This is a genomic window from Zemynaea arenosa (assembly GCF_004614185.1).
Taxonomy (GTDB): Bacteria; Pseudomonadota; Gammaproteobacteria; order Burkholderiales; family Burkholderiaceae_D; genus Telluria; species Telluria arenosa.
This window is the reverse complement of the sequence record NZ_SPVF01000268.1, coordinates 1-56,186: the sequence shown is the minus strand read 5'-3', so window position 1 is coordinate 56,186 and position 56,186 is coordinate 1. Positions and strand designations below refer to the sequence as shown.

Sequence of the window (56,186 nt, the reverse complement as noted above, 5' to 3'; positions counted from 1 at the left end):
AACATTTCGCGCAGGGTCTCGACGTTGTACACCACGCCGTCGTAGGTCGACTGGGTGATGGTGAGGATGCGCGGCTTCTTGTTCTTGGCTTCGCGCGCAAACGGATTGGCCTCGATCTTGCGGGCGATCGATTCGGGCGTGAACTCTTCCAGCGGGATCGGGCCGATGATGCCGAGGTGATTCCGGGTCGGCATCAAGAACACGGGGATCGCGCCGCACATGATGATCGAGTGCAGGATCGACTTGTGGCAGTTGCGGTCCACCACCACGATGTCGCCCGGCGCCACGGTCGAATGCCACACCATCTTGTTGGACGTGGAGGTGCCGTTGGTGACGAAGTAGCAGTGGTCCGACCCGTAGATGCGAGCCGCGTTGCGCTCGGACTTGGCCACCGGGCCGGTGTGGTCCAGCAGCTGCCCCAGTTCCTCGACCGCGTTGCAGACGTCCGCGCGCAGCATGTTCTCGCCAAAGAACTGGTGGAACATCTGGCCGATCGGCGACTTCAGGAAGGCCACGCCGCCCGAGTGCCCCGGGCAGTGCCACGAATACGAACCGTCGTTGGCGTAGTTGACCAGCGCGCGGAAGAACGGCGGCGCCAGGCCATCCAGGTAGGACTTGGCTTCGCGGATGATGTGGCGGGCCACGAACTCCGGCGTGTCCTCGAACATGTGGATGAAGCCATGCAGCTCGCGCAGCACGTCGTTCGGGATGTGGCGCGAGGTGCGCGTCTCACCGTACATGTAGATGGGGATGTCCGCGTTCTTGTGGCGGATCTCCTGCACGAACTTGCGCAGCGCGGCCAGCGCGAAGTTGGTCTCTTCCTCGGAGCCTTCGCCGAACTCCTCGTCGTCGATGGACAGCACGAAGGCCGAGGCGCGCGACTGCTGCTGGGCGAACTGCGAGAGGTCGCCGTAGCTGGTCAGGCCCACGACTTCCATGCCTTCGTCCTCCATCGCCTTGGCGAGGGCACGGATGCCCAGGCCGGACGTGTTCTCGGAACGGAAGTCCTCGTCAATGATCACGATGGGGAAGCGGAATTTCATGGAAGTCTCCAAAGCAAAGCGCCATGAGGGTCCTCGCAGGGACGACGCTCACGGCACCAGAAAATCAAGTTGCGGATTGTCGCAGATATGGTTGAGCTGTGGGTGATTATTTTTGCCATGTTCGCCGGGGCCAGCGTAGCGGCAAGTGCGGGCGGTTGGCGCACTCTTGCCCGGCTCGCCGCGGTTCAGGTTTTTCGCGTGTACGTCACGAACGCGTAGTCGCAGGCGTTGGTCTCCGAGTAGTGCAGCTCGCGTGCCGTTTCCACCCATTTGTCCTTGTCGATGGCCGGGAAGAAGGTATCGCACTCGAAGGTCTTGTCGATCTCGGTGACGATCAGCTGGTCCACCATATCCATCGACTCCGCGAAGATCTGGGCGCCGCCGATGATGTAGGCGGGCGATCCGGCGGACAGGCGCAGGGCCGCGGTCAGCGAGTCGGCGGTCTGCACGCCTTCCGCCGCCCACTGCGCGTTGCGGGTGATGACGATGTTGCGCCGGTTGGGCAGCGGACGGCCGATCGAGTCATAGGTCTTGCGGCCCATGAGGATGGCGTGGCCGCTGGTGACGCGCTTGAAGTGCGCCAGGTCCTCCGGCAGCCGCCACGGCAGCTGGTTGTTCAGGCCGATGCCGCCGGCCTTGTCGATGGCCACCACAATCGAAAGTTGTGGCAGCGAAATGGTGTCTGTAGTCAAGGCTTGGTCGCTCTGAAAACGCGTGATCGAAACGCCAAATTATAAGGGACTTGGGTCGGGCTGACGCCTGTGTCGTCCCATTCTTACAGGGGCAGGAGCCGCGTACCGATTCCTCGACGGAAGCGGTCCCGACATAATTGATGCAATAACTCTAAGGTTTGCAATTGCACATGAACACCACCGCTTACGAAGACCTGGCCGAGCAGCAGACTGCGCTGTCCGCTAACGCGGGCTCGCGCGCCTTGTACTTTGCGCTGGCCGCCGACCCGCAGTCCGCCCGTCCCGCCGCCGAAGACTACCTGCGCCGCCAGCTCGCCGCCGCCGCCGAGCTGCCCGCCGACCTGCCGTCCGACCTGCACGCGCTGGAGGGCTGGATGGAGCAGCGCACGGACCATGTGGGCGAGCAGTACAAGGCCTATCTGGCCGCCCGCAAGGCGGGCGCGCCGCGCCGCTATTTTCCGAGCCGGTCCGCCGCGCTGGCCTTCCTGCGCGCCGTCGCGCCCACCAAGCTGGTGGACGGCTCCTGGCTCTACGGCCTGCTGCGCCAGTGGGACAACCCGGACTTCCACGCGCTGATCCGCACCTATCTCGAAGAGCTGGGCGACGGGGTGCCGGACAAGAACCACGTGGTCATCTACCGCAAGCTGCTGGCCACCCATGGCTGCGAGCAGTGGGAGACGCTCTCCGACCACCATTTCGTGCAGGGCGCGCTCCAGCTGGCGCTGGCCCACTGCGCCGACAGCTTCCTGCCCGAAGTGATAGGCTTTAACCTCGGTTACGAGCAGCTGCCGCTGCACCTGCTGATCACGTCCTATGAGCTCAACGAGCTGGGGATCGACCCCTACTACTTCACGCTGCACGTGACCGTCGATAACGCCGCCAACGGGCACGCGAAGAAGGCCGTGCAGGCGCTGCGCCAGCTGATGCCGCAGGTGGGCGACAGCGCGCGCTTCATGCAGCGCGTGCTGGATGGCTACCGCCTGAACGACCTGGGTGCCAGCACCACCTCGGTGATCGCCTCGTTCGACCTGGAGCACGAGCTGGTGGACATCATGAGCGCCAAGGCGGTGGTGGGCAAGAACATGCACTCGGACTACTGCCGCGTGGCGGGGCGTTCGGTCAACGACTGGCTCGCGCAGCCTGCGCAGATACCGGACTTCCTGCGCTCACTGGAGGCCTCCGGCTGGATCAAGCGCGGCGAGCCGGTGGAGAATTCGCGCTTCTGGAAGCTGGTGCAGGGCGAGCGCGCCCAGATGTTTGGCGTCTTCAACGCCTACGAACAGCAGGTGCTGCGCGACTGGATCTGCAGCACGCCGGGCGAAGGCCCCGCGCGCACCCACCGCGCCATGCAGCGCAGCCTGGAATCGCTGGCGCCGCACCGCCAGCGCCAGGACAGCGGCATCCCGCGCGGCCTGATTCGCCATCACGCGACCGAGCCGGCCGCGCGCAACGAGCTGCACGAGCTGGAAGAGCAGGTGGCTTCGCTGGGCAGCAAGGACGAAGTCATGGCCCTGCTGGCGTCGCTGATGTCGCCGACCACGCACCACACGGCCGTCGGCCTGATGGCCACCCGGATGTTTTCGCGCCTGCTGGACGCCTGACCGCACTCAATGGAATCTCAATCAACTGCAGCAACTGACCGGGCCTCGCACGGCCACCTCGTGATCGTGGGTGGCGGTGAGGACCGGGAAGAGGACAAGCAGATCCTCAGCCGTTTCGTGGAACTCTCCGGCGGACCCGGGGCCAATATCGTCGTCATCACGGGCGCGAGCCAAATCCCGCAGGAGATGTGGGAGGTCTATGACCGCGCCTTCACGGACCTGGGCGTGACCGAACACACGCCGATCCACATCTCGTCCCGCGCACAGGCCAATGACCGCGAGCTGGCCGAACGCGTGGCCAACGCGGACGGCATCTTCATGACCGGGGGCGACCAGCGCCGCCTGCTCGCCACGATCGGCGGCACGGAACTGGATGCAGCCATGCACCGCGCGCTCAAGGTGCGCGGTGCTTGTATCGGCGGCACCAGCGCCGGGGCATCGGCCATGTCCGGCCACATGCTGGCGGACGGGCACGTGGAGCTGCAGCCCGAACTGGGCTCTGTCCACCTGGCCGCAGGGCTGGGCTTTTTGCAGCGCGTGGTCATCGACCAGCACTTCTCCGAGCGCCACCGCCTCGCGCGCCTGCTCACCGTCGTGGCGCAGAATCCGTATTTGCAGGGCATCGGCATCGACGAGGACACGGCGCTGGTGGTGGAGCGGGGCGGCGGCATCGAGGTGATCGGCCGCGGCGCCGTGACCATCCTTGATGGGCGCCACATGATCTCCAACGTCGCCGACACGGCGCACCGGGCCTGCCCGCAGCTGATCGACGTGCGCCTGCATCTGCTGCCGACCGGGTCCCGTTTCGAATTGTCCGAAGACGCGGCCGCGCCGGAAGGCGTGCCCAAACCGTTGCTGGATTTTCTCCGTAACCTCATCAAGCGGAACCCCATGTCATGAACGGCACCATCACAATCCAGGAAACGCGTTTCCTGCGTGGCCCCAACCTGTATGCCTCCACGCCCTGCGTGATGGCGCTGCTGGAGATCGATATGGAGCCTGCACGCGCCGTGGAAGCGGCGTGCCTGGTCCAGCGCACTGTGCGCGAGCTGCAGGAGATGGCGGGCGTACCGGCGCCGTATGGCTGCGTAAAGCGGCTGATGGACGATGCGCGGTCGTTCCGCGTGGTGTGCGGCTTTGAGGTCGAAGAGGTGGCCGAGCGCGCGCTGCTTCTCGCCGTGGACTTTGTCGAAGCCCAGATGCGCGGGTCGCTGTTCAGCGTGGCCGACCGGCTGGTCGAGCTGCATGCGGCTGCGGTGCGGCAGGTGTCGGCCAGTGCGAGCATCCTCATGGACGAGGCCAAGCGGCGCGACATCCCCGTGCTGGAACTGGACGACCACGTGATTCAATTCGGCTGGGGTGCGCAACAGACCCGCATCAGCTCCTCGGCCACGCATGGAGCGCTGCCGGAAGGCGATGGGCGCATTCCGGTCATCGCCATCACGGGCACCAACGGCAAGACCACGACCACCCTGCTGGTGGCGCATACCGTGCGCCTGGCCGGGCACACGACCGGCTACACCACCACCGAGGGAGTCTTCATCGACGGCTGTCCGGTGGCGCGGGGTGATTGCACGGGCTATTGGTCCGCGCGCGATATCCTGACGGCGCCGAACGTCGAATTCGCGGTGCTGGAAACGGCGCGCGGCGGCATCCTGAAACGCGGTCTTGCGTATGACAAGTGCGACGTCAGCGTCGTGCTCAACGTGTCGGCCGACCATCTGGGCCTGGAAGGCGTGGAGACGGTCGAAGACCTGGCGCGTGTGAAGGGCGTGGTCGGGTGCTCGGCGGGCAAGGCCGCCGTGCTCAATGCCGAGGACCGGCACTGCGTCGCCATGGCGGCGCAGCTGCAGCCCGGCGTGGAAGTCATTTACTTTTCCATGGATGCGGAAAATCCGGTCCTGCTGCGGCACCTGGAGCAGGGCGGGCGCGCGGTCTACCTGCACGACCAGTCGATGGTGATCGCGGACGGGCAGCGGCACGAAGAATTGCTGCGGGTGGAGCACATGCCGGTGACCATGAATGGGCGGGCGCGCTACAACGTCGCCAACTGCCTGGCCGCGACGGCTGCGCTGATGGCGGCCGGGATCGCGCGCACGGACATTGCGCACGGGCTCACCAGCTTTGTCTCGGATGGCCGCAGCAACCCGTTGCGCGGCAATGTGTTCGACGTGCGCGGCGTGACCGTGATCGTCGATTACGCGCACAACGCCGCGGCCTACGCGGCACTGGCCGGGATGGCGCGTGCCATGACGCGCGGGAAGCTGGTCGGCATCGTCACCGCACCGGGCGACCGGCGCGACTCGGACCTGGAGGAGATCGGCGCGACCTGCGCCGAGCGCTTCGACGACATCGTGGTGTACGAATCGCAGAGCCGCGGGCGCACCATGGGCGGTACGGTGGAGATCATAGTGCGCGGTGCGCATGCGGCCCCGCGGCTGCTGGCCCGCGTGCACGAGGAATGGGTCGACATCGACGCCATCCGCCGCGGCCTGGACCTGTGCGAGCCGGGCGACGTCCTCGTCTTCGCCTGCGGCACTTCGCTGGCGACCCTGGTCGAGGCCCTGCGCGTCCCCGACCCCATCGCCGCGGCCCGCATCGAAGCCGAAATCGGTTGATAAAGTCAAGCATTCACTCATGCGGCATAATGGCCGCATGACTGAACTCACCGTGCTCATTGTCATCGACATGCAGAAGGGGATGCAGGACGCGAACCGCCTGGCGAACCGCCTGCCACCCCGGAACAATCCTCACGCTGAAGACCATATTGCGCGCCTGCTCACGGCATGGCGCGCGGCGGGCCAGCCGGTGGTTGTTGTGCGCCATATCAGCCGTTCGCCCACGTCGGTCTTCGCGCCGGGGCAGAGCGGGGCGGAGTTCCAGGAGCGCTTCGTGCCGCTGGCCCACGAACACGTGGTCGAGAAAAACGTACCGGATGCGTTCATCAACACGGGCCTCGAACGCTGGCTGCACGTGCGGGGCATCCGCAAGCTGGTGCTCGCAGGCGTGAGCACCAACAATTCCGTGGAGTCGACGGCGCGCAGCGCGGGGAACCTCGGCTTTGCCGCCGCCGTGGTGGCCGATGCCACTTTTGCTTATGCCATGACCGATTTCGGCGGCACGCCGCGCAGCGCGGAAGACGTGCACCTGATGGCACTCGCGAACCTGCATGGCGAGTACGCCACCGTGCTCACCACGGACGACGTCCTGCGCCAGCTGGACCGCGGTCTCAGTGCGTCTGCCGCGGCACGCTGACCGGGCGTGACGGCGCCGGGCGGCGGTCTTCCTTGGGCGTAGGCTGCTGCTCGATGGCGATGGTCTGGGACGGAGCGGAGATCGACACGCCCAGGGCATCGAATTCCTTCATCACGCCCAGCATCACCGCCTGCTGCACATCCATGAAGCGCGCGTAGCTCGGGTTCAGCACGTAGTACACCATCTCGAACTCGATGAAGTTCTGGTCCAGGTACTTGAGGTGGGCGCGGTCGAAACGCACGCCTTCCTGGGCTTCGACGATCTTGCGCAGCGTTGGCGGCACCTTCGCGGCCGCGTCCTGCGGCGTGGCCGGGTTGACCTTGAGCGTGACGGGCACACGGCGCTCCTGCATGCGCTTGTAGTTGCGTACCGTGTTCTTGAGCAGCTGCGAATTGCCCATCACGATCTGCTCGCCGCTGTCGGCGCGGATGCGAGTGGTCTTCAACCCCACGTGTTCGACCGTGCCGGAATTGCCGTCCACGAGAATCGCATCGCCCACTTCGAAGGGTTTGTCGACGGCGATCGACAGCGATGCAAACAGGTCGCCGAGAATATTCTGCACCGCCAGCGCCACCGCCACGCCGCCGATCCCCAGGCTGGCCACGAAGGTGGTGACGTTGATGCCCAGGTTGGACAGCAGCGCCAGAATGAACATCACCCACAGCGCCGTCTTCAAAGCCCACACGGTCAGCGTATGCGCCACCGTCAGTGGTGAATCAGCGGAGGTGGATTTTTCATGCTTGCGGAAATAGCGCTGCGACGCCACTGCCACCGCGCGGTCCAGGTACAGCGCCAGCTGCAGCCCGAGCGCGATGAACCACAGGTGCCGCACCCGTTCGTCCCAGGGCACGGGCAGCTCCAGCACCGAGAGCCCCAGCAGCAGCGAGATCGCCACGACCATGACATTGCTGGTGCGCGCCAGCGTGGCCTTGAGCAGCTGGGCCATCGGCCGGTCATGGTGCTTCTCTTCCAGTTTGCACAGGTGGCGCCGGAACAGGGCCAGGGCCGTATGGATCACGACAAAGCTGACCACAGCAACCGTCAGCGCGAAGATGGCATTGCCCAGCGAGATATCCAGGCTGTTTACAAAGGCTCGATAATCCAAAACGGCTCCTTTCCCGCCTCGCTGGGCGGTTTACGTGGTCTCCACGGTCAGGCGTTCGGCCACCTCGGGCGACTGCGGGCGCACGGCCTCGATCAGCTCCGACAGCGACGAACCGCAGCCAAACACCAGTACATCGCCCGGCGCGCACATGGACAGGCCGTGGCGGATCGCCTCATGGACGTCAAGCCGGCAGTGCAGCTGCTCGTGGTTGATGAGGCTCTGGCGCGCCCCCTGCATGATGAGATCTGCCACCACACCATCGGCACGTCCGCGGTTCTCGGTTTCGTAGACGATCATCTGGTCGAAGCACGCCGCGCAGGCCTTGCCAATGGTGACGATGTCCTGGTCGCGCCGGTCGCCCGGCACGGCCACGATGCCCACCAGCTGCCCCGCCGTCATGGCGCGCGCCGTCTCCGCCAGCGCCGCGTAGGCGGCCAGGTTGTGCGCGTAGTCGACGATCACGGTGACGCCGTTCACGTCGAACACGTTGGAGCGCAGCGGGTTGCTCTTGCCGTCCGAGACGAAGGAGCGCAGCCCGGCCACGATCTGGGCGGCGTCGAAGCCGGTGGCGAACATGGCGCAGGTCGCCGCCAGCGCGTTGGCGGTGTTGTAGCGCGCCAGCCCGTTGAGCGAGACCGGCATCGTGCGTACGTCCAGCAGCGCGTGATGGCGCCCGCCGTCCGCAAAGACCAGGAAGCTGTCCTGCAGGTAGGCGGCGCGGCCGCCGCGCTCCAGGTGGCGCAGCAGGACCGGGTTGTCCGGATCGAGCGAGAAGAACAGCACCTCCACGCCTTCGCGCACTTCCTTCTCGACCATCGCCACGCAGCGGTCATCCTCGGCATTCAGCACCACGGCTTTGGACGCCGCATGAGCGACAACGCCCTTCACGCGCGCCAGGTCCTCGATGCTGTCGATGCCGTCCATGCCCAGATGGTCGTCCGTCACATTCAGCACGATGCTCACGTCGCAGCGGTCGAACGCCAGCCCGCGCTTGATGATGCCGCCGCGCGCCGTCTCCAGCACCGCGATGTCCACTTCGGGAGAAGTCAGCAGCGAGCGCGCCGACTTGTAGCCGGTGCAGTCGCCTTCCATGGTCATCTTGCCGTTGATGTAGACGCCCGAGGTGGTGGCCACGCCCGTGTTCAGCCCCGTGCCGCGCGCGATGTGCGCCGCCAGCAGGGTGGTGGTGGTCTTGCCGTTGGTCCCGGTGACGGCAATGACCGGAATGCGCCCGTTGTCCTGACCGAACAGGGACTCGACGATGGCGCCGCCCGCATCGCGCGGCTTGCCGCGGCTCGGGTACTGGTGCATGCGGATGCCAGGCGCGGCATTGACTTCGATGATGCCGCCGCCCTGCGCGACCAGTGGCTGTGCGATGTCCTGGCAGATGATGTCGATGCCCGCCACGTCCAGCCCAATGGTCCGGGCGGCGCGGATACAGATCTCGCGCGTTTCCTCTGGCAGCAGGTCGGTCACGTCTTCCGCGGTGCCACCGGTAGAGAGGTTGGCGTTGCCGCGCAGGTCCACGCCCACGCCAGCGGCGGGTACATCGTCAAAGCCCGCGTAACCCTGCTTCTTCACCACGTCTTCCGCGATCTGGTCGAGCGGGATCTTGGTGAGGATGTTGGTGTGGCCCGCGCCGCGCGCCGGATTCTGGTTCTCGATCTCGACCAGCTCGCGGATGCTGCGGGTGCCATCGCCCACCACATTGGGCGGGCGGCGCCACGAGGCTGCGGCGATCCTGTTGCCGGTGACGAGCACGCGGTAATCGCGCCCGCTCAGGTAGCGCTCCACGATCACGTGCTTGCTGAAGCGGCGCGCGTTCTCGTAGGCGGTGGTGACTTCCTCCGGCGTGCTGCACACGGTGGTTACGCCCTTGCCCTGATTCGCATCCAGCGGCTTGACGGTGACGGCAACGCGCAAGCGGCGTGCGATGCGCAGCGCTTCCTCCACCGAGTCCACGCACTCGCCCTGCGGCACCGGCACGCCGGCCTGCTCCAGCAGCGCCTTGGTCAGCTGCTTGTCGCTGGCGATGTTCACGGCGATGAAGTTAGTGGCCCCGGTGGTGGTGGCCTGGATGCGCTTCTGCTTGCGCCCCCAGCCCAGCTGGAACAGGTTGGCGTCTTCTGTGATGCGGTAGTAGGGGATGCCGCGCTTGCGGGCTGCGTCCAGCACCGCGCCGGTGCTGGTACCGATGGAGGTGCGCTCCGCCAGCTTTTTCAGCTGCGCCATGGGTGTCGCCAGGTCGAATGGCTGGCCGGCCGCCAGGGCCTCCACCAGCTGCCTGGCCAGGTCGAAGGCGGCGGCGACCACCTTCTCGGACTTGTAGGCCACCACCACGCGGTAGTGGCGCGGCACGCCGCGCACCGCGCGCGCACGGCCAAAACCGACTTCATTCCCCACCAGGACCTGCAGTTCCAGCGTCACATGTTCCAGGATGTGGGCGATGTAGGTGCCGTCGCGCAGGCGCTGCACGAAGCCGCCCTCGTGGCCGTAGGAGCAGCGGTGCTCCCACAGCGACGGGATCAGCGCAAGCAGCTGGTCGGTGAAGCCGGGGATGTCCTTGGACGAGACGTCGTCCAGCTCCTGCAGGTCCACGATCGAGAACAGGACAGGCTTGTTCGCATACAGGTTCGGTCCGCGCAGGTAGCGCTGTTCGGTGATCTTCATGATACGGGGTTCCGTTTGGTCACATTTTTCAAAAAATCGATCAGGGGAGCGGGGAGGGCGGTGTTGTCCTCGTCGTTCTCCTGCAAGGCGTAGCGGGTGCCGGAGGGCAGGAGGTGCAGGCGCACGTCGATCAGCTCGGGGGTGTCGCGGTCGGCGACGTCGCACACGTTGGAAATCATGGTGCGGCCATCGACGATGGTGACCGCACCCTGGCCCAGCACTTCGATGCCGACACCGCGCTCGATGACGAGCGCCGTGTCCTCGTCGATGCCGACGCCCTGCAAATACGGGTTCTGTGCCACCACCGCCAGCAGGCGGGCCAGCCGGTGGCGCTCGGAGAAGTGCTGGTCGATCACCACGCGTGGGATGAAGCCGAAGCCCGCGCCCAGGTTGACCGCATTCTTCTCCGGCTGCAGCACGTTCGAGCCTTCCGCCAGCATGTGGCCGGACATGGCCGAGGCACCCGCGCTGGTGCCGCCGACGCAGGCGCCGCGTTCCTTGAACGCGGTGTGCATCGCGGTGTCCACCTCTGTGCCGCCGAGGATGGCCAGCAGGCGTTTCTGGTCGCCGCCGGTCATGAAAATCCCGCTGGCTTCTTCCACCTTGCGGGCCAGCTCGGGGTTATTGGCATCCTCGCGCGACTCGAGGTGCACGTGTTCGCGCCTGATCACGCCCAAGTCCGCAAAGGCCTTGTCATACACCTCCCACATCTCGGTGGCGATCTTACTGGCGGCGGTGATCACGACGATGGTCTTGTCGATGCCGCCCGCCAGTTCCACGAAGCGGGACAGGATGGTCTTGTCATGCTTGCGGTCCTCATGGCCGCCGATAACGACGAGATGGCCGCGGTTCATGCTGCCTCCCGGATGGCCTGGGGCATGGTCCGGTTGGATGCCGACCCGGCTTCGGTTTTGCTGACGGCGATGATGCCGAAGTCGATATTCTCGGGGAACTCGGCGACCGCCTTCGGCAGCGCTTCTTTCAATGGCATCCCGCTTTCGATCCACTGGTAGGTGCGGAAGGCGGTGATGCGGCGGATGATTTCCTCGCCGATGCCGGTGCAGGCCACCGCGCCCGCCGGGCCGGCGTAGAATCCGCTGCCCATGGTGCAGGTGTCGCCCACGCGGCCCAGCAGGGTGGGCGAGGAGCCGCCGGTGGACCCGGCCACGGCAAAGCGGCCTTGCGCATCGCGCACCACGGCGCCCACCGTGTCGCAGCCGTTCTCGCGCGCGAACTGTACGGGGACGATGAAGTTCCAGTACTTTTCGTAGTCCTTCCAGTCCTGGTTGTGCTCATGCACGCCCTTGCGGACCTTCCCGATCATCTCGCCGTGGGTCTCGCGCGCCTGCCTGGTCGGCGCGTAGTAGAACTTGTGGCCCATGATGCGGGCGAACTGGGTCGCCCCCTCGCAGGCCAGCGCCACATGCGGCGTCTTCGAGACGTCGCGCGCCACCAGCACCGGGTTCTTGACGAACTTGATGCTCGAGACGGCGCCCAGCACGCCGCACGAGTCCATCACGCTCGCATCCAGGTTGATGGTCTCGCCATCGAGGGCGAGCACGGCCCCGGTGCCGGCATTGAACCGGCCATCGTTTTCCAGCGACACAACGGCCGCCACGGCGGCATCGACCGCCTGATTTCCGCGGGTGAGTTCCAAAACAGCCGCGTCCGCAGCCGCTTTGCAACCATCCTCGTAGTGCTGCGGCTCGCCAGCGCCGCCATGAACTACCACCGCGTACCCTTTTTCTGTTGCCATAAGGCTCTCTCCATGCGCGGTTTTGACTTTTCCGAGGATTATGCGAACAACAACGGAGAACACATATCGGTTCTGCTGCCGTGCTGGTGTAAGAGGGGGCTTACAGGAGATGTCAGTCAATGGATGACATAGCAACTTCCGGTGAGCGGAAGACGTGGGGTGGGTCGGTTAGAATAGTGTCCTTTTTCGCCATCCCGGGGCACACCACATGAAGCAGTATCTGGACCTTGTAAAGACCGTTATCGAGAGCGGCAGCTGGCAGGACAACCGCACCGGCGTCCGGACCTTGCGCATCCCGGGCGCGATGATGCGGATGGACCTGCAGAAGGACGGCTTCCCGGCGGTGACGACCAAGAAGCTGGCGTTCAAGTCCGTCATTGGCGAGCTTGTTGGTTTCCTGCGCGGGAGCCGGAATGCGGCCGAATTCCGGGCGCTGGGTTGCAAGGTGTGGGACCAGAACGCCAATGAGAACGCCCAGTGGCTGGCCAATCCGTACCGGATGGGCGAGGACGACCTCGGGCCTGTGTACGGGGTGCAATGGCGGGCATGGCCGGGGTACAAGCTGCTGGAGGCCACGCAATCGGCGCAGATCGAGGATGCGCTGCGGCAGGGCTGGCGCCAGGTGGCGGCGCTGCAGGACGAGGGGGTCGGCAAGGTGCTGATGTACAAGGCCATCGACCAGCTGCGCGAGTGCCTGGATGCCGTCGTGCACAACCCGAACAGCCGCCGCATCCTGTTCCATGGCTGGAATTGCGCGGATCTGGACTCGATGGCGCTGCCGCCGTGCCATCTGCTGTACCACTTCCTCCCGGATGTGGCGTCGAAGGAGATTTCTTTGTGCCTGTACGTGCGCTCGAATGACCTGGGCCTGGGCACGCCGTTCAACCTGGCCGAATGCGCGGCGCTGCTGCACCTGGTGGCGCGCCTCACAGGGTACACGCCGCGCTGGTTCACCTACTTTATCGGCGACGCGCACATCTACGAAACCCACATGGACATGCTGCGCGAGCAGCTGACGCGCGAGCCGCTGCCCGCCCCGCGGCTGGTGATCAGCGAGCGCGTGCCCGCATTCGCAGCGACCGGCAAGTACGAGCCCGAGTGGCTGGAACAAATCGAGCCCTCCGACTTCGCGCTGGAAGGCTACCAGCACCATCCCCCGCTGACCGCCCCGATGGCGGTATAACCCGACCGTAGGGCCGCTGCTAAGCGCATTCCGACCCCTCTTATCCGGGGACGTACCCCTTTCCCAGAGCAGGGTACGTCCCCGATTTTCCGTAAATCGCCCGATTATCGCTCGCGTCGCAATACGTTGATTTAGCACGAGATTTCATTATCTCGGCCACGGAACATTTGTAACAAAGCAGAGCTTTCCTACATGTTTAAGGCGGGGTACGTCCCTGGTGTGGGAGCGGGGTACGTCCCTGGTGGGGTGGGGTAATTCAGGCGGGGCGAGCCCGGTTATGTGTTCAGGGCGGTGGTAAACAGGTCGAGGGCGCGGCGCACCGCTGCATCGTCGGCGGACAGCAGGTTGTCGCCGACGTAGATTTCGACGTAGCTGGTGTCGGGCAGGGCGGCGTGCTGGGCCCGGCCGAAGAGCCAGATGCCGTGCTCGCGCGCGAGCTGGTCGCGGATGTCGAGGACGCGCTCGCGCGATACGGGCAAGTGGAGGTGCAGCATGTTGGCTTGCGGCGCCGAAGGATTGACCTTCAGCTGCGGATAGTCGCGCAGCAGGTCGTAGAGCCAAACGGTGCGCGCGAAGTACGCGGGCATGGCTTGCAGGCGTTCGTCGAACTGCATCGCGGCGGCCACCACGTACGGCGTCCGGTGAATCACGTTGCCGCCTTCGCGCCGGAACCACTCGGCCGCCCGCGCCACGAACTCGCGCGATCCGGCCAGCACGGCGCCACCCAGGCCACCAATCCCCTTGTACATCGACACGTACACGGAGTCGAAGCCCGCCGCGATCTCTGGCAGCGGTTTGCCATACGCCGCCGCGCATTCCCACAGCCGCGCGCCATCCATGTGCAGATGCACGTTGCGCAGGCGGCAGTGCTCCTTGATGGCCTTGAGCTCATCCCACGCCGGATTCTGTCCGCCGATCTCGCGCATCGGCATCTCCATACTGACGGCGCCCAGGCGATCCGGTACCGCGGCCAGGTCGGCGACGGTCCATGGCCGGTGGCGGTCCCCGACCTGCAACGCCTGGAAGTGGCCCAGCAACTGGTAGTTGGAGCGTTCGTGCACGATGATGTGCGAGGTGGGGTGCAGCGCCACCAGCGGCGAACCTTTATCGTCGCAGCCGAGGCGCAGCGCGGTGACTTGCGTCATGGTGCCGGTGACGCAGAAGACCGCCGCTTCAAACCCCAGCAGCCGCGCGATCTTGTCCTCGAAGGCCTGGATCGTGGCGCCGCTGCCGTACACGTCGTGTTCGACGCCGTGCTGTTCGCACCAGACGGACATCGCGGCGAACATCTGCGCGGGTGTGCGCGCCCGGTGGCCGGGGAAGACGGTGTGGCAGCTGCGCTGGAGTTCCGCGTCCGTCATTTCACGGCCTCCTGCGGCGTGTGGTGCACGGGCTGGAACTGCAGCGCGGCCAGGTTGGCGTAGATGCCGCCCAGCGCCACCAGGGACGCGTGCGTTCCGGTTTCCACGATCTGCCCATCCTCCATCACGATGATGCGGTCGGCCCGCTGCACAGTCGCCAGGCGGTGCGCGATGATGACGGTGGTGCGGCCCTGCATGGCCGTTTCCAGCGCACCCTGCACCAGGCGCTCGGATTCGGCATCCAGCGCACTGGTGGCTTCGTCCAGCAGCAGCAGGGGTGGATTCTTGAGCAGGGCGCGTGCGATGGCGATCCGTTGCCGCTGGCCGCCGGACAGGCGCACCCCGCGCTCGCCGAGGAAGGACCTGTAGCCCTCCGGCAGGCGCTCGATGAATTCGTGGGCCGCGGCCATGCGCGCCGCGCGAATCACTTCCTCATCGGTGGCATCGGCGCGGCCGTAGCGGATGTTCTCCATCGCATTGGCGGAGAAGATCACCGTGTCCTGCGGGACGATGCCGATCGCATCGCGCAGGGTGTGCAGGTCCAAGTGGCGGATATCCACGCCATCGAGCTGGATCGCTCCCGCTTGCGGGTCGTAGAAGCGCAGGAACAGCTGGAACAGGGTGGTCTTGCCGGCGCCGGACGGGCCGACCACGGCGATGGTCTCGCCGGCGCGGATGTCCAGCGTCAGATGCGACAGCGCCGCCGTCTCGGGGCGCGACGGGTAGAAGAAGGTCACGTCCTGCAGCCTGAGCGCCGCGCCGTTGGCCGCGCGCGGCGGCAGCGCCACGGCCTGCGCCGGATTCTGGATGTTGGAGCGGACCGAGAGCAGCTCGAGCAGCCGCTCGGTGGCTCCGGCGGCGCGTTGTGCCTCGCCCATCACTTCGGACAACGCGCCGAGCGAACCGGAAACGATGGTGGCGTACAGGATGAACTGGCCCAGCTCTCCGCCGGTCATGGTCCCTTCGATCACCGCGTGCGCGCCCAGCCACAGCACGAACACGATGGCGCCAAACACCAGCAGGATGGCCAGCATGGTGAGCCAGGCACGCGCGCCGATGCGGCGCATGGCGGTACTGAAGGCGCCTTCGACCGAAGAACCAAAGCGCTCCGCCTCGATGCGTTCATGCGTGAAGGCCTGCACGGTCGGCATGGCATTCAGGATCTCGCCCGCCATGGCCGAGGCATCGGCGATGCGGTCCTGCGAATCGCGCGAGAGCTTGCGCACGCGCCGTCCGAACAGCACGATCGGCACCACGACCAGCACCAGCAGGCCGATGATGATGGCCGTGAGCTTGGCACTGGTCACGAACAGCATCACCAGCCCGCCCACGAACAGCAGCACATTGCGCAGCGCGACCGAGACGCTGGTGCCCACCACGGCCTGGATCAGGGTGGTGTCGGTGGTCAGGCGGGACAGCACTTCGCCCGTCTGCGTGGTTTCAAAGAACTCGGGGCTCTGCATGACCACGTGGCGGTACACGGCCGCGCGGATGTCCGCCGTCACCCGCTCGCCCAGCCAGGACACGGTATAGAAGCGTGCCGCCGTGGCCACCGCCAGCAGTGCGGCCAGCGCGAACAGGGCCAGGAAAGCCGCGTTCACATGCTCGATGCCTGCGGCTCCGGCTCCCTGGCCGAAGCCGAGGTCGATCATCTTCTTGAATGCAGCGGGAATCGCCAGCGTGGACCCGGCCGCGAACAGCAGGGCCACCGCAGCCAGCATGAACTGCTTCTTGTAAGGCTTGAGGAAAGGCGCGAGGCCGAACAGGGCGGAGAGGCTGCCTTTGCCGGAGGATTTGTCTTGCGTGGGGCTGCTGGTCATCGAATCGTTCGGTTTGTAGTTTGTTCTTGCTTGTGGGGCTTTACATCAACATTCACATCTTCATCGCGGCGACGTAGCCCGTCAGTTCCAGGTAGCCGTGGCCCGCCGGTTTGCCATCGCGTTCCAGCGTGACGGCGCCTTCCCAGTAGACCGCGCCGGTGGAACGGCGCGAGTCGAGTTCCTGGTCCGGCTGCAGGGGCACGATGCGCCAGCGCGTGGATCCGGTGGCCAGGACGCCCGCCACAGGATACTCGGCCTGGGTGCGCGGGGAGCGCCAGCGTGTGGTGGCGGTGTAGCTCACGTCCGCGCCGTCAAACTGCGTGACCCGGCCGGACGCATCGCGCAGCGTCGCGTGGGCCCATAGTTTATCACCCCGCTTGCTGCGCATCTGGAAGGCCATGAGGGCAGAACCGTCATCGAGGTTGGCGCCGAGCCAATCCCACCCGGCAGCGTCTGGATCAAGGTATTGGCTCGACCATTCGTGGTCCAGCCACGCGCTGCCCATGACGGGAGCTACCGCTCCGCCGCGCGTGACCGTGCCGCTGGCCCGCAGTTGCGGCAGGCTATAGTAATAGCTGGCGTCCAGCGCGGCGGCGCCCTTGCGGGAAAAGCCGTTTTCGCCCTGCAGCAGCGGGGGCTGGGACGGGGCCAGGCGCAGGTTGAGGGTGAAATCGCGGGCGCGCACCACGGCGTCGTAGCTGCCGTCCGGCCGACGCTTCATGGACCAGTCATTGAGCTTCACGTCCGTGTCGCCCTCGCGCGCGTAGGCCAAGCCCAGCCCTGCGCGGGCGCTGCGCTGGTCGTGCAGCAGGCGGCCGACCGCCGGGTCGGACAGCGCCGCGTGGGCGATCACGATCTGGGTCGGCGCAAAGGCGCTCGGATTGGCGCGGTCATGCTGGGTCGCGCTGCGGAAGAAGGTGACCTGGAAGCCGAGCGGCTTGCCGTCCGGCTGCTTGAGCCATCCGGTGACGTACCACCACTCGGTATGAAAGTCGGGGTGGGCGCCGAAGTCGCGTGGGAACTGCATCTGGTACCCGGGTGTGACGGGCGTGTACGCAACCGGGGCTGCCAGGGCGGCACCCGCAAGCAGGACGAGCAGCAGGAGCAGGCGTTTCAGCATCTACCAGTCCTCCCGCACGGCGCGGATCGGGCCACCGGACAAGGCATACCGTCCTGAGACCAGTGCCGTCACTGCGGATGCGGCCAGCAGCGCGGCCGCCACCGCCACCAGCAAACGCCAGGGCATGTGCAGCTGCATGGTCCAGTGGAAGGATTGCGGGTTCACCACGAACACCAGAACAAGACTGATGACGAAGCCCAGCGCAAAACCGCACACGATGCCGATGGCCGTGAGCGCGCTGCCTTCGATGGCCAGCAGCGCGAGCACCTGTCCGCGCGTGACGCCCACGTGGCGCAGCATGCCGAATTCCTTGGCGCGCGCCAGGGTCTGAGCGGAGAAGGTCGCAGCCACGCCGGACATGCCGATGGCGATCGCAATTGCTTCCAGCAAGTAGGTGACCGCGAAGCTGCGGTCGAAGATGGCCAGGCTCACCGCGCGGATTTCGCCCGGCTCGCTGAACTCCAGCGCCCGTCCGAACGGCAGCTGCGCGATGCGCGCTCGTACCTGCGCGGCCGTGGCGCCGCGCGCGACCCATATCGCGGCATCGCTGACATCCATGTCTCCGCTCAGGCGGCGGTAGTCGTCCAGGTTGATGTTCACGGCGCCGCTTTGGCGCGCATAGTCGCGCCACACGCCCGCCACCGTGAAAGCGTGCAGTTTGCCGCCGACCGGCAGTTCGATGTGCTCTCCCACGCGGGCGCCGTACAGGTCCACCATCGCCTCCGACACCCACGCTGGCATCGCACCCGGCGGCACCTCGATGGTCTTGCCGACCATCGGCATCGAATGGCCGGGCGCCTGCGGATCGACGCTGCGCGCGAGCAGGGCGACCGGTGGCCGCGCGGGATCGAGCTGGATCGGCCGGATGCGCAGGAAATGCACGCGCGCGACTCCCGGTGTGGCTGCGATAGCGCGCTGGCCTTCCGGATCGATGGCGGCGGTATTGCCGCTGGCGGCGCTCCGCGCGTACAGGTCCGCGGGCAGTACCTGGGCCAGCCAGTCGTCCACCGACACACGGAAGCTGGCGACCATGATCGCCATCGCCACCATCAGCGCAAAGCTGGACAGCACACCACCCAACGCGATGGCGGCTTGCCCGCTGGCGTTGGCGAGGCGCGCGAGAACGAGGGCGAGCGCGGGCGGCATGTGCGCGTGGGCGAATGGCGCGCCCACGCGCTGCAAGGCCTTGAACGTGACCGCCGCAAAACGCGGCATCAGGGCGATACCGCCGATGAGCATCAATGCGATCGCCAGATAGCCGAAGATCGGCAGCCCGGCCACCGGCGGCGCGGCGGTCAGCGCGGCACCGAGGCCGAGGCAGGCCAGCGCCGGCCAGGCACGGGCCAGCTTTTCCAGCGCCGCATCCGTGCTGCCCGACTTGAGCGCGACTGCCGGCGCCGCGCGCGCCGCCTCAAACGCAGGCGCCAGGCAGCCCAGCAGCGCCACGCCGAAGCCCAGCACAAAGTAGATGATGGCGCCGGCCACGTCGAACTGCACCTCCGGCCGCACACCGGGAAAGTAGCCGCCGCCCAGGTCTCCGCCAAAAAAGCGGAGTACCAGCGCCGCCAGTCCATAGCCGCCGGCGATGCCGAGCGCCGCCCCGGCCAGGCCGAGCACCGCGCCTTCCACCACGACCTGCCGCACCAGCTGCAGGGGCTCCAGCCCGAGCACCCGCAGCAGCGCAAACTGGCTGCGGCGGCGGACCACCGACAGCGCCTGTGTCGAAAACACGAGAAAGGCGCCGGTGAACAGCGCCACCAGCGCAAGCACGGTGAGGTTGACTCGGTAGGCCCGGCTCATGGTGTTGGTGCGCGACTCTGCGTTCGGATCGTTCGGTTCCGCCACGTGGAAGGCGCCGGGCGAGGCGCGGTCCAGGTCTCGCTGCAGCTGATCCCGAAAGACGGTGCGGTTCACGCCCGGGCTCAGTTTCAGGTCGATGCGCGTGAGCTGCCCGAGGCCATGGAAGCGCCATTGCGCCGCGCCGATGTCCATGATGCCCAGGCGCTGGCCTGGCCGCGTGCCCTGCACGGAGCCGGCCACGCGCAGGCGCAGCTCTTCCAGCCCGGCGCGCAAAGTCAGCGTGCCGCTGGTGCGCGTGCGCAGCCATTCGCTGGCAGCGGGCGAGAGGAAAATGGTGTCGTCGGCCAGCGTGTCCTCAAGATGACCTTCGCGGGGCACGCCCACCAGATCAGGCGACACGTCGATGGCGCGCAGCGTGTCCACGCCCAGCACCAGCAGGGATTGCGCGGCGCCTGGCACCACCGCCTGCACCTGCAGCACCGGGCTGGCCGCCGCCACGCCGGGCCGCTGGGCCAACGACGGGTAGAGCTTTTCGTCGAACGACGACTCGCTCCCAGTGACCTGCAAGTCCGCCTGCCCGGCGATACTCTTCACCGCTGCCGAGAACTCGTTGAAAGCCGCCGCATTGATCAAGTGGATGGCAAAGCCCATCGCCACGCCGACCGCGATCGCCACGACGGCCAGGAAGGCGCGCATCGGGTGCGCGCGCCATTCGCCGGCCAGCAGCCAGCGGGTGAGAGTGTTCAGGCCACGCATCCGGGCGGCAGGATCTTACCGGGGTTCATGATGCCCAGCGGGTCGAGCGCCTGTTTGATAGCCTGCATCATGCGCACTTCCACCGCGCTCTTGTAGCGCGCCATGTCACTGCGCTTCAAGGCGCCCACGCCATGTTCAGCGGAGAAGGAGCCACCGAAGCGGTCCACGCTGTCATGCACGATATGGTTGACGGCATCCTGGTGGCCGAGGAAGTCGTCGTGCGCCACGCCATCCGGCGGCGCGACGTTGTAATGCAGGTTGCCGTCTCCGAGGTGGCCGAAGGTGACCAGCTGGCAGCCGGGGAAGGCGCGCAGCAGCAGCGCGTCCGTCGCTTCCAGGAAGGCAGGGATGCTGGAGACGGGCAGGGAGATATCGTGCTTGATATTCTTGCCCGCCGCGGCCTGCGCCAGCGGGATGTGCTCGCGGATCTGCCACAGCCCGCGCGACTGCGCCACCGACGAGGCCACGGCCGCATCGGCCGCGATGCCCGCTTCCAGCGCCGCACCGATGGCGCCTTCCAGAAGTCCAACCGCATGCTCCTCGGATTCGCTGCTCGCCACTTCCAGCAGCGCGTACTGCGGATGGCGATGGCGGAACGGGTGCGGCAGGTCCGGGTAGTGCTTGGCCACGAGGTCCATGCACACTTGCGACATCAGTTCGAAGGCGGTGAGCGCCGGCCCGCAGTGATCCTGCACCATCGTGAGCAGCGCGAGCGCCTGGGCTGGAGAAGACACCGCGACCAGCGCCGTGATGGAGGCACGCGGCATAGGGTACAGCTTCATGACCGCGCCCGTGATCACCCCCAGCGTGCCCTCGGCGCCAATGAACAGGTCGCGCAGCGAGTAGCCGGTATTGTCCTTGCGCAGCCCGCGCAGGCTGCTCCAGATCTCGCCCTGCGCGGTGACGACTTCCAGTCCGAGACACAAATCACGCGTGTTCCCGTAGCGGAGCACCGCGGTGCCGCCTGCATTGGTCGAGAGGTTGCCGCCGATGGTGCAGCTGCCTTCCGCCGCCAGCGACAGTGGGAACAGGCAGCCCTCGGCGGCTGCGGCGTCCTGCACCTGTTGCAGGATGCAGCCTGCGTCCAGGGTGATCGTGCGGTTGGCGGCATCCACCTCGCGCACGCGATTCATGCGCGTCAGCGACAACACGACGGCCTCGCCCGACACATCCGGCACGCTCCCGAGCACGAGGCCCGTGCGTCCGCCTTGCGGCACGACCGGCACGTGCAGCTCCGCGCACAGCCGCACCAGGCGGGCCACCTGCTCCGTGGTCCCCGGCCGCAGCACCGCCCGCGCGCGGCCGGTGAAGCGGCCGCGCCAGTCGGTGAGGTAGGGCGCCATGCCATCGGCATCGGTGATGACCAGCTGGTTGTCGACCAGGATAGCGCGGCAGCGCGCGAGGAAGTCGGTCATGAGGGAGCGAAGCGGCTACTTGTTGACGGTGTTGACCCGCTCCAGCAGTTCCTTGGCGATCTTCTTGGCGGCCAGCTTGTACGGCCGCAGGAACAGGACGGTGCACACAAAATAGATGGCGACCAGGAAGGCCTCGCCGCCCGCCATCATGCGGGACAGCGGCGCCGTGTCGCTGTAGACCCGTACCGCGCCTTCGGCAAAGTACAGCAGGATCACCATCGAGGACCACTGCAGGGTGTAGATGTCGCGCTTGAGGGCTCCGAGCAGAGGCACCAGCAGCGGCACGGCCTTGAGCGCGAGCAGCCAGGCGCCCGGCCGGATCGGCGCAAGCCAGGCCTCCCACGCGACCAGCCACAGGATCAGGAAGACCAGGCTGACCACGGCCCCGACATGGAAGACACGCGAGGTCTTCACCGTGCCACCCCGTGCAAACGTGCGACCGTTTCCGCCAGGCGGCGGCCCAGTGCCACCGCGAGCCGCTTTTCGTCATCCGTGATCGGCTTGTTGTTGTCGATGCCCGACCAGTGGGTGGCGCCGTACGGGCTGCCGCCGCTGCTGGTGGTCATGAGTTCCGGCTGGGTGTAGGGCAGGCCGAGCACCATCATCCCGTGGTGCAGGAGCGGGATCATCATCGACAGCAGGGTCGATTCCTGCCCGCCGTGCAGGCTGCCGGTGGATGTAAACACGGCCGCAGGCTTGCCTGCCAGCGTGCCGCCCAGCCATTCCGCCGCCGTCCCGTCCAGGAAGTACTTGACGCTCGCGGCCATGTTGCCGAAGCGCGTGGGCGACCCCAGCGCGAGGCCGGCGCATTCGGCCAGGTCCTCGCGTTCCACATAGGGGGCACCAGAGTCCGGCACGCTCGGCGCCACCGCTTCCGTCACGGTGGACACCGCAGGCACGGTGCGCAGACGCGCATCGATGCCCGGCACGCTTTCGATGCCCTGGGCGATCAGTTCGGCCAATTTGCGGGTCGCTCCATGGCGGGAATAATACAAAACAAGAATTATCGGATTGGTCACGTTCATCGTTGGTATTATAGGGCGCTTTGTCACATTCCACGGCCCTGAATGGCCGTGCAATCGAACGCCTGAATGCTCTCCAAAACCGTCACTTCGATCTCCCGGTCCACCAGCGAAATGATCAACGTGAGCGTGGACATCGTGCGCGGGCTGACGCTGGCGGAAGTGCGCGACCTGCTGCGCTTCGCGCGGCGCCGCTTGACCGACGAAAAGCTGCCGCAAGTGGCGGGCAGCCTGACCTTCACCACCGTGCTGGCCCTGGTGCCGCTGCTGACCATCGTATTCGCGGTGTTCACCAACTTCACGATGTTTACCACCTTCCGCTCGGCGCTGGAAGCGTATTTCGTGCAGTCGGTGATGCCCAAGGCGATCGCCAACACCATCGTCTCCAATCTCACGCTGTTCTCGACCAAGGCCAAGAGCCTGTCGGCGGTGGGCGGTATCGCGCTGCTGCTCACCTCCACGGCGATGATGGGCATGATCGAGCGCGCCTTCAACCAGATCTGGCGCGTGCGCCGCCCACGGCCGCTGTCGCAGCGGGTGCTGATCTACTGGGCGCTGGTGACATTGGGGCCGCTGCTCATCGGCCTGTCGCTGACCATGACGTCGCAGCTGTTCAGCGCCACCAGCGGGTTGCTCGGCCCCCTGGCGTGGATCGGCGCCGTGTTTTATACGATGGCTTCGGTCGGCCTGACCACGGCGGCCTTCACCTTCTTGTACATGACGGTGCCGAACCGCTACGTGGACTGGCGCGACGCCGTCTGGGGCGGCATCGTGGCGGCGCTGGCATTCGAAATCGCCAAGCGGCTGTTCGCGGTCTTCATCAAGCAGTTCCCGAACTACACCATCATCTATGGAGCGCTGGCGGCGGTGCCGCTGTTCCTGCTGTGGGTGTACGTGTCCTGGCTGATTACGCTGGTCGGCGCGCTGCTCACGGCCGCGCTGCCGATTGTGAAGTACGAGCGCTGGTGGTACGAGCCCGCGCCCGGCGGCGAGTTCGTGGACGCAATGGCGATCCTGAAGGTGCTGCACGCGCATGGACAGGTGAGCGACACGGCCATGGTGCCGTCGCCGCTGATCCGCTTCCACACCCGAATCGGCTACGACGAGATGACCATGCTGCTGGACCAGATGGTGGCCATGGGCTGGGTCGGGCGCATCCAGGCGGAGCGCCGCCGCACCAAGTGGGGCCGCCGCTTGCGCGACGATGCGGACCAGTGGGTGCTGCTGATGAACCTGGAGCGCCTGAAGGTGGCGGACGTGTACCGCCTGTTCGTGTTCGGCGCGGCGCAGGAGGCGGCGGTGCCGGATAACGTGGAACCGCGCTCGCCTTTGCGGCTGGATGGCGCGGCGCTGGCGCGGCAGGTGGAGGCGGCGGTCGAACAGGGGCTGGAGCAGAGCGTGGCGGACTACTTTGCGTACGGGCCGCGCGCTGCGGCAGGCGCACCGGCGCCTGCGTCCACCACGGCCCCTACCAGCTAAGCTTCCCCGTCAACATCTGCCAGTACATCACCCAGTCGGCCCGGAACGAGAACCACGGCTGGTCGAAGGTCGCGGGCTTGTTGTGTTCGAACAGGTAGTGGCCGACCCACGCGCCGCCGTAGCCTGAAATCAGTGCGATCAACAGCCATGCCGGGTCCTGGCTCACGGCCATCTGCACCACCGCCGCCAGCGCGGACGTGGAACCGATGAAGTGGCAGCGGCGGCACAGGCGGTTGTCGTGCTGCGCGAGGTAGTAGGGGTAGAACTCGGCGAAGTTCGTGTAGTGCGCGGTTTCCGGCATCTCAGGCTCCTTTCGCCTCGACGGCGCCGCGGGCAAAGCCGAACAAGGCATCCAGCACCGCGTCCGGCCGCTCGGCCATCATCTGGTGGCCGGCGTCCACCTGCACCACCTTGCCCTGCGCGAGCGCGGTCGTGAGCAGCTTGGTCGAGCGTGGTGGCGTCATGACATCCTTGGTCCCGAACAGGAACAGCACCGGGCAGCGGACCTGCGTAGCTGCGGCTTCGCCGTTGGCGTAGGCATTGCAGGCGCTGAAGTCGGTGTGGAACAGCTGGTCCGGGTTGAGGGCGGACATCCGCTGCATCAGCCGCCGCGCGCCCCCCAGCACCGAGAAGCCCGGGCCCGGCGACGATGGCTTGTGCGCGATGGACGAGTGGGACCAGATGTTGACCATGTCGATGGCGGTCTGCTCGTCGGTGCGGGCGGTTTTCAGCAGCGCGTCCGCGACCTTCATTGGGTAGGTGCTGCCGACCATGGCGAGGCCGATGACGACGCCCGGCGCGCGGGCCGCGGCTTCCAGCGCGATCAAGCTGCCCATGCTATGGCCGATCAGGATGGCGCGCTCCACGCGGGCCTCGGTCAGCACGGCGATCAGCCATGCCGCCATGTCTTCCACGGTCCGCAGCGCGGGTCCCGCCGTACGGCCATGCCCGGGCAGGTCCACCGCCAGCACGTTAAAGCCGTGGTGGGCGAAGTAGCGGGATTGCAGGCCCCACACGCTGTGGTCATTCTGCGCGCCGTGTATGAAGACGGCCGTGGGCAGACCGGCGTCGAAGGCCCGTACGCCGGTGTAGCAATAAGCGCCGCTGGCAAGCTTCATCACGCGCCTCCTTTCTGCGCTGCCTTGAGGGCGCGGGCCAGGTCTTCCAGCAGGTCGTCCGGCGACTCCAGGCCGACCGACAGGCGCATCGTGCCTTCCGCGATGCCACTGGCCTGCAGCTGGTCGGCCGGGACACGGAAGTGGGTGGTGGAGGCGGGGTGGATGACGAGGGATTTCGCGTCGCCCACATTGGCCAGGTGCGAAAACACCTTGAGACTGTCCACGAAGCGCTTGCCCGCCGCGCGGTCGCCCTTCAGGTTGAAGGAGAACACCGCGCCGCAGCCGTTGGGCATCAGGCGCTGGGCCAGCGCGTGGTCCGGGTGAGTCTCCAGCTCCGGGTAGGCCACCGATTCGACGGCGGGGCTGCGCAGCAGGAAGTCCACCACCTTGCGCGTATTCTCGACGTGGCGCTGCATGCGCAGGGACAGCGTCTCCACGCCCTGCAGGATGGCGAAGGCGTTGAGCGGGCTCATGGCGGCGCCGAAGTCGCGCAGTCCTTCGCGGCGCGCGCGCAGGGCGAAGGCGCCAACGGTCGATTCCTCGGTGAAGACCATGCCATGGAAACCGTCGTACGGCTCGCACAGTTCCGCGAAGTGGCCAGTCTTCTCGTAGGCCCGCTGCCAGTCAAAGGTGCCGCCGTCCACCAGCAGCCCGCCGATGGCGGTGCCGTGCCCGCACAGGAACTTGGTGGCGCTGTGGAGAACGAGATCCGCGCCGTGGTCGAGAGGCTTGATGAGATACGGCGTGGTGAAGGTGCTGTCCACCAGCAGCGGCAGGTGGCGCTCATGGGCGATGGCGGCCACGCCGGGAATGTCCAGCACATCGAGTCCGGGATTGCCGAGCGTTTCGCCGAACAGCAGCTTGGTGTTGGGGCGGATGGCGGCGCGCCAGGCGTCCAGGTCGCGCGGATCGACAAAGGTGGTCTCGATGCCGAAGCGGGGCAGGGTGTACGCCAGCAGGTTATGCGAACCGCCGTACAGCGCGCGCGAAGCTACGATGTGGCTACCGGCTCCCGCGATGGTCGCAAGCCCCAGGTGCAGCGCGGCCTGGCCGGACGCGGTGGCGATGCCCGCCACCCCGCCTTCCAGCGCGGCGATGCGTTCTTCCAGCACCGCAGTCGTGGGGTTGGAGATACGCGAGTACACGTGACCGGCGCGTTCCATGTTGAACAGGGCGGCGGCGTGGTCCGAGTCCTGGAAGGCGAACGAGGACGTGAAATAGATCGGTGTGGCGCGTGCGCCGGTGGCCGGGTCGGCTTGGGCGCCTGCGTGCAGGGACAGGGTATCGAAACCGGGGTAGCGGGGTCCGCTCATGGTCACCTTTCTCTCAGCGGTGGCTTGGAATGGGCGCATCGTAGCACCGAACGCACAGAGTGCCGATGGCTCCGGTGGACAATTCGCAAAACTGGATTTTTTGCCAAGCTTAGGCTACAGTCGATTCACGATTCCGTGTTGACAAGGTGGCGACCATGAAAGTGTCTGAAATTCTGCAGGTCAAGGGCAATATCCTCTATACGGCCACGCCCGATATGCCGCTGCTGGATGCCGTCAACATCATGGCGGAGAAGGACATCGGCTCGCTGGTGGTGATGGAGTACGGGGATCTGGTGGGCATGCTGACCTTCCGCGAGGTGATCAAGGTGCTGCACGCGAATGCCGGGTCGGTGGGCGCGGGTACGGTGCGCAAGCACATGGACGACGCGCCGATCACCGTCACGCCGGACACGGAGGTCAACGAAGTGCGGCGCATGATGCTCGAAAAGCACGCGCGCTATTTGCCGGTGATGAACGCCAAGACGCTGCTGGGCGTGATCTCGTTCTACGACGTGGCGCGCGCGGTGCTGGAGGCGCAGAGCTTCGAGAACCGCATGCTCAAGGCCTACATCCGCGACTGGCCGGCCGAGGCGAATGCCGAGGACTGAGCGGCCCGCTTCCCCCCTCCAAGTGCCGGCCGGTCCGGCACTTTTTATTTGTGCTTGACTTCGAGTGCGCTCGAACTTCTACGATGGCCGTGCCATGAATGAATTCCTGACGATTTCGGAGCTGGCCGCGGCCACCGGGCTCACGGCGCACACGCTGCGGTATTACGAGCGGGCTGGCCTGGTGCGGGCGGTGGGGCGGGCGGGTAGCGGGCACCGGCGCTATTCGGCGGCGGACCGGGCGTGGATCGAGTTCCTGCAGCGCTTGCGCACCACCGGCATGGGCATCGCGGCGATGCGGCACTTTGCGGACCTGCGCTACCAGGGCGAGTCCAGCGTGCCGCAGCGGCGCGTGCTGCTGGAGGAGCACCTGGAGCAGGTGCGGGCGCAGATGCAGTCGCTGGCCGAATGCGAGCGGGGGCTGGTCGAAAAGCTGCGCCACTACCGCAAGCTGGAACGCAATCTGGGAACCATCATGGCCCCTCAACCACACAAGGACAGGACAGGCCATGAACGAACGTTACGAACGCGGACTCGCCAAACTGATTGAAATCGATGGAGAAAAGGGCCGGCAGGTGGTAGACAGCCTGCGCGATATCGCCCCGGACTTTGGCCGGATGATCGTCGAATTCCCGTTCGGGGACATCTACTCGCGGCCGGGGCTTGACCTGCGCACGCGGGAGCTGGCCACGGTGGCGGCGCTGACCGCGCTGGGCAACGCGGCGCCGCAGCTGAAGGTGCACATCTACGCGGCGCAGAACGTGGGCTGCACGCGCGAGGAGATCGTGGAGACGATCATGCAGATGGCCGTGTACGCAGGGTTCCCGGCGGCGCTCAACGGTTTGTTCGCGGCGCGCGAGGTGCTCGGCCCGACGGCAGACAGCCCTGCTTGAAGCGAAGTATGCGCCGCCAGGCTGGTTCAGGCGGCGTGGGCGTTGTGCGTGGCCAACCATTCGGCCAACTGCTGGGGCGTGATCGGGCGAGAGAACAGGTAGCCCTGCGCATACGGACAGCCCAGCGCTTCCAGCACCTGCGCCTGGCGCTCGTCCTCCACGCCTTCCGCCACGATGGACAGGCCCAGGTTGCGGCCCAGCTGCACCACCATCTCGGCGATGCTGCTGCCACGCGCGGACTCGGTGATCTCGCTGACGAAGGCACGGTCGATCTTCAGGCAGTCCACCTGCAGGCGCTGAAGGTAGGACAGCGACGAGAAGCCGGTGCCGAAATCGTCGATGGCGATCGACACGCCGGTTTCCTTGATCTGCGCCAGCATGCGGATCAGCGTGTCCGGCTCCTCCATGGCCACCGACTCCGTGATCTCCAGGTGCAGGTACTCGGGCGGCGCCTGCGTGCGGGCGAGGGCGCCGCGCAGCATGTCGACGAAATAGGGATGGCGGAACTGGACCTGCGACACGTTGACCGACATCGTGAATGCGCGATGCCCCAGCGCGCGCAGCCGCACCAGCTCCGCGCACGCGGTCTCGATCACCCACTGGCCGATCTCGATGATCAGGCCTGAATACTCTGCAATCGGGATGAAACGGTCCGGTGGCACGAAGGAGCCGTCCGGCCGCTGCCAGCGCAGCAAAGCCTCGGCGCCCATCGGCTGGCGCGTGGCCAGGTTGACTTGCGGCTGGTAGGCCAGCGTCAGCTCCTTGTTCGCGAAGGCCGCGCGCAGCGCATGCATCATGCGCACCCGCTCGCGCATCTCGGCACCCATCGCGCGCGAGAAGGTGAAATGGCCGCCGCGCTGGTGCGCCTTGGCGCGCTTGAGGGCGAGGTCGGCGTCTTTCAACGCATCGGCGGCGCTGCCGTCATGTTCCGCGAGGCGCACCAGGCCTAGAGTCGCGGAGACCTGCATGTCCTGCCCTTCGATGCGGAAGGGCTCGCGGAACACCTGCAGGATGCGGTCCGGGTTGACGAAGCTGGCGTCCCCCAGCACGCCGAAAATGTCCGCGCCCATGCGCGCAATGGTCAGTTGCGCGCCGAGGCGCGTCTGCAGGCGGCTGGCGACGGCGATCAGCAGCATGTCGCCGAATTCGTGGCCCAGCGCGTCGTTGGTTTCGGCGAAGTGATCGAGGTCCACCAGCGCGAGCGCCGCATGTGCGCGCGTGGGCGTGCCAAGGGCACCGTGCAGCACCTCCAGCAACCGGGTGCGGTTGGGCAGGCGTGAGAGCTGGTCGTAGAACGCGGCGTCGTGGAGGTTGGTCACCAGCTCCACGTTGTCCAGCCCCACGGCCACCTGGCGCGAGAACACCTCCAGCAGGCGGCACTCGATGTCGGTGAGCGGGCGCGGAATGGGCAGCCAGGCCACGCACTCGCGCGCCGACTTGCCGCCGAAGTAGAGTGCCACCGCGTCCGTGCAGATCACGTTGCGGCGCTGGTTGAGGGCGTCCCACATGCCGGAGCGGATGGCCGCGTCGCGCGGGCGGAGCAGGTCGCCTGCGGGCCGCTCATGGGCACCGGCGGAAGCCAGCACGCTCAGGTCCGGCGCCAGCGCGTCGCCGTTGTGGCGTCCGCATAGCACGCCGTCGGGCGGGAGTCCAAGCAGACCGGTGGCCTGCGCCAGCACTCCGGCGCCGAAATCGTGCATGCCGTGTAGTGCCATCAGCTCCGTGCCCGCGCGGATGATGCGGTCCAGGCCCTGGCGTCCCGCGTCCAGCGCGCGGATCTGCTCATATGAGCGGATCGCCGCGGTCACGGTCGTGAACAGCTTGATGCGGGTGAGTTCGGACTTGGTCTTGTAGTCGTTGATGTCGAAGTCGCGCACCGCGTCCAGTTCCGGCGCGTAGCCCGGCTGGCCGGTGCGCAGGATGATGCGCACGTCGGCGCGGCCCAGAGTCTCGCGGATGTAACGGACCAGCGTGAGGCCGGCGTCGTCCTGCTCCATCACCACGTCCAGCAGAACCACGGCGATGTCGTCTTCGCGCGCCAATAGTTCACGGGCTTCCCGCGCCGAGCAGGCGTGGATGAATTCCAGGGTGCGCCCGAGGGTTTCCAGGTTCGCCAGCGCAAATGCGGTCGTCGTGTGCACTTCCTGGTCGTCGTCGATGATCATGACCTTCCACGTGGCGCGGGTGCGCGGCGTGGAAGTCGTGGCCTGCTCGTCGAGGAAAACGAGGTCGTCGTGCGCGTCGCTTGGGCTGCCTTCCGGGGTCAGCGGTGGGCTGGGGCTGCGCATATTGTACTTATGGTTCTGTTCGTTATTCGCCGATTCAGTATATAGCGATTTCTCAAACATTCATGACAAAAAGATGCCTTTAGGCACTAAAACGAGACAGATTCGGACACCTCGCCGGAAGCCTGCGGGCCGGGAATGATAAAATCAGCTACTTTTTCCTTCACTTCCGCGGTCCTTATCATGTCCGGCAACTCCTTCGGCACGCTGTTTTCCGTCACCACTTTCGGGGAGTCGCACGGCCCGGCCATCGGCTGCGTGATCGACGGCTGCCCGCCGGGGATGGAGCTGTCCGAGGCCGACATCCAGCCCGACCTGGACCGCCGCAAGCCCGGCACCTCGCGCCACGTGACGCAGCGGCAGGAGGCGGACACGGTCAAGATCCTGTCCGGCGTGTACGAAGGCCGCACCACCGGCACGCCGATCGCGCTGCTGATCCAGAACGAAGACCAGCGCAGCAAGGACTACGGCAACATCGCCGAGACCTTCCGGCCCGGCCACGCGGACTACACCTACTGGCACAAATACGGCATCCGCGATCCGCGCGGCGGCGGGCGGTCGTCGGCGCGGCTGACTGCACCCGTGGTCGGGGCAGGCGCGGTGGCCAAGAAGTGGCTGAAGCAGCAGTACGGGACCGAAGTCCACGGCTTCATGAGCCAACTCGGCGACATTGTGGTCCCGTTCCAGTCCTTCGAGCACGTGCACGCCAACCCGTTCTTCGCGGCGACAGCGGACGCGGACCTGCTGTCCCGTATGGAAGAGGCGATGGATGAACTGCGCCGCGCGGGCGACTCGATCGGCGCGCGCATCGAGGTGGTGGCCAGCAAGGTGCCGGTGGGCCTGGGCCAGCCGATCTACGACAAGCTCGATGCCGACATCGCCTACGCCATGATGGGTATTAACGCGGTCAAGGGCGTGGAGATCGGCGCCGGCTTCGCGTCGGTGGCGCAGCGCGGCTCCGAGCATGGGGACGAGCTGACCCCGCACGGCTTCCTGTCGAATCATGCAGGGGGTGTGCTGGGCGGGATCTCGACGGGGCAGGATGTCACCGTCTCCATTGCCATCAAGCCGACGTCCTCGATCCGTACGCCGCGCCGCTCGATCGACAAGCAGGGCAATCCGCAGATGGTCGAGACCTTCGGCCGCCACGACCCGTGCGTGGGCATCCGCGCGACGCCGATCGCCGAGGCGATGCTGGCCTTGGTGCTGATCGACCACGCGCTGATGCACCGCGCCCAGTGCGGCGACGTGCGCGTTGATACGCCCCGCATTGCATAACCTGCCTTTTCATTCGTAAAATATATCACCGGCCGCGGCGGCAAAACGCCGCGTCATCGATGCCGCCGCAGCCGTCCTCGCGCTTCGCGCAATTCCTCTTCAGCTACTACGCCCACGCCGGGACGTTCGCCACCTATGCGAGCCTGTTCTTCGCCGCGCGCGGCATGACCGCGGCCGAGGTGGCGGTGCTGATGTCCCTGATCCAGGTGATGCGCATTGTCGGCCCTAACCTGTGGGGCTGGGTGGCCGATCACACGCAGCAGCGGGTGCGCGTGCTGCGCCTGACTGGCTGCGGCGCGCTGCTCGCGTTCACGGGCTTCTTCTTCGCCGACGGCTTCGCCCAGCTGTTCGCCTGCATGCTGCTGCTGAACCTTTTCACCAGCGCCCAGAGCCCATTGTGCGAGGCGCTGGCGCTGACGTGGATGAAGGGCGACATCTCGCAGTACGGACGCATCCGCCTGTGGGGCTCGGCGGGCTTCATTGTCGCGGTGACGATCGCCGGCTACGGGCTCCAAAGATGGGGCGTCGACAGCCTGCTGTGGATCGCGGGCGGACTGCTGGTGCCGGTGCTGCTGTCCGCGCTGCGCATCCGCGATGTGCCGCATGTGCCGCATCCGCATGATGCGCCGGCCGCACCGCTCGGGCAGGTGCTGCGGCGGCGCGAGGTGATCGCCTTCTTCGCCTCCACCGCGCTGATGATCGGCGCCCACACCTCGCTGTACACCTACTACTCGCTGTACCTGGAGCGCATCGGCTACGGCAAGCCGGTGATCGGTGCCATGTGGTCGCTCGGTGTCCTCGCGGAGATCGTGTGCTTCTGGTACCAGGCGCCGCTCTTCAAGCACTTTGGCGCGCGCACGCTGATGAATGTGGCCTTCGCGGTGGCGCTGGTGCGCTTTGCCATGATCGGCGGCGGGGCGGCCTGGCTGGCGGTGCTGGTGCTGGCCCAGGTGCTGCACGCGGTGACGTTCGCCGTGCACCACTCGTCCTGCATCATCACCATGCAGCGCTGGTTCGCGGGGCCGCTGCAGGCGCGCGGACAGGCGCTCTACATGAGCATTGCGTACGGGATCGGCGGCACGGCGGGAGGGCTGTTCATGTCCCTGTTCTGGGACCATATCGGGCCGCAGGCCGTCTACTTTGCGGCCTGCGCCCTGGCGCTGGCGGGATGGATGGCGGCGCGGCTGTCGTTCCGCTGGCAGGCGGCGGACGCGCCGCGCGTCTGACCGAAGTCAGGCAGCGCGGGTCGACACCGCGGCGGCGTCGCTCTGCTGGCGGCGCTCCACGGCCCGCACCACCAGCGCGCGGATGTCGTTCAGCAGCGAGAACTCAGTCTGCGACAGCGCGATCGACGGGAAGCTCTCGTCCCAGTCCCCGTAGATGAAGCCCACCGGCTGCCCGCCGCTGCACAGCGGCAGGATCACGAAGCTGCGCGAATCGGACAGCGACTTCTTCCACCATGCCGGCAGCTTGGCGGCGAACTTGGGATCCTTGGCGTTCTCGATGAAGATCACGCGGTCGCTGTTGAGGGCCGCATGGAACACGTTTGGTTCGTAGATGTCCTCGAAGGTGAGTTCGGCCAGCAGCTCCTTGCTGCCTTCGCCGAAGCCCATCTTGGCCGAGTACACGCGCTCCTTGCGGTTGCGCAGGAAGGCAAAGGCGCGCGAGAACGACAGGCCCTGGAACACTGTCTCCAGCGCCATCGTCATCATCTGGCCCGGCGACGCGGACGGCAGGCTGTCGCGCATGTCGGAGACCCCGGACATCAGGATCCGGTTGCCTTCCGCACGCATGCGCACCGTTTGCGCGGCTTTGGCGCGCTTCTCGGCCGGCTTGGCCAGCGGCGCAATCGTCAGGTCCACGGCGGCGATGGCGCGCGCCTTGTCGATGGCGCCGAGGATGGTGTTCTCCTCAATGCCCAGCAGGCCCGAATAGCGCCTGGTGATGTCCAGCACGCGCGCGGCGCCGGCTTCGTCATCCGCCCACAGCGCGCCCGCACAGGTCGAGGACATGGTGGAGATGGCGGCCAGCCAGTCGCCCGCGGCCAGCGGCGCGGGGCTGTCGTCCGCCGGTTCGATCACGCGCATCCCGGCCAGCACATTGCCGGGCAGGTGCCAGTGCTCGGCGGTGGCGCGGCCCAGTTCTTCCATGGTCAGGCCCAGCACCTCGGGGGCGGCAGCGTCTTCGCTGCCCACGCCGCCGTGCTTCTGCAGCATGGCCCAGCGGTCCGGCATGTAGAAAGTGACCATCATGCGGCCCAGCCCATGCAGCATCGAGCAGACGACGGCTTCTTCCGGCTCCCGCACGCGCGCCTCCACCGCCACCTGCTGCGCCACGATCCCGGCCAGCACCGCCTTTTCCATCTCCACGTGGGCGATGGTGGAGTCGGGCGACAGGTTGGTCAGCTCCTCGATCAGGCGCAGGCCCAGGGCCAGGTGGCCGATCGCCTCGGTGCCCAGCACCAGTACCGCCTTCGAGACTGTGTTGATGCGCTGCCCGAACGCGGAATACATGCCGCTGTTGGCCAGCTTGAGGACTTTGTTGGTGAGGACGGGGTCCGACAGGACCGTACGGGTCATGTTGAATTCATGCTCGTCCTCGCCGCGCATCGCACCCAGGATGGCGCTGATGGCTTTTGCGAAGCCGGGCATGTCGCCGCGCTGGCGCACCCGTTCCCACAGCAGGGAGAGGGTGGCTTGCGCGTGTTTGCTGTAATGAGTGCTTGCCATTAGATGATCCCCGCCCGGCGCTCGACCGGCATCACCTGCGCGTACAGGTCTTCCTTGAGTGCGGCCACGGCGACGTGGGCCGGCATCGGTTTGCCGGTCAGGTAGCCCTGGATGTATTGGCAGCCTCGCTGCTCCAGGTAATCCAGCTGCAGTTCGGTCTCGACGCCTTCCGCCACGACGGACAGGTCGAGGTGCTTGGCCAGGTCCAGTACCGCGTTGACGATGGCGGCATCCTTGGCCGAATCGGGCAGGTCCTTGATGAAGGCGCGGTCCACCTTGAGCACCGAGATCGGAAAGCGCTTCAGGTAGGCCAGCGACGAGTAGCCGGTGCCGAAATCGTCGATCGCGATGCGCGCGCGGCGCTCGGTCATCTTGGCCAGGATCGCTTCGGCGTGGGCCGGGTCGATCATCAGGGTGCCTTCGGTGATTTCCAGGACCAGTTTATTGCCCGGCAGGCCGGAGAAATTCAGCGCATCGTCCAGCACATCGAGGAATTTGTCGTTGCGGAACTGGCGCGGGCTGATGTTCACGGAGATGTACAGCTCCCGTCCGGCGGCTTCCTCGAACTGCGGCAGCTGCACGCAGGCCGCCTTCAGCGCCCAGGCGCCGAGCAGGTTGATGAGGCCATTGGTTTCTGCGATCGGGATGAAACGCGCGGGCGGCACCATGCCGAGGGTAGGGTGCTTCCAGCGCATCAGGGTTTCGAAGCCCTGGATCTGGCGCGAGCGGGCGTCCACGATGGGCTGGAAGTAGAGCTGGAACTCGCCTTCGCGCACCGCGTTGAACATGGCCGCTTCCAGCGAGATGTCGTGCTCCGGCGGGCCGCTCTGGCGGGCGCTGTAGGTCACGCAGCGCGACTTGCCGGTCTCCTTGGCGCGCGACATGGCGGCATCGGCCAGCGCCACCAGCCGCACTTCGTCTTCCGCATGCTGCGGGTAGATCGAGACGCCGACCGAGGCGCCCACGTAGATCGTGTGGTTGTCGATCTCGAAGGGCGACTGCAGGGCAGCCAGCAGGCGGTTGGTCACCAGCTTGATCTGGCCTTCGCTGAAGGTGCCCGGCAGGACGGCCACGAATTCGTCGCCGCCGACGCGGGCCAGGGTGTCCGAGTCGCGCAGGGTCTTGCGCAGGCGGGCGGCGGCCATGCGCAGCACCGCGTCGCCGATCGGGTGGCCCAAGCCATCATTGACCTTCTTGAAGCCGTCCAGGCCCAGCGTGGCGACCGAGAAGCCCTGACCCGAGCGGCGCGCCTGGGCGATCACCATGCGGATGCGGTCCGACAGCAGCAGGCGGTTGGGCAGCTCGGTCAGCGCGTCGTGCGTGGCCATGTGGCGCAGCCGCTCTTCGGTGGCGTGCTGCAAAGTCATGTCGCGCCCGACGACCAGCACCTCGGCGCGCGCTTCGCGGTTCATGTACGGGGACAGGCGCAGCTCGAACCAGATCTCGCGGTCCGGCGACTTGAGGCGCGCTTCGATGCGAACCGGCCGGGCCGGATCGGTGGCATCGGCGATCGCATTGCGCAGCACCGCCTGGTCAGGCTCCGCGGCGAGGGCGGTCAAAGCGAGGCCGGACAAATCCGGCGTGCGGGCGATGAGCGCCGTGGCGCGGTGGCTGGCTGCCACGATTGCGCCCTCCGGCGTGAGCCGGAACACGACATCGCCGGCCGACTCCAGGAGATTGTCCATCTCTTGGCGGAGTACGGCGTCCGGCGCGGTGGGGGAACTGGAGCGCATCGTCACGTATTTTTCTTACTTGAGGCCAAAGCCGTGTGTATCTCAGGCAATCTTACCAAACACTCCCGAATGTAGCATCTAAACATTCCAGATTGCATTAAATTCGTAGGTTTAAGCTATTGATTTCCCTGATTTTGACGTGCGACAGCGACGCTTCTTGTGGTCAAACAGAGCAGGTTGCCTGATTTAAGGAAATGACAAGTACCAAGCAATTGCTTGCTAGGCCTATGCCATTCCGCTAGGCTGGACAAAAAATCACATCTTGCCGGAGACACCATGGACACGTTCATTACGCACGCCGTCTTCAACCAGGTCGCGCCTTTCGAAGACATCAACCTGTACAGCTGCGACATCGCCCTGCAGGAAGCGCTCAAGCGCGAGGGCGGCGGCGCGGCAGCGGATGCGCTGCGCGAGCTGGGGACGCAGCTGGGGCGCGCGGAGGTGCTGGACCTGGCGCGCATTGCGAACGCCCATCCGCCGCGCCTCGTGTCGTATGACCGCCAGGGGCGGCGCGTGGATGAAGTCGAATTCCACCCTGCCTGGCACCAGCTGATGGAGCTGATGATCGGCGCGGGAGCCCATGCTTCGCCCTGGGACAGCACCCAGCCGGGCCGCCAGGTGGCGCGCGCGGCGCAGTACCTGCTGTTCGGGCAGGTGGAGAACGGGGCCCAGTGCCCGGTCACCATGACCTATGCGAGCGTGCCCGCGCTGCGCCAGGCGCCCGCGTGGATCGTGGACCAATGGCTGCCGAAGATCCTCTCGCGCCAATACGACCCGCGCTCCCTGCCCGTGACGCAGAAGAGCGGGGCGCTGGTCGGCATGGGCATGACGGAGAAGCAGGGCGGGACGGACGTGCGGGCCAACACCACGCAGGCCACGCCGATTCCGCCGTCGGAACTGCGCGAGCGTTTCGGCGCGCAGGCCGCCACGGATGCCTGGCGCATCGTTGGCCACAAATGGTTCTTCTCCGCGCCGCAGTCGGACGCGCACCTGGTGCTGGCGCAGACGGAGGAGGAGGGCAGCGCAGGCCTGACCTGCTTCTTCCTGCCGCGCTATCTGCCGGACGGCACCCGCAACGCCATCCGCGTTCAGCGCCTGAAGGACAAGCTGGGGAACAAGTCGAATGCGTCGTCCGAAGTCGAGTTCACCGGCGCGATCGGCTGGCCGGTCGGGAAGATCGGGCGCGGCATTCCCTCGATCCTGGAGATGGGCAGCCACACGCGGCTCGATTGCGTGGTGGGCACCGCGGGCATCATGCGCGCGGCGCTCACGCATGCGCTGCACCACGCGCGCGGGCGTGCCGCCTTTGGCCGCAAGCTCGCCGAGCAGCCGCTGATGCAGAACGTGCTGGCCGACCTGGCGCTGGAATCGGAAGCGGCGACCGCTTTCGCCCTGCGCCTGGCGCGCTGCTTCGACCAGCAGGACGACCCGCAGCAGGCCATGCTGGGCCGCGTGCTCACCCCGGCGGGCAAGTACTGGATGTGCAAGCGCGGGCCGGGCTTCGGCGCGGAGGCGATGGAAGTCCTGGGCGGGAACGGCTATGTGGAGGACGGGCCGCTGGCGCGCCTGTACCGCGAATTCCCGGTCAATTCGATCTGGGAAGGCTCGGGCAACGTGATGTGCCTCGATGTGCTGCGCGCCTTCGGCAAATCGCCTGCCGCAGCGGAGGCGCTGGCGGCGGAACTGGCGCCGGCCCGCGGGAACCCGCACTTCGACGCGTATGCGGACCAGCTACTGGCGCAGCTCACGTCCGGCCAGCTCGACGAATTCGGTGCGCGGGTGCTGGCGGAACGCATCGTGATCGCGGTGCAGGCCGCGCTGCTCCTGCAGCACGCGCCGTCCTATGTGGCGGATGCTTTCGTGGCCTCGCGCGTGGCGCGCGACGTGGGCGGGGCGTACGGCCGCCTGCCCGCAGGCGTGGACTGCGTGGCCATCATGGCGCGGGCGCTGGTGGAAGCATGAACGTGGTGTATCTCAGCGACGCGGATGCGCGCAACCGCCGCGCGGAGCTGGTGCGGGCGTCGGCCCGCCTGTTCCGCGAGCGCGGGTTCGATGCCACCACCATCCGCGATATCGCGCAGGCGTGCGGCATGCGTTCGGGCAGTCCGTTCTATCACTTCAAGTCCAAGCAGGAGATCCTGGTGGCGGTGATGGAGGAGGGGCTGGTCGCGGGCCTGGTCACCATCGAAGGCATCGCCGCGCAGCCGCTGGCGCCGCGCGCCAAGTTCCGGGCGCTGGTGCGCACCCAGCTCGAATTCATGCTGGGCGAGGGCCACGACTTCATCCCGGTGCTCTTGTATGAATGGCGGGCGCTGGACGAGGCGCTGCAGCCGCGCGTGCTGGCGCTGAAGGAGCGCTACGATGCGCTGTGGCATGCGATGGTGGTGGAGCTGAAGGACGCGGGCCTGATCCAGGCCGACCCCACGGTCGCGCGCCTGTTCATCCTGGGCAGCCTGACCTCGGCGGTGCAGTGGTTCCGGCCGGAGGGCAGCATCAGCCTGGACCAGCTGGCCGACGATGCTGTCGCCATGTTTTTGCACAGCCGATAAGCAGCGTGGGATAATGCGGGCATACAAAGCGACCGGCCCGTGACGCCGCGCTCTCACCTGACACCACACATGAAACAAGACCCACGCTTCCCCAACCTGTTCATCCTCGACCACCCGCTCATCCAGCACAAGCTGTCGCATATGCGCGAGAGCGACACCTCGACGCGCACCTTCCGCGAGCTGCTGCGCGAGATCACCCTGCTGATGGGCTACGAGATCACGCGCGACCTGCCGCTGACCACGCGCACCATCGAGACGCCGCTGCAGAAGATGGAAGCGCCCGTCATCGCGGGCAAGAAACTGGCGATCGTGCCGATCCTGCGCGCGGGCGTGGGCATGAGCGACGGCCTGCTGGAGCTGGTGCCGTCGGCGCGGGTCGGCCACATTGGCGTCTTCCGCGATCCTGAGACGCACCAGCCGGTGGAATACCTGGTCCGCCTGCCGGACCTGGCTGAGCGTACTTTCATTCTCTGTGATCCGATGGTCGCCACCGGCAATTCGGCGGTGTACGCGGTGGACGTGCTGAAAAAGCGCGGCGTGTCGGACGCGCAGATCGTGTTTCTCGCGCTGGTCGCGGCGCCGGAAGGCGTGGAGGTATTCCGCAATGCGCACCCGAACGTCAAGATGTACGTGGCGTCGCTCGATTCGCACCTGAACGATCATGCCTATATCGTGCCGGGGCTGGGCGATGCGGGCGACCGGATATTCGGTACCAAATAACTTCCTGGGGTTTTTCCATGCCGACGCCGCTCGACGCCGATTTCGCCGCACGCCTGCAAGCGCTGAACGACAAGTTCGCGGCCAGCCTGCCGGGGACGCTGGACAAACTGGCGGCCGCGCGGGCGCGCTTCGATGCCGCGGCGCCTGACCAGACGGTGGCAGCGGAGCTGCACGGCTTGCTGCATTCGATCGCCGGGTCGGCGGGCACGTTCGGCTTTCCGCTGCTGGGCCAGTACGCCCGGATCGTGGAACAGAACGTGCGGCGCCTGCTGTCGGGCACCGAACCGCCACTGGACTGGGCAGCGTGGGCGGATCAGTTCGATGGTTTTCTTGCGTGGGCGAAGGCTGATCCGCAGGCGCCCTACACCGTCTGAGACGGCGGGCTCTAGCTAAAAACAAGAAAACGTCACGCGAACCTTTGATTTTGCGCAAACTTGGGCCCAGCCTTTGTCTTATATTCACTTCCACGAACTTGGTCAAATCCTGGTGCACGGGGTGTTCAAAAATGAAACACGTGTTCCGGATAGGACCGGTTATAATGCGGGATCGTTGGATGCGAGTTAAGTAGTGCAGGTTGTCCTCATTCCTTCTTGTTTCTTACACGATCTAAACTTAATTCTGAAATATATAGGAAATAGCAATGGCAACTGGCATCGTTAAATGGTTCAATGACGCTAAAGGTTTCGGCTTCATCACCCCGGACGAAGGCGGCGAAGATCTGTTCGCTCACTTCTCGGCTATCCAATCGCAGGGCTTCAAGTCCCTGCAGGAAAACCAGCGCGTTTCGTTCGACGTGACCTCGGGCCCGAAAGGCAAGCAGGCTTCGAACATCCAGCCGCTGTAATTCGCGGTTCGCCCAAAAAATCCTCGGCATGCCGAGGATTTTTTTCGTCCGTACGCGCCGCATGTGCCGGTCAGGCACCCCAGTACCCTGGCTGGCCGTAGGTCCGGCGCAGGAAGTCGACGAAGGCGCGAATGCGCAAGGGCAGGTGGCGGCGCTGCCCGAACACGGCGTAGATGTCGTTGCCCGGCGCCGCGTACGGATCGAGCACGGTGCGCAGACGCCCGGCCTTGATGTCTCCGGCGACCTCCCACATCGAACGCCAGGCCAGCCCCTTGCCCGCCAGCGCCCACGCGTGCAGCACGGCCCCGTCATTGCAAACCATGTTCCCGGCCACCTTGAGCGTCACGTTCTTGCCGTTGTCGCGGAAGGTCCAGCCACGCTGGCTGCCTTCGCTGGAAATCGGCAGGCAGTTATGTTTGTCGAGATCGGCCAGCGTTTTCGGCACGCCGTGGCGTTTGAGATAGGTGGGCGTGGCCACGACCACGCGGCGATTGTCCGCCAGCTTGACGCCCACTAGACTCGAATCTTCGAGCGACGCAATGCGGATGGCGACGTCGATGCCTTCGCCTACCACATCCACTACGCGGTCGTTGAGATTGAGATTGACACTGACCTCGCGATGCTCGGCCAGGAAGGAGGGCAGCAGCGGTGCAACGTGCTGGCGGCCGAAGCCCGCGGGCGCTGAAATCAGCAGGTGGCCGGTGGCGCGGGCACTGCGTTCCGCGACCGCATTCTCGGCTTCCTCAAGATCGGCCAGGATGCGCTGGCAGTCTTCCAGGAAAGCGGCGCCTTCATCGGTGAGCGCGAGTTTGCGCGTGGTCCGTTGCAGCAGTTTGACGCCGAGGCGCTGTTCAAGCGCATCCAGCCGCCGCCCGATCATGGCCGGTGCAATGCCCTCGGCCCGGGCCGCCGCGGACAGACTGCCGCGCGCCACCACCTCGACGAATGTGGAAATCTGCCTGAATTGTCCCATCCTGCATCCCCTGTCCTGGATCTCCATCTATGACTAAAACGCACAGATGAATTCATTTATTGTTTCGTTTCCGTACTAAATAGTGAATATACTGGAAAACGATACCGAATTCTCAACAAACAGGAGTAAGAGCATGACTTTCGCCACCCCCGCCGGCATGGAGATCACGGGCGACATCAAGCCTGGTTACGAACAGATCCTTACGCCCGAAGCCCTCGCGCTGGTCGCCAAGCTGTCGCGCGAGTTCGAGCCGCGCCGCCAGCAGCTGCTGGCCGCCCGCGTGGAGCGCGCCAAGCGCCTCGATGCCGGTGAGCGCCCGGACTTCCTCGCCGAGACCGCGCACATCCGCGCCGGCGACTGGACCATCGCGCCGATCCCGCAGGCGCTGCAGTGCCGCCGCGTGGAGATCACCGGTCCGGTGGAGCGCAAGATGGTCATCAACGCGCTGAACTCCGGCGCGGACAGCTACATGACCGACTTCGAGGATTCCAACACGCCGAACTGGGACAACCAGATCTCCGGCCAGATCAACATGCGCGACGCGGTGCGCCGCACGATCGCGCTGGAAGCCAACGGCAAGAGCTACAAGCTGAATGACAAGGTGGCGACCCTGGTGGTGCGTCCGCGCGGCTGGCACCTGGACGAGAAGCACGTGCTGGTGGACGGCAAGCGCGTCTCGGGCGGCATCTTCGACTTCGCGCTCTTCATGTTCCACAATGCGAAGGAGCAGCTGGCGCGCGGCGCCGGTCCGTACTTCTACCTGCCGAAGATGGAATCGCACCTGGAAGCGCGCCTGTGGAACGATATCTTCGTGATGACCCAGAACGAGCTCGGGCTCCCGCAAGGCACGATCAAGGCCACGGTGCTGATCGAGACCATCCTCGCCGCCTTCGAAATGGACGAAATCCTGTACGAGCTGCGTGAGCACAGCGCGGGCTTGAACGCGGGCCGCTGGGACTACATCTTCAGCTGCATCAAGAAGTTCAAGCTGGATAAGGAATTCTGCCTGGCCGACCGTGCCAAGGTCACCATGACCGCCCCCTTCATGCGCGCCTACGCGCTGCTGCTGCTGAAGACCTGCCACAAGCGCAAGGCTCCAGCCATCGGCGGCATGTCCGCGCTCATCCCGATCAAGAACGATCCGGAGAAGAACGACATCGCCATGGGCGGCGTACGCAACGACAAGGCGCGCGATGCGACCGACGGCTACGACGGTGGCTGGGTGGCGCACCCTGGTCTGGTGGACCTGGCCATGGCGGAATTCACCAAGGTCCTCGGCGACAAGCCGAACCAGATCGACAAGCAGCGCCCGGACATCGAGGTCACCGCGGCCCAGCTGCTGGACTTCCAGCCCGAGACCCCGATCACGGAAGCGGGCCTGCGCTACAACATCAACGTCGGCATCCACTACCTGGGCGCCTGGCTGGCCGGGAATGGCTGCGTCCCGATCCACAACCTGATGGAAGATGCGGCGACCGCCGAGATCTCGCGCTCGCAGGTGTGGCAGTGGATCCGCACGCCGAAGGGCAAGCTGGAAGATGGCCGCAAGGTCACCGCCGACATGGTGCGCGCGATGATCCCCGAGGAGCTGGCCAAGGTGCAGCAGGTCGCCAAGGATGGCACGCCGCAGCACTACGAGCGCGCGGCGCAGATCTTCGAGCAGATGTCGACCTCCGAGAACTTTGCCGAGTTCCTGACCCTGCCGCTGTACGAAGAGATCTAACCCCTCACGCAGCAAAGCAAACAGCCCGCACGCAGCGGGCTGTTTTGTTTGTGCAGGCGGAAAAGCTTAAGCCCGCAGCAGCGCCGCCGCGGCGGCGGCCTGGTTGGCCACCAGCGCCGCGAACTCCTCGGCCGGTACCGCAGGGCTCATGTAGAACCCCTGGAACAGGTCGCAGTTTTGCTCGCGCAGGAACTCCAGCTGGGCCTCGGTTTCCACGCCTTCGGCCACGACTTCGAGCCGCAGCGAGTGCGCCAGCGCGATGATGGCGGTGACCAGCGCCGCGTCGTCCGCATCGCCCGGCGTGTCGCGCACGAAGGAGCGGTCCACCTTGATGATGTCGACCGGGAAGCGCTTCAGATAGGACAGCGACGAATAGCCGGTGCCGAAATCGTCGATCGCCAGGCGCACGCCCAACCCGCGCAGGCGGTGCAGCACCTCCAGCGTGTCCTGCGCATGCTCCATCAGCGTGCTCTCGGTGAGCTCCAGCTCCAGCAGCTCCGGCGGCAGCGCGGTCTCGGCGAGGATGCCTTCCACCGTCTCCACGAATTCCTTCTGCAACAGCTGCTTGACCGAGACGTTGACCGCCACGCGCAGCGGCGGCAGGCCATCGGCCATCCACTGCTTCAGCTGGCGGCAGGCCACGCGCAGTACCCATTCGCCGAGCGGCTTGATGAGGCCCGTCTCCTCGGCCAGCGGGATGAACTCGGCGGGCGAGATGAAGCCGCGCGCGGGATGGCGCCAGCGCACCAGCGCTTCCATGCCCAGGATCTCCTGAGTGGCCAGGTCGGCCTGCGGCTGGTAGAACACTTCGAGGTCGAAGTTGTCCAGCGCACGGCGCAGGTCCGTCTCCAGGCGCACGTGCTCGGAGATGGTCTGCTCCATCGACGCCTCGTAGAACTGGAAGCCGGTGTTGGTCTTCTTGGCGCGGTACATGGCGTTATCCGCATGCTTGACCAGGGTCGGCACGTCGTCGCCGTCGTTCGGGTACATGGCGATACCCACCGAGCTGGTGACGAAGATATCGTGCCCGTCGATCTGGAACGGTGCGGCCAGCACGCGGTTGATGTTCTGCGCGGCCGTCGCGACCGGCGCCGGATCGTCGATTTCGTTCAAGACCACGGTGAATTCGTCGCCGCCCAGGCGTGCGACCACGTCGACCGAACGCACCGCGCGGCGTACGCGCTGCGCCACCGCCACCAGCAGGCGGTCGCCCACGTCGTGGCCCAGGTTGTCGTTGACGTACTTGAAGCGGTCCAGGTCCATGAACAGCACCGCCAGCGCCTTGCCATTCGAGCGCGCCTGTTCCACCGACTGCCCGAGCAGGTCGAAGAACAGGGTGCGGTTCGGCAGCCCGGTGAGCAGGTCGTTGTAGGCCAGGTGGCGGATGCGCTTCTCGGCGCGGTTGGCCTCGATGATGCGGCGCACGCGCTGCGACAGCACGGCATAGTGGATCGGCTTCGGAATATAGTCCGAGGCGCCGGCGGCAAAGGCGCGTTCGACCGAGGTCTTGTCCTCCAGCGCGGTGATCATCAGCACCGGGATATGCGAGGCGCCCGGCAGTTCGCGCATCTTCTCGCAGGCGGTGAAGCCGTCCATCACCGGCATCACGGCGTCCATCAGCACCACGTCCGGGTGGTAGCGCTTGAGCATCTGCAGCGCCTGGGCGCCATGCTCCGCTTCCTCGACGCGGAAGCCATCGCGCTGCAGCGTGTAGCGCAGGGTGCTGCGGGTGGAGCGGTCGTCGTCCACGATCAGCACGTGCGCCAGTTCGTCGCCCGCGGGCTGGCCGCCGATATTCTCGTCCTTGATCTCGACTGCCAGCGCGGCCGAGACCTCGCTGAAGGCGATGCGCAGCTTGGGCAGCAGCGGCGCGATCTGCGCCAGCTCGCCGGCGATGGCCAGTTCCTCGGCCTCCTTGGCCAGCTGCGCCAGTTGCAGCGCGCCCAGGTTGCCGGACGAGCCCTTGACCGCATGCGCCTTGGCGCGCGCGATCTGCTGGTCGCCGTTGTTGACGGCGCTCTCCAGGTCCAGCAGGTACTGCGGCGTGTCTTCCAGGAAGGGGCTGACCGCTTCCTGCAGCGAGGCGCCGAGGATGTCGCGCAGCTTCATGAAGATGGCCGGGTCGATCGGGCTGGCGTCTTCGCGCTCGCGTTCACGCATGGTCTCTTCCGCTGCCAGTTCGCCCGCGCGCGGCAGCCACTTATCGAGCTTGCGGCGCAGTTCGACCAGCGTGATCGGCTTGGCCAGGTAGTCGTCCATGCCCGCATCCAGGCATTTGTCGGCGTCGCCCAGCTGGGTGTTGGCGGTCATCGCCACAATCGGGGTGTGGCGGTCGTGCGCCGCTTCCCAGGCGCGGATATGGCCGGTGGCTTCGTAGCCGTCCATCTCCGGCATCGAGCAATCCATCAGGATCAGGTCATAGGCGCGGGTGCGCGCCGCTTCCAGCGCTTCGCGGCCGTTGGACGCGAATTCGCAGGTGCAGCCGTTCATGTTGAGCATGCCCGCCGCGACCATCTGGTTGGTGCGGTTGTCTTCTGCGACCAGGATGCGGTATTGGGTGCGGTCCGGGGCCGGGACGACCACCGGCAGCGCGGGTGCGCCCGCGGCTTGCGCGGAGGCCGCGGCCGGAGCTTGCAGCGCCGGGGCCAGGCGCGCGGTGGTGCTGTCCAGCACTTCCTTCATCGCCGCCAGCAGGCGCTCTTCGCGCAGTGGCTTGCCGAGGGTGGCGTAGCCGTCCACCAGTTCGCCCACGGTCGGCGGGCCGTAGCGGTCCAGGATCAGGATCGGAGTGCCCGGCACTTCGCGTTCGATCTCGCGCGCCAGGTCGTTGCCATCGTCGTCCACCGCGCCGATGTCCATCACGACCATGCCATAGGGCTGGCCCTCCGCGTTGGCGCGCTTGAGCTGCGTGAGGGCGTCGCCGCCCCAGCGCGTGACCAGCACTTCCAGCCCGCGGCGGCCCAGCGCCTGCTGCAGGAAGGCGCGCACGGCGCCGCTGGCGTCCACCGCGACCACGCGCAGGCCCGCCAGCGGATGCGCGGCGGGAGCCGGCAGTTCTTCCAGCGCCGGGCGGCACTGCACGGTGAAGCTGAAGGTGGTGCCTTCTTCCAGCTTGCTCTCGACCCAGATGCGGCCACCCAGCAGGCCCACAAGCTGGCGGCAGATCGCCAGGCCCAGGCCCGTGCCGCCGTACTTGCGGGTGGTCGAGGGGTCGGCCTGCACGAAGGACTGGAACAGGTTGTCCTGCTGCTCGCGCGTCATGCCGATGCCGGTGTCCTGCACCTCGATGCGCAGGCCGAACGGCGCCGACTGCATGGCCTCCGCGCGCGCGATGCGCACGGTGACGTCGCCGTTCTCGGTGAACTTGACGGCGTTGCTCACCAGGTTGATGAGGATCTGGCGCAGGCGCAGCGAGTCGCCGTTGACACGGTCCGGCACGTCGGCATCGAGCACATAGCCGAGCTCCACGTTGCGCTGCTGCGCCTGTTTGGCGACCAGGTCGATGACTTCCTCGACCAGCTGGCGCAGGTCGAAATCGACCTCTTCCAGGGTCAGCTTGCCGGCTTCCATCTTGGAGAAGTCGAGGATGTTGTTGATCAGCTCAATCAGGGTGCGCGAGGAGTTCCAGGCCACGTCCACGCACTCCGCCTGGCGCTTGTTGAGGTTCATTTCCTTCAACATGTCCAGCATGCCGACCACGCCGTTCAGCGGCGTGCGCACCTCGTGGCTGACGGTGGCGGCGAACTGCGCCTTCATCTGCGCCATGGTCACGGCGGCATCGCGCGAGTCCTTCAGTTCGGCCTCGCGCTGCTCCAGCACGTTCATCATCTTGTTGAAGGCGCCCGCCATCTCGATCAGGTCGCGCGGGCCGTGCGGCTCGGCGCGCATGCCGGATTCGCCATGTTCCGCACGCTGCATCAGCTTGGACAGGGCGTTGAGCGGGTCGATCAGATGACGGGTCAGCAGCCGCATCACGAACAGCAGGCCGGCCGCAAAGGAGAGGGTGATGGCCAGGTTCCCGACCAGCAGCGACCAGGTCAGGCGCTGCAGGGTGTCCTTGCCGATTTCTACGTGTACGTAGCCGAGCAGCTGCGGGTGGTGTTCCTGCAGCTCGAAGGGCGAGGCTTCGGACGAGCCGCCGTACACCGGGGCCGAGAAGTGCCAGGCGTCGCTGGACTCGCCCAGCATGCCCGCGTGCGCGGTCGGCGCCTTCAGGTTGGGCACCGGGGTGGCGCCCGGCTGCAGGCGCGACAGCAGCACCTGCTGTTTGACGTCGGTGATCTGGACGCCGCGCACGTCCGGGAAGGTGAGGGTGGTCGCCACCACGTCGTTGGCATTCTCGGCCGAGTGGTAGAGCAGTGCCAGCGTGCTCTGGCGTGCCAGGTTCTCGGCGATGCGCTGGCCCTGCTCGACGAAATAGTCGCGCATGCGGCTGCTGGCCTCCCACGAGTTGACCAGGGACGAGAACAGGGCGAGGCCGAGGATCGCCGCTGACACGATCACGGTCAGCTGGCGTCGGAAGCCGGTGCGGCGGAGGAAAGCTCGGATCAAATCACGGCTCCGGGAAAATGAAATCGAAGGTGCGTTGCTGCTGCTGGCCGATCGCCAGCCCCATGTGGCTGGCGGTGCGCAGGTTCAGCGCCGCGTGCAGTTCGCGCAGGGGCTGGACGCCGCGCTTGCGCGGCTCGCCATTCATGAGGCCCAAGGCCGAGCTGGCCAGCGTGCGGCCCAGCTCCAGGTTGTTGGGGGACATGGCAAACAGCGCCCCTTTGCGCGCATGCAGGATGTTAGACGAGAACAATGGTACTCCGCTGTTCCACGAACCGCGCAGGATCAGCGGCATCAGGGTGCCTTCTTCGACCGTGGTCGAGTCGTGCGGCAGCCACAGCGCGTCATGCTGCTTGTCCGCCGAGGCGAACAGCTGATTGTAAGCCTTGGCGGCCTGGCCGAGGTCGCGCGCTTCGACCGTGGCCAGTTCCAGCCCCTGGGCGTGGGCGGCGTCGCGGGCGATGCGGATCAGCCACTCGGACTTGCGCGGGTCATGCACCACCAGTACCCGTTTCACCTCCGGCAGCAGGCTTTTCAGGCGCGCGAACAAAATGGCCGGATCGGGCGTGAGGCTGATGCCGCTGACGTTCTCGCTGTCCGACAGCAGGGCGCCACCGGCGAGCACGGTGATGTCCCGGTCCAGTCCGGACGCCGTAGTGATGCCCTGGCGGCCCAGCGCGATCACCACCTTGGTGCCGTTGCGCTTGAGCTGGGCGTTCAGGTCGTACACGTCCAGCCGGGCGTCGATGGCATAGCTGCGCACATGGACCTTGGTGCGGTCCTCGATGCCCTGGATCATGGCCACGAAGGCGGCGCGATAGGGTTCTTCCACATTGGGGTAGAGGACCGCGATGGTGCCGTTGCCGAGGGACGCCTGGGTTTCCGGGCGGCGCAGCTGGGTTTCCAGCTGGGCCAGGGTCATCTGCCCCATGGCGAGCTGGACGTCATTACGCGCCCAGCGTTCGGCCAGGTCCGGGCCCAGCGGCACGGCAGGCGCGCGCGAGGCGAACGTGGGCCCGGAGACGCCGCCACCGTGCGACAAGCCGGGCAGGAGCGCCAGTACGAGACTGGTTCCGGCAACGAACAGCCTGCCGGGAGCTGGGGAGTGTGTCTTCATCGATCGCGCAGGGAGAAGGCGACCGTCAGTATAAGCTACGGAATAGCTTGGAGGAAATATTTTATGGTTCGGAGTACACCACATCGAAGCTGCGTTGCAGCTTTGGTCCTACGTTGAGCCCGATGTGATTGGCGGTCCGCAGATTCAGGGCACTGTGGACTTCGCGCAACGGCAGCACGCCGCGGCGGAGTTCGCCGTTCATGGCGGCCAGCGCCAGGGCCGACAGACTGCGGCCGAGCTGGGTGTTGTCGGGGTACAAAGCGAATAACAGGCCGCGCTTCACGTGGGCCAGGTTGCTGGAAAAGACGGGCAGGTTGCGGCTCCAGGCAGCGCCCAGCGCCAGCGGCAGGATGGTGGCGTCATCGACCGTGGTCGGGTCCTGCGGCAGCCACACGGCGTCGCGGCGCGGGTCGGCATTGGACAGCAGGCTTTCGTATTGACGGGCGGCGGTGGCCAGGTCGCGCGCCTCGTAGGCGACCAGCTCCAGGTTCTGGCTGCGGGCGGCGTCCCGTGCCAGCTTGATGAGCCAGTCGTTGTTGGCCGGGTTGTAGACCACGAACACGCGGCGCACGCCGGGGGACAGGGTCTTCAGTTGGCTGAATAGCAGGGCCGGGTCCGGCGACAGCAGGATGCCGGAGGCGCGGTCGGCGTCCGGCACGGAGGAGACGGCGCCGGCCACCACCGGGTAGTCGAGGCCGGCGCCCGCCTTCAGGCCCTGGCGGCCGAGCGCGATCACCACGCGGGTGCCGTTGCGCTTCAGCGCGGCGGCGAGGTCGGCCGGGTCCTGGCCGGGGCCGATGGGGTAGCTGTGCACGGGCAGGCGGCTGTGGTCTTCGATGCCGTCCACGATCTCGGCGAAGATGCGGCGGAAGGGTTCGCCGATGTCCGGAAACAGCACGGCGATCGGTTCGCCGCTGGTGGTGTGGCGGCGGGCATCGGCCTGGGCCAGCTGGATGGTCTCGGAGCGGCGCACCACCACGCTCGGAGCGGGGTCCTGCTGCTGCACCGGGGCCGCCTGCGCCGACGCCAGCGCGAGCAGGCAGCCGAACGCCGCCAGCGCCCGCCGGATCGCCTGACCGGCTGCGGCCCGCGGGGACGTACCCCCACCGGTTGCAGAGACGCCTACCTTACTCATGCGCCAGCGCGCCCCTGGGTGAAGGCATGCCAATCGCGCAACGAATGTTTCCCATGGGAACATTCTAGCGTACGGGCCTGGGATGCGGGGGAGGGGAAGCTCATCGGGGTATCGTCAGCAGCAGATACAGCGTATAGCGGAACTCGTATAGCCGAAACAGTCAAGTTGCTGTTCCGGAAAAACCGACGATTGTAACGTTTGCGCGCGTGCAACGGTAAAAAAGTTGTTAATGCCGAGGAATTAGTTGCCGAGGGGAGACGTGAAGATAGCGGTCTAGAAGGTGTTTTTCCAGTCGCGCAGGGCGGCGAAGGCCTGGACCGGATCGGCGTCGGCCGGAATGCGGTGCGCCGCCGCGAGCGTGTGAACGATGGCCGGTTCGCGGTAGCGCAGGAAAGGATTGGTGGCCTTCTCCAGCCCGATCGTCGACGGCACCGTGGGCGCGCCGCGCGCGCGGGCCGCGGCCGCGTCCTGCATGCGCTGCTGCAGCGCGGTATTGTCCGGCTCCATCGCCACGGCGAAGCGCAGGTTGGACAGCGTGTATTCGTGTGCGCAGAATACTTTGGTGTCCTCGGGCAGGGCCGCCAGCTTGCCGAGCGACTGCGCCATCTGCGCCGGCGTACCCTCAAACAGGCGGCCGCAGCCGCCCGCGAACAGGGTGTCGCCGCAAAACACCCAATGCTCCGGCGCACCGTGCCGTACGTACGCGATGTGGCCCAGCGTATGCCCCGGCACGTCCAGCACGTGGAATTGCAGATCCAGGCCGGGCACTTTTACGCGGTCTCCCTCGTCCAAGGGCTGAGTGACCGTCGCAATCCCGTCATCCCGCGGGCCGAACACAGGCACGTTCGCATGCTTGAGCAGGTCCGGCACGCCCCCGACATGGTCAGCATGGTGATGGGTGAGTAGAATGGCAGTGAGAGTCAGGCCGTGCTCCGCCAGCGCGGCCAGGATCGGCCCGGCATCGCCCGGGTCCACCACGGCGGCATTGCGGCCATCGTGGATCAGCCACAGGTAGTTGTCCTTGAAAGCGGGGACGGTGAGAACGGTGGGGGCATGCGTCATGACGAGAAGGCGGGAACGGAACTGACTACAGCGAGAAGGACGGGCATGGATAGCGCCGCATCCGAAAAGTCCATTATAGCGCTCGACCATTGGCTGCAAACGCCGGTGGGCGCGTACGTGCGCTCCTGGGAGCAGTCCTGCCTGGACGAGCTGACGGCGGATATTTTCGGCTACAACGCCGTGCAGATCGGCCTGCCGCAGATCGACCTGCTGGCCGCCAGCCGCATGCCGAACAAGTGGCAGGCGGCCACGCGCACCTCCAGCGCCAGTGAGCTGGAGCTGTCGGTGACCGGCAAGCAGATCGCGGTCGCGCTCGACTTTGCCGAGCTGCCGTTCGCGTCCAGCAGCCTGGACCTGGTGGTGCTGCCGCACGTGCTGGAGTTCGCCGCCGAGCCGCACCAGGTGCTGCGCGAGGTCGAGCGGGTCCTGATTCCGGAAGGGCAGCTGATCATCGCCGGCTTCAACCCGGCCAGCCTGTGGGGCGCGCGCCAGCTGGTGGGGGCGGCGCTGCACAGCCACTACCTGCCGGTGGCGGGCGAGTTCATTTCCATGCCGCGCATGAAGGACTGGCTCAAGCTGTTGAACCTGGGCGTCTCGCGCAGCCACTTCGGCTGCTACGCGCCGGCCTTCCGCAGCACCAAATGGCTGGGGCGGTTCGCCTTCATGGAGCGCACGGGGCAGAAGTACTGGCCGTACCTTGGGGCCGTGTATGTCGTGCATGCGATCAAGCGCGTGAAGGGCATGCGCATCATCGGCCCGGCCTGGACCAAGACCAAGGCCAAGGCGCCGGCCACCGTGCCGGCCGCCAATTCAACTCAAAAGAACCATCACCGATAAGAAGCAATGACCAAAGTAGAGATTTACACCGACGGCGCCTGCAAGGGGAACCCGGGCACGGGCGGCTGGGGCGCACTGCTCGTCGCGGACGGGCACGAGAAAGAGATCTTCGGCGGCGAGCCGAACACCACCAACAACCGCATGGAGCTGAAGGCCGTGATCGAAGCGCTCACCGCGCTCAAGCGGCCATGCGAGGTGGTGCTGCACACCGACAGCCAGTACGTACAAAAAGGGATCAGCGAATGGATCCACGGCTGGAAGGCGCGCGGCTGGAAGACGGCGGCCAAGGAGCCGGTCAAGAATGCGGACTTGTGGATGGAACTGGATGCCGCGCGCCAGGCGCATCAGGTGGAGTGGAAATGGGTGCGCGGCCATAACGGCCACCCCGGCAATGAGCGCGCCGACCAGCTGGCCAACCGCGGGGTAGACAGTATCCGGCGCTGACGGTCAAGGCCAGCCCAGCAACCAATGGCGCGGCGTGCTTTGCTACAATGCGCCGCCTGTAGCTCATCAGTTCCACTCGTCTCTTCCCATGCGCCAGATCGTCCTCGATACCGAAACCACCGGCCTCAATCCCCGCACGGGTGACCGCATCATCGAAGTCGGTTGCGTTGAAATCCGCGACCGTAAACTCACCGGCAACAACTTCCATCGCTATATCAATCCCGAGCGCGACTCGCATGAAGAGGCGCTGGCGGTGCACGGCCTGACCACAGAGTTCCTGCGTGATAAGCCGAAGTTCTGCGATGTCGTGCACGAGCTGCGCGCCTATATCGATGGCGCCGAGGTAATCATCCACAATGCGCCGTTCGACCTGGGCTTTCTCGATCACGAGTTCAAGCTGCTGGGGCTGCCGACGTTCACCTCGCACTGCAGCGGGGTGATCGACACGCTGGTCAACGCCAAGGAACTCCATCCGGGCAAGCGCAACTCGCTGGACTCGCTGTGCGAGCGCTACGGGATCTCGAATGCGCACCGCAAGCTGCACGGCGCGCTGCTGGACGCGGAGCTGCTGGCCGATGTCTATTTGGCGATGACACGCGGTCAGAATTCGCTGACCATGGACATGGCCGTGGAGGCCGCGGTTGAGGGCGGTCTGCTGGAAGCGGTGGCGCTGGCCGACGTGCTGGTGCTGTGCGCGAGCGCGGAGGAAGAGGCGGCGCACCAGGAGCTGCTGAATGGCCTGGACAAGCAGATCAAGGGGACCAGTGTCTGGCGTTCCTACGCAGTGTCAGAAGAAATTTCAAATGGGACGTGACAGAACGAAAGAGGGCGGCTATAATACTCCTCGTTTTGGGCGGTTAGCTCAGGGGTAGAGCACCACATTCACACTGTGGGGGTCGCAAGTTCGAAACTTGCACCGCCCACCAAGACACCAAAGGCCAGCTTTCATAGCTGGCCTTTTCGTTAGTCTCGTGACTAACAAGACGCCGGGGCCAGCTGTCATAGCTGGCCTTTTCGTTTTTCAGCGTTCCGCTGCGATTTGATCCTGGTCATTCGCAGAGCGAGGCGATCTGGCTACTCTGGCTCCATCATTGAGGGAGCACAAAGCATGGGCCAGCACATCGTCATCATCCAGGGGCATCCGGACGGCTCCGCGCCGCACTTCTGCCATGCGCTGGCCGACGCCTACGCTCAAGGCGCGGAAGAGGCCGGTCATACGGTGGAGCGCGTGGACGTGGCCCACATCGACTTTCCTCTGCTGCGCAGCCAGCAGGACTGGGAACACGGCGTGCTCCCCGAAGCGCTGCTGCCCGCCCAGCGCGCCATCGGCCGCGCCCAGCACATCGTCGTGATCTTCCCGCTGTGGCTCGGTGACATGCCCGCGCTGCTCAAAGGCTTCCTCGAACAGGTTGCCCGTCCCGGATTCGCCTTCGCCGGCGAGGGCGCCAATCCGTTCGCGCACAAGGCGCTGGCCGGCCGCAGCGCCCGTATCGTGGTGACCATGGGCATGCCCGCCGCGCTGTACCGCTTCTACTTCCAGGCCCACAGCGTGCGCTCGCTCGAACGCAATATCCTCGGTTTCGTCGGTGTCGCGCCCGTGCGCCACACCCTGATCGGCATGGCCGGTGCCATGGCCAATGCCGACACTGTCAAATGGCTGGACCGCATGCACCGCCTCGGCGCTCGCGGCGCCTGAGCGGGCAGTACCAAAGAAAACGCCGGAACGAGTCCGGCGAAAGTCCATCTGAGAAGGGGTTCCGCCGCAGCGCAGAATTCAGAACGCGGGCCCGAGCCGCGCGGTGGCGCCATCGACGAACACGGCGGAGAACACGCGCCGCTCGGGCGCCCGTTCCAGCTGGCGGGCCAGGCCGACCAGCATGTCTGCGGCCGCGACCGCCATGCTCTGCACCGGCTGGCGCAAGGTGGTGAGGTTGTAGCAGAGCCAGCTCGATTGGGCGATGCCGTCGAAGCCGGTGATCGACATCTGGTGCGGCACGCTGATCTTGAATTCATGGCGTGCCGTGTCCAGGCAGCCGATCGCCATCATGTCGTTGCCGCACATGACCGCGTCCGGCGGCATGCCGCAGCGCTCGATCACTTCGCGCATACCGCGCGCGCCGCTAGTGTAGTCCAGGCCGCCGCTGACGACGACCGGAGCAGGCAAGCCCAGCTCGGCCAACCGTTCGGAGATGCCGCGGCGCCGGTCCTGGGCGATGGTCGAATCGGCCGGGCCGTCGATGATGGCAAAGCGCTTGTGCCCGGCCGCAGCCAGGCGCGAGGCCATGGTGCGCGCCGCTTCCACCTGGTCGCACACGATCGCATTGACCGACTGGTCGCGCAGGTGGCGGTTGAACAGGACGAAGGGCACGCCGCGGCGCTCGAATTCCGCGATCTGCGAGGGCAGCATGCGCGCGGACACCACGGCGCCGTCTATCTGGTGCTGCCAGACGTCGGCCAGGGTGCTGTCCAGCTGGCTTTCATGCACGAAGGTGAACAGGACGATGCGCATGCCGCGCTCGGCGAACTGGCGCGTAAGCTCGTTGAGCACGTCCGGATAGAAGCTGACCGCCGACTCGGACACCAGCACCGCCACCAGGTTCGAGCGCCGGGTGATCAGGCTGCGGGCGGCCGCGTTCGGAGTGTAGTCGAGCTCCTGCGCCGCCTTCATCACGCGGGCGTAAGTGGCCTTGGACACCGATGCGCCCGGCTTGAAACAGCGCGACACCGCCGACTGCGACACGCCCGCCAGGCTGGCGACGTCGTAGGAAGTCACGCGGCGCGATTCGCGGCGGATCAGGGCCTTGATATCGGCGATGGAATTGCTGACGGGAATAGCGGTGCTGGTCATTCGATCATCTTAGCCTGAAGTATTTTCTCAAGGCAACTAATTTCCACAAGGAAATCAGACTTTACAACAGTCGGCGCACTTATAGAGTAGCGACGGGGTTCCCGACCCGTACCATGGTCCAGGCGGACAGCTTGCGGGTGCGGGCCGTGGCCGTCACCAGGTGGGCGTCCGTCTCGCCGATGGACCCTAAGCGCGCGGTCGCGGTGCCGAAGCTGTCAGTCACGCCCGTCAGCACCTGGACGGCGCCACGATCGGCGCCAAATTGCACGCGCACGCCCGGCACCGGGTGGCCCTCGGCATCGCGGACCTGCGCGGTCAGCTCCACATCCGCGCTGGTGCCCGGTGTGACTGCGGTGCTGCTGGCGCCGAGCACCAGGCTGACGGGAGAAGGCGCATCCGGCGCGGTACTGCTGACGCAGGCGCACAGCCCGGCGGCGGCAAGCAGGGCGGTGACGCGGAGTGCGGACGGCGACAGGCGGGTGCGCATGATTCATTCCTCCTGGCAATAAGAAAGGTCCCAGCCTACCCCCGCCCGCCCCGTCGGTATTGACCGTCCGCAACGATAACGCCCACTTATATGCATGCAGAATTGTCACCGCCGCGCCCGAGATCGCATTACAATGCGGGCGTTCTTTGGCCCCGCTTTCCATGACCCGTCGCGTTTTCGTCCGTGTCCTGCTGTCGCTGCTGCTGGTGCTGTCCCAGCAGATGGCGTTCACGCACGCGCTGTCGCACTGGAACACGGAGCATGCGGCTGAGACCGCCGGCAGCAAGGCCGGCAAGCAGCGCGCGGCGGACCAGCTGTGCGAGCAGTGCGCGGCGTTTGCGCAGCTCGCGGGCGTGGTCGGCAGCGACACCCGCACCTTTGCGGCCACCGATCCGGGGTCGTCTCTCATCACCAGCGCTGAACCGGGCGACGCCTGCCGCCGTACGGTCTGCGTGTTCGACTCGCGCGCGCCACCCAGCCTTTCCTGAGTGTCTCTGATTCCGTTCGCCAGTCCTGCTTTGCCGCGGGCTGGTGCGAGCCGTCATTTCTATTCAGGAGTTTTTTCGATGAAACCGCAAGTTGCTTGCGCGGCGCTGGCCGCCGCATTGGCATTGCCGCTGTCCGCCCACGCGGCGGACGACCAGGACCTGTCTGCCATCCGCGCCGAGATCGCCAAGATGAAGCAGGACTACGAAGCGCGCCTCGCGGCGCTGGAGCAGCGCCTGCAGGACACCCAGGCCGCGCTGGCCCAAGCCCGGAACGCCAACCCTCCCGCCGCCCCAGTGGCTCCCGTGCTGGCCGCCACAGCGCCCGCCGCTTCCGGTATGCCGGCCACCCAGCTGGCTCCGCCGCTGGCCGATGCGGGGA

General features: G+C 66.4%; 48 protein-coding genes, 1 tRNA gene and 1 pseudogene (1 of these 50 running past the window's edge). 24 read left to right on the top strand and 26 right to left on the bottom strand.

Translation table 11 applies throughout. The annotated features are described in order from the left end of the window. A protein-coding gene (locus E4L96_RS22215; protein WP_135209403.1) for an arginine/lysine/ornithine decarboxylase crosses the window boundary here: on the bottom strand, nucleotides 1–1,043 show its beginning. Its footprint begins 1,213 nt before the window's first position; the window shows 1,043 of its 2,256 coding nt (coding positions 1–1,043); it begins with the start codon at nucleotides 1,041–1,043; its stop codon lies off the left edge, out of view. Nucleotides 1,044–1,228: 185 nt separating this feature from the next. Then, a complete protein-coding gene (locus E4L96_RS22210) occupies nucleotides 1,229–1,735 on the bottom strand; it encodes a dihydrofolate reductase (protein ID WP_229414713.1) in 507 nt (168 codons plus the stop codon). 170 nt (nucleotides 1,736–1,905) lie between these two features. On the opposite strand from E4L96_RS22210, the gene E4L96_RS22205 reads away from it, so the two are divergent. From E4L96_RS22205 to E4L96_RS22190, 4 genes are read left to right on the top strand one after another with little or no spacing between them, the layout of a single operon-like run. After that, entirely contained in the window at nucleotides 1,906–3,336 is a 1,431-nt protein-coding gene (locus E4L96_RS22205; protein ID WP_135209402.1) for an iron-containing redox enzyme family protein, read from the top strand. 9 nt (nucleotides 3,337–3,345) lie between these two features. After that, entirely contained in the window at nucleotides 3,346–4,236 is an 891-nt protein-coding gene (locus tag E4L96_RS22200) for a cyanophycinase (protein ID WP_135209401.1), read from the top strand. Further along, nucleotides 4,233–5,954, top strand: coding sequence for a Mur ligase family protein (locus tag E4L96_RS22195; protein WP_135209400.1), 1,722 nt, complete (start codon nucleotides 4,233–4,235; stop codon nucleotides 5,952–5,954). Before E4L96_RS22200 ends, E4L96_RS22195 begins: the two co-directional genes overlap by 4 nt. Before the next feature lie 37 nt (nucleotides 5,955–5,991). After that, nucleotides 5,992–6,591: a cysteine hydrolase family protein gene (locus tag E4L96_RS22190; protein WP_135209399.1), complete on the top strand. Its 600-nt coding sequence runs from the start codon at nucleotides 5,992–5,994 to the stop codon at nucleotides 6,589–6,591. Here E4L96_RS22190 and E4L96_RS22185 read toward each other — a convergent pair. Genes E4L96_RS22185 through E4L96_RS22170 form a run of 4 tightly spaced genes read right to left on the bottom strand, consistent with a single transcriptional unit; the run spans nucleotide 6,566 to nucleotide 12,122 of the window. After that, entirely contained in the window at nucleotides 6,566–7,696 is a 1,131-nt protein-coding gene (locus E4L96_RS22185; protein ID WP_135209398.1) for a mechanosensitive ion channel family protein, read from the bottom strand. The genes E4L96_RS22190 and E4L96_RS22185 overlap by 26 nt on opposite strands. A 30-nt stretch (nucleotides 7,697–7,726) precedes the next feature. After that, nucleotides 7,727–10,366 carry a cyanophycin synthetase gene (cphA, locus tag E4L96_RS22180; protein WP_135209397.1) on the bottom strand — a complete coding sequence of 880 codons (2,640 nt, stop codon included), beginning with the start codon at nucleotides 10,364–10,366 and terminating at the stop codon, nucleotides 7,727–7,729. Further along, entirely contained in the window at nucleotides 10,363–11,220 is an 858-nt protein-coding gene (locus E4L96_RS22175; protein WP_135209396.1) for a cyanophycinase, read from the bottom strand. Before E4L96_RS22175 ends, cphA begins: the two co-directional genes overlap by 4 nt. Further along, nucleotides 11,217–12,122 (bottom strand): isoaspartyl peptidase/L-asparaginase, encoded by a 906-nt coding sequence (locus tag E4L96_RS22170; protein ID WP_135209395.1) that lies wholly within the window; start codon nucleotides 12,120–12,122, stop codon nucleotides 11,217–11,219. The genes E4L96_RS22175 and E4L96_RS22170 overlap by 4 nt, the downstream gene beginning before the upstream one ends. A 208-nt stretch (nucleotides 12,123–12,330) precedes the next feature. On the opposite strand from E4L96_RS22170, the gene E4L96_RS22165 reads away from it, so the two are divergent. Then, complete coding sequence (locus tag E4L96_RS22165) at nucleotides 12,331–13,305, top strand: thymidylate synthase (protein WP_135209394.1); 975 nt, start codon at nucleotides 12,331–12,333, stop codon at nucleotides 13,303–13,305. Between the two features lie 275 nt (nucleotides 13,306–13,580). Here E4L96_RS22165 and E4L96_RS22160 read toward each other — a convergent pair whose 3' ends face one another. From E4L96_RS22160 to wrbA, 7 genes are read right to left on the bottom strand one after another with little or no spacing between them, the layout of a single operon-like run. Beyond that, nucleotides 13,581–14,666, bottom strand: coding sequence for a threonine aldolase family protein (locus E4L96_RS22160; protein WP_135209393.1), 1,086 nt, complete (start codon nucleotides 14,664–14,666; stop codon nucleotides 13,581–13,583). Further along, complete coding sequence (locus tag E4L96_RS22155) at nucleotides 14,663–16,486, bottom strand: ABC transporter transmembrane domain-containing protein (protein ID WP_135209392.1); 1,824 nt, start codon at nucleotides 16,484–16,486, stop codon at nucleotides 14,663–14,665. The genes E4L96_RS22160 and E4L96_RS22155 overlap by 4 nt, the downstream gene beginning before the upstream one ends. Nucleotides 16,487–16,538: 52 nt before the next feature. Continuing rightward, complete coding sequence (locus E4L96_RS22150; RefSeq protein ID WP_135209391.1) at nucleotides 16,539–17,606, bottom strand: lipocalin-like domain-containing protein; 1,068 nt, start codon at nucleotides 17,604–17,606, stop codon at nucleotides 16,539–16,541. Then, nucleotides 17,607–20,162, bottom strand: a complete 2,556-nt coding sequence (locus tag E4L96_RS22145; RefSeq protein WP_135209390.1) for an ABC transporter permease — start codon at nucleotides 20,160–20,162, stop codon at nucleotides 17,607–17,609. Then, nucleotides 20,150–21,577, bottom strand: a complete 1,428-nt coding sequence (locus E4L96_RS22140) for an FAD-binding oxidoreductase (protein ID WP_135209389.1) — start codon at nucleotides 21,575–21,577, stop codon at nucleotides 20,150–20,152. Before E4L96_RS22140 ends, E4L96_RS22145 begins: the two co-directional genes overlap by 13 nt. A 15-nt stretch (nucleotides 21,578–21,592) precedes the next feature. After that, nucleotides 21,593–21,991, bottom strand: coding sequence for a DUF2069 domain-containing protein (locus E4L96_RS22135; protein ID WP_135209388.1), 399 nt, complete (start codon nucleotides 21,989–21,991; stop codon nucleotides 21,593–21,595). Next, on the bottom strand, nucleotides 21,988–22,602 hold the full coding sequence (gene wrbA / locus E4L96_RS22130; protein WP_135209387.1) for an NAD(P)H:quinone oxidoreductase: 615 nt from the start codon (nucleotides 22,600–22,602) through the stop codon (nucleotides 21,988–21,990). The genes E4L96_RS22135 and wrbA overlap by 4 nt, the downstream gene beginning before the upstream one ends. Before the next feature lie 66 nt (nucleotides 22,603–22,668). Between wrbA and E4L96_RS22125 the strand changes: the two genes are divergently transcribed. Then, a complete protein-coding gene (locus E4L96_RS22125) occupies nucleotides 22,669–24,078 on the top strand; it encodes a YihY family inner membrane protein (RefSeq protein WP_229414712.1) in 1,410 nt (469 codons plus the stop codon). Here E4L96_RS22125 and E4L96_RS22120 read toward each other — a convergent pair. The 3 genes from E4L96_RS22120 to E4L96_RS22110 are packed head-to-tail and all read right to left on the bottom strand — an operon-like array spanning nucleotide 24,068 to nucleotide 26,509. After that, nucleotides 24,068–24,379 (bottom strand): Mpo1-like protein, encoded by a 312-nt coding sequence (locus E4L96_RS22120; RefSeq protein WP_135209386.1) that lies wholly within the window; start codon nucleotides 24,377–24,379, stop codon nucleotides 24,068–24,070. The genes E4L96_RS22125 and E4L96_RS22120 overlap by 11 nt on opposite strands. A gap of 1 nt (nucleotide 24,380) precedes the next feature. Further along, entirely contained in the window at nucleotides 24,381–25,196 is an 816-nt protein-coding gene (locus tag E4L96_RS22115) for an alpha/beta fold hydrolase (RefSeq protein WP_135209385.1), read from the bottom strand. After that, entirely contained in the window at nucleotides 25,196–26,509 is a 1,314-nt protein-coding gene (locus tag E4L96_RS22110) for an O-acetylhomoserine aminocarboxypropyltransferase (protein WP_135209384.1), read from the bottom strand. Before E4L96_RS22110 ends, E4L96_RS22115 begins: the two co-directional genes overlap by 1 nt. 155 nt (nucleotides 26,510–26,664) lie before the next feature. On the opposite strand from E4L96_RS22110, the gene E4L96_RS22105 reads away from it, so the two are divergent. The 3 genes from E4L96_RS22105 (at nucleotide 26,665) to E4L96_RS22095 (ending at nucleotide 28,007) form a co-directional block, all read left to right on the top strand. Beyond that, complete coding sequence (locus E4L96_RS22105; RefSeq protein ID WP_135209383.1) at nucleotides 26,665–27,117, top strand: CBS domain-containing protein; 453 nt, start codon at nucleotides 26,665–26,667, stop codon at nucleotides 27,115–27,117. Between the two features lie 94 nt (nucleotides 27,118–27,211). Beyond that, nucleotides 27,212–27,664 carry a MerR family transcriptional regulator gene (locus tag E4L96_RS22100; protein WP_135209382.1) on the top strand — a complete coding sequence of 151 codons (453 nt, stop codon included), beginning with the start codon at nucleotides 27,212–27,214 and terminating at the stop codon, nucleotides 27,662–27,664. Further along, nucleotides 27,624–28,007: a carboxymuconolactone decarboxylase family protein gene (locus tag E4L96_RS22095; RefSeq protein ID WP_135209381.1), complete on the top strand. Its 384-nt coding sequence runs from the start codon at nucleotides 27,624–27,626 to the stop codon at nucleotides 28,005–28,007. The genes E4L96_RS22100 and E4L96_RS22095 overlap by 41 nt, the downstream gene beginning before the upstream one ends. Nucleotides 28,008–28,033: 26 nt before the next feature. Here the strand turns inward: E4L96_RS22095 and E4L96_RS22090 are convergent, their stop codons facing one another. Beyond that, nucleotides 28,034–30,295, bottom strand: a complete 2,262-nt coding sequence (locus E4L96_RS22090) for a putative bifunctional diguanylate cyclase/phosphodiesterase (protein ID WP_229414711.1) — start codon at nucleotides 30,293–30,295, stop codon at nucleotides 28,034–28,036. A 180-nt stretch (nucleotides 30,296–30,475) separates the two neighbouring features. Here E4L96_RS22090 and aroC point away from each other — a divergent pair, with 180 nt between their 5' ends. Both aroC and E4L96_RS22080 read left to right on the top strand, forming a co-directional pair. Beyond that, entirely contained in the window at nucleotides 30,476–31,570 is a 1,095-nt protein-coding gene (aroC, locus tag E4L96_RS22085; protein ID WP_135209380.1) for a chorismate synthase, read from the top strand. Between the two features lie 59 nt (nucleotides 31,571–31,629). Continuing rightward, nucleotides 31,630–32,796, top strand: a complete 1,167-nt coding sequence (locus E4L96_RS22080; RefSeq protein ID WP_135209379.1) for an MFS transporter — start codon at nucleotides 31,630–31,632, stop codon at nucleotides 32,794–32,796. A 6-nt stretch (nucleotides 32,797–32,802) separates the two neighbouring features. Here the strand turns inward: E4L96_RS22080 and E4L96_RS22075 are convergent, their stop codons facing one another. Both E4L96_RS22075 and E4L96_RS22070 read right to left on the bottom strand, forming a co-directional pair. Next, nucleotides 32,803–34,299, bottom strand: a complete 1,497-nt coding sequence (locus E4L96_RS22075; protein ID WP_229414709.1) for an HDOD domain-containing protein — start codon at nucleotides 34,297–34,299, stop codon at nucleotides 32,803–32,805. After that, the gene (locus tag E4L96_RS22070; protein WP_135209378.1) at nucleotides 34,299–36,032 is read right to left on the bottom strand and encodes a putative bifunctional diguanylate cyclase/phosphodiesterase; all 1,734 of its coding nucleotides are present in this window, start codon (nucleotides 36,030–36,032) and stop codon (nucleotides 34,299–34,301) included. Before E4L96_RS22070 ends, E4L96_RS22075 begins: the two co-directional genes overlap by 1 nt. Before the next feature lie 276 nt (nucleotides 36,033–36,308). Here E4L96_RS22070 and E4L96_RS22065 point away from each other — a divergent pair, with 276 nt between their 5' ends. The 5 genes from E4L96_RS22065 to E4L96_RS22045 all read left to right on the top strand — a co-directional run bounded on the left by E4L96_RS22065 (nucleotide 36,309) and on the right by E4L96_RS22045 (nucleotide 40,145). Then, nucleotides 36,309–37,994: an isovaleryl-CoA dehydrogenase gene (locus E4L96_RS22065; RefSeq protein ID WP_135209377.1), complete on the top strand. Its 1,686-nt coding sequence runs from the start codon at nucleotides 36,309–36,311 to the stop codon at nucleotides 37,992–37,994. After that, a complete protein-coding gene (locus E4L96_RS22060) occupies nucleotides 37,991–38,581 on the top strand; it encodes a TetR/AcrR family transcriptional regulator (RefSeq protein WP_135209376.1) in 591 nt (196 codons plus the stop codon). Before E4L96_RS22065 ends, E4L96_RS22060 begins: the two co-directional genes overlap by 4 nt. A gap of 69 nt (nucleotides 38,582–38,650) precedes the next feature. Continuing rightward, entirely contained in the window at nucleotides 38,651–39,301 is a 651-nt protein-coding gene (upp, locus tag E4L96_RS22055) for a uracil phosphoribosyltransferase (protein WP_135209375.1), read from the top strand. A 17-nt stretch (nucleotides 39,302–39,318) separates the two neighbouring features. Continuing rightward, the gene (locus E4L96_RS22050) at nucleotides 39,319–39,675 is read left to right on the top strand and encodes an Hpt domain-containing protein (RefSeq protein ID WP_135209374.1); all 357 of its coding nucleotides are present in this window, start codon (nucleotides 39,319–39,321) and stop codon (nucleotides 39,673–39,675) included. A gap of 266 nt (nucleotides 39,676–39,941) precedes the next feature. After that, a complete protein-coding gene (locus tag E4L96_RS22045) occupies nucleotides 39,942–40,145 on the top strand; it encodes a cold-shock protein (protein WP_135209373.1) in 204 nt (67 codons plus the stop codon). A gap of 70 nt (nucleotides 40,146–40,215) precedes the next feature. Here E4L96_RS22045 and E4L96_RS22040 read toward each other — a convergent pair whose 3' ends face one another. Next, nucleotides 40,216–41,118, bottom strand: coding sequence for a LysR family transcriptional regulator (locus tag E4L96_RS22040; protein ID WP_135209372.1), 903 nt, complete (start codon nucleotides 41,116–41,118; stop codon nucleotides 40,216–40,218). Between the two features lie 133 nt (nucleotides 41,119–41,251). Here E4L96_RS22040 and aceB point away from each other — a divergent pair, with 133 nt between their 5' ends. Next, nucleotides 41,252–42,841, top strand: coding sequence for a malate synthase A (gene aceB / locus E4L96_RS22035; protein WP_135209371.1), 1,590 nt, complete (start codon nucleotides 41,252–41,254; stop codon nucleotides 42,839–42,841). A gap of 66 nt (nucleotides 42,842–42,907) precedes the next feature. On the opposite strand, the gene E4L96_RS22030 is transcribed toward aceB, so the two are convergent. The 4 genes from E4L96_RS22030 to gloB form a co-directional block, all read right to left on the bottom strand. Beyond that, nucleotides 42,908–47,392 (bottom strand): EAL domain-containing protein, encoded by a 4,485-nt coding sequence (locus E4L96_RS22030; protein WP_135209370.1) that lies wholly within the window; start codon nucleotides 47,390–47,392, stop codon nucleotides 42,908–42,910. 1 nt (nucleotide 47,393) lies between these two features. Next, nucleotides 47,394–48,506: an ABC transporter substrate-binding protein gene (locus E4L96_RS22025; RefSeq protein WP_135209369.1), complete on the bottom strand. Its 1,113-nt coding sequence runs from the start codon at nucleotides 48,504–48,506 to the stop codon at nucleotides 47,394–47,396. A 61-nt stretch (nucleotides 48,507–48,567) separates the two neighbouring features. Beyond that, nucleotides 48,568–49,641, bottom strand: coding sequence for an ABC transporter substrate-binding protein (locus E4L96_RS22020; protein ID WP_135209368.1), 1,074 nt, complete (start codon nucleotides 49,639–49,641; stop codon nucleotides 48,568–48,570). A 273-nt stretch (nucleotides 49,642–49,914) separates the two neighbouring features. Continuing rightward, nucleotides 49,915–50,703 carry a hydroxyacylglutathione hydrolase gene (gloB, locus tag E4L96_RS22015; protein ID WP_135209367.1) on the bottom strand — a complete coding sequence of 263 codons (789 nt, stop codon included), beginning with the start codon at nucleotides 50,701–50,703 and terminating at the stop codon, nucleotides 49,915–49,917. 45 nt (nucleotides 50,704–50,748) lie between these two features. On the opposite strand from gloB, the gene E4L96_RS22010 reads away from it, so the two are divergent. The 5 genes from E4L96_RS22010 (at nucleotide 50,749) to E4L96_RS21990 (ending at nucleotide 53,680) form a co-directional block, all read left to right on the top strand. Beyond that, nucleotides 50,749–51,540 carry a class I SAM-dependent methyltransferase gene (locus tag E4L96_RS22010; protein WP_135209366.1) on the top strand — a complete coding sequence of 264 codons (792 nt, stop codon included), beginning with the start codon at nucleotides 50,749–50,751 and terminating at the stop codon, nucleotides 51,538–51,540. Between the two features lie 6 nt (nucleotides 51,541–51,546). Further along, nucleotides 51,547–51,984 carry a ribonuclease HI gene (gene rnhA / locus E4L96_RS22005; protein ID WP_135209365.1) on the top strand — a complete coding sequence of 146 codons (438 nt, stop codon included), beginning with the start codon at nucleotides 51,547–51,549 and terminating at the stop codon, nucleotides 51,982–51,984. Between the two features lie 88 nt (nucleotides 51,985–52,072). After that, nucleotides 52,073–52,798 carry a DNA polymerase III subunit epsilon gene (dnaQ, locus tag E4L96_RS22000; RefSeq protein ID WP_135209364.1) on the top strand — a complete coding sequence of 242 codons (726 nt, stop codon included), beginning with the start codon at nucleotides 52,073–52,075 and terminating at the stop codon, nucleotides 52,796–52,798. 37 nt (nucleotides 52,799–52,835) lie between these two features. Further along, nucleotides 52,836–52,910, top strand: a tRNA-Val gene (locus tag E4L96_RS21995). A 182-nt stretch (nucleotides 52,911–53,092) separates the two neighbouring features. Beyond that, a complete protein-coding gene (locus E4L96_RS21990; RefSeq protein ID WP_135209363.1) occupies nucleotides 53,093–53,680 on the top strand; it encodes an NAD(P)H-dependent oxidoreductase in 588 nt (195 codons plus the stop codon). 78 nt (nucleotides 53,681–53,758) lie between these two features. On the opposite strand, the gene E4L96_RS21985 is transcribed toward E4L96_RS21990, so the two are convergent. Together E4L96_RS21985 and E4L96_RS21980 are read right to left on the bottom strand one after the other, a co-directional pair. Beyond that, on the bottom strand, nucleotides 53,759–54,832 hold the full coding sequence (locus E4L96_RS21985) for a LacI family DNA-binding transcriptional regulator (protein ID WP_135209362.1): 1,074 nt from the start codon (nucleotides 54,830–54,832) through the stop codon (nucleotides 53,759–53,761). Nucleotides 54,833–54,911: 79 nt separating this feature from the next. Continuing rightward, the gene (locus E4L96_RS21980; protein WP_135209361.1) at nucleotides 54,912–55,319 is read right to left on the bottom strand and encodes an Ig-like domain-containing protein; all 408 of its coding nucleotides are present in this window, start codon (nucleotides 55,317–55,319) and stop codon (nucleotides 54,912–54,914) included. A gap of 161 nt (nucleotides 55,320–55,480) precedes the next feature. Here E4L96_RS21980 and E4L96_RS21975 point away from each other — a divergent pair, with 161 nt between their 5' ends. Beyond that, nucleotides 55,481–55,807 carry a hypothetical protein gene (locus E4L96_RS21975; protein ID WP_135209360.1) on the top strand — a complete coding sequence of 109 codons (327 nt, stop codon included), beginning with the start codon at nucleotides 55,481–55,483 and terminating at the stop codon, nucleotides 55,805–55,807. 78 nt (nucleotides 55,808–55,885) lie between these two features. Further along, a pseudogene (locus E4L96_RS21970) lies at nucleotides 55,886–56,186 on the top strand (hypothetical protein); the annotation flags it as partial.

Excerpts from the sequence above, each read along its gene's own strand:
- E4L96_RS22145 (WP_135209390.1), bottom strand. The coding sequence starts at position 20,162 with ATGCGTGGCCTGAACACTCTCACCCGCTGGCTGCTGGCCGGCGAATGG.
- E4L96_RS22170 (WP_135209395.1), bottom strand. The coding sequence starts at position 12,122 with ATGGCAACAGAAAAAGGGTACGCGGTGGTAGTTCATGGCGGCGCTGGC.
- E4L96_RS22025 (WP_135209369.1), bottom strand. The coding sequence starts at position 48,506 with ATGAAGACACACTCCCCAGCTCCCGGCAGGCTGTTCGTTGCCGGAACC.
- E4L96_RS22110 (WP_135209384.1), bottom strand. The coding sequence starts at position 26,509 with ATGAGCGGACCCCGCTACCCCGGTTTCGATACCCTGTCCCTGCACGCA.
- E4L96_RS22010 (WP_135209366.1), top strand. The coding sequence starts at position 50,749 with ATGGATAGCGCCGCATCCGAAAAGTCCATTATAGCGCTCGACCATTGG.
- E4L96_RS22050 (WP_135209374.1), top strand. The coding sequence starts at position 39,319 with ATGCCGACGCCGCTCGACGCCGATTTCGCCGCACGCCTGCAAGCGCTG.
- E4L96_RS22165 (WP_135209394.1), top strand. The coding sequence starts at position 12,331 with ATGAAGCAGTATCTGGACCTTGTAAAGACCGTTATCGAGAGCGGCAGC.
- E4L96_RS22190 (WP_135209399.1), top strand. The coding sequence starts at position 5,992 with ATGACTGAACTCACCGTGCTCATTGTCATCGACATGCAGAAGGGGATG.
- E4L96_RS22125 (WP_229414712.1), top strand. The coding sequence starts at position 22,669 with ATGCTCTCCAAAACCGTCACTTCGATCTCCCGGTCCACCAGCGAAATG.
- E4L96_RS22115 (WP_135209385.1), bottom strand. The coding sequence starts at position 25,196 with ATGAAGCTTGCCAGCGGCGCTTATTGCTACACCGGCGTACGGGCCTTC.
- E4L96_RS22100 (WP_135209382.1), top strand. The coding sequence starts at position 27,212 with ATGAATGAATTCCTGACGATTTCGGAGCTGGCCGCGGCCACCGGGCTC.
- E4L96_RS22065 (WP_135209377.1), top strand. The coding sequence starts at position 36,309 with ATGGACACGTTCATTACGCACGCCGTCTTCAACCAGGTCGCGCCTTTC.
- E4L96_RS22140 (WP_135209389.1), bottom strand. The coding sequence starts at position 21,577 with ATGACCGACTTCCTCGCGCGCTGCCGCGCTATCCTGGTCGACAACCAG.
- E4L96_RS22205 (WP_135209402.1), top strand. The coding sequence starts at position 1,906 with ATGAACACCACCGCTTACGAAGACCTGGCCGAGCAGCAGACTGCGCTG.
- E4L96_RS22060 (WP_135209376.1), top strand. The coding sequence starts at position 37,991 with ATGAACGTGGTGTATCTCAGCGACGCGGATGCGCGCAACCGCCGCGCG.
- upp (WP_135209375.1), top strand. The coding sequence starts at position 38,651 with ATGAAACAAGACCCACGCTTCCCCAACCTGTTCATCCTCGACCACCCG.
- E4L96_RS21980 (WP_135209361.1), bottom strand. The coding sequence starts at position 55,319 with ATGCGCACCCGCCTGTCGCCGTCCGCACTCCGCGTCACCGCCCTGCTT.
- E4L96_RS22020 (WP_135209368.1), bottom strand. The coding sequence starts at position 49,641 with ATGAGTAAGGTAGGCGTCTCTGCAACCGGTGGGGGTACGTCCCCGCGG.
- E4L96_RS22120 (WP_135209386.1), bottom strand. The coding sequence starts at position 24,379 with ATGCCGGAAACCGCGCACTACACGAACTTCGCCGAGTTCTACCCCTAC.
- E4L96_RS22105 (WP_135209383.1), top strand. The coding sequence starts at position 26,665 with ATGAAAGTGTCTGAAATTCTGCAGGTCAAGGGCAATATCCTCTATACG.
- E4L96_RS22155 (WP_135209392.1), bottom strand. The coding sequence starts at position 16,486 with ATGACCAGCAGCCCCACGCAAGACAAATCCTCCGGCAAAGGCAGCCTC.
- E4L96_RS22045 (WP_135209373.1), top strand. The coding sequence starts at position 39,942 with ATGGCAACTGGCATCGTTAAATGGTTCAATGACGCTAAAGGTTTCGGC.
- dnaQ (WP_135209364.1), top strand. The coding sequence starts at position 52,073 with ATGCGCCAGATCGTCCTCGATACCGAAACCACCGGCCTCAATCCCCGC.
- E4L96_RS22040 (WP_135209372.1), bottom strand. The coding sequence starts at position 41,118 with ATGGGACAATTCAGGCAGATTTCCACATTCGTCGAGGTGGTGGCGCGC.
- cphA (WP_135209397.1), bottom strand. The coding sequence starts at position 10,366 with ATGAAGATCACCGAACAGCGCTACCTGCGCGGACCGAACCTGTATGCG.
- E4L96_RS22195 (WP_135209400.1), top strand. The coding sequence starts at position 4,233 with ATGAACGGCACCATCACAATCCAGGAAACGCGTTTCCTGCGTGGCCCC.
- E4L96_RS21990 (WP_135209363.1), top strand. The coding sequence starts at position 53,093 with ATGGGCCAGCACATCGTCATCATCCAGGGGCATCCGGACGGCTCCGCG.
- E4L96_RS22175 (WP_135209396.1), bottom strand. The coding sequence starts at position 11,220 with ATGAACCGCGGCCATCTCGTCGTTATCGGCGGCCATGAGGACCGCAAG.
- E4L96_RS22150 (WP_135209391.1), bottom strand. The coding sequence starts at position 17,606 with ATGCTGAAACGCCTGCTCCTGCTGCTCGTCCTGCTTGCGGGTGCCGCC.
- E4L96_RS21975 (WP_135209360.1), top strand. The coding sequence starts at position 55,481 with ATGACCCGTCGCGTTTTCGTCCGTGTCCTGCTGTCGCTGCTGCTGGTG.
- E4L96_RS22070 (WP_135209378.1), bottom strand. The coding sequence starts at position 36,032 with ATGCGCTCCAGTTCCCCCACCGCGCCGGACGCCGTACTCCGCCAAGAG.
- rnhA (WP_135209365.1), top strand. The coding sequence starts at position 51,547 with ATGACCAAAGTAGAGATTTACACCGACGGCGCCTGCAAGGGGAACCCG.
- aceB (WP_135209371.1), top strand. The coding sequence starts at position 41,252 with ATGACTTTCGCCACCCCCGCCGGCATGGAGATCACGGGCGACATCAAG.
- E4L96_RS22080 (WP_135209379.1), top strand. The coding sequence starts at position 31,630 with ATGCCGCCGCAGCCGTCCTCGCGCTTCGCGCAATTCCTCTTCAGCTAC.
- E4L96_RS22095 (WP_135209381.1), top strand. The coding sequence starts at position 27,624 with ATGAACGAACGTTACGAACGCGGACTCGCCAAACTGATTGAAATCGAT.
- E4L96_RS22090 (WP_229414711.1), bottom strand. The coding sequence starts at position 30,295 with ATGCGCAGCCCCAGCCCACCGCTGACCCCGGAAGGCAGCCCAAGCGAC.
- E4L96_RS22200 (WP_135209401.1), top strand. The coding sequence starts at position 3,346 with ATGGAATCTCAATCAACTGCAGCAACTGACCGGGCCTCGCACGGCCAC.
- aroC (WP_135209380.1), top strand. The coding sequence starts at position 30,476 with ATGTCCGGCAACTCCTTCGGCACGCTGTTTTCCGTCACCACTTTCGGG.
- gloB (WP_135209367.1), bottom strand. The coding sequence starts at position 50,703 with ATGACGCATGCCCCCACCGTTCTCACCGTCCCCGCTTTCAAGGACAAC.
- wrbA (WP_135209387.1), bottom strand. The coding sequence starts at position 22,602 with ATGAACGTGACCAATCCGATAATTCTTGTTTTGTATTATTCCCGCCAT.
- E4L96_RS22075 (WP_229414709.1), bottom strand. The coding sequence starts at position 34,299 with ATGGCAAGCACTCATTACAGCAAACACGCGCAAGCCACCCTCTCCCTG.
- E4L96_RS21985 (WP_135209362.1), bottom strand. The coding sequence starts at position 54,832 with ATGACCAGCACCGCTATTCCCGTCAGCAATTCCATCGCCGATATCAAG.
- E4L96_RS22160 (WP_135209393.1), bottom strand. The coding sequence starts at position 14,666 with ATGACGGACGCGGAACTCCAGCGCAGCTGCCACACCGTCTTCCCCGGC.